Source organism: Yersinia pekkanenii, assembly GCF_001152565.1.
Lineage (GTDB): Bacteria > Pseudomonadota > Gammaproteobacteria > Enterobacterales > Enterobacteriaceae > Yersinia > Yersinia pekkanenii.
The window spans coordinates 1-57671 of sequence record NZ_CQAZ01000030.1; the positions used below are offsets into that span (position 1 = coordinate 1).

Consider the following 57671-nt stretch of genomic DNA (forward strand, 5'->3'; position numbering starts at 1 on the left):
GCTAACACAGCTATAGTGCCAAGAACAAAGGAAAGTCCTCAACGTCATTGGCGCTATAGCAAGGCAGCAAACGAGCAAATCCCGATGAGCTGACTCAAGTCAGTGATTCGGGTGAGTGAGAGCAGCTAACACAGCTATAGTGCCAAGGACGAAGAGGAATTTAGTGGCGTTTGCCGTCGTCATCTTCGTCCACTAACTCTTCTTCGTCGAACTCGCCGTCTTCGTCATCTTCTGCGTTCGGATCTTCGTAGTAAGTGCCCCAACCGTCGTAATTCACGCCACAAGTTTCAGCCAAGGCCATGAGCTGTTCAACCTGCGCATCAATGATTTCAGCATTTAGAGCAACTTCGCTAATCACATCACAGCACATCACCATAGAGCCGTCTTCTATTTCCAGCTCCTCTGCATCTGTCACTTCATAACCCAGCTTAAATGCTTCAACAGCAGCCTTCTCCAGCACGTCGAACTTCTCGGCAGAAAGGTGGTGTTCGATAGTGTACAGCGCATCTGGATCGCTGCCATCGTCCAGCAGTTCTTCGATGATCAACCGGGTCTCGTCACGTTGTTCGTCCAGCTTTTCGCGGTTTGCCATGCCTTTATCCTCAGTCAATGGTCTTCGTATGGCGCTATTTTCCCACACCCACGCTATTGCCTCCACTATAAACGCGAAAGATTTATTGATTAGGGTTGTAATTGAATATTTATACCTATAAATTGAATTTAAATTCATATTGAAATTCAATTAAACCCAAAATAATTGGTGTTGCAACCAGGCAGCAAGCATTACGGGGTACATGGAGATAAGCACTATGAGTCAGTTCTATAAACGTCACTTTCTAAGGTTACTGGATTTTACTCCCACCGAGATTATTGCCCTGTTGGATTTGGCTGCTGAGTTGAAGCATGCCAAGAAATCAGGCAAAGAACAGCAAAAATTGGCAGGTAAGAATATCGCGCTCATCTTCGAAAAAGACTCGACTCGTACCCGATGCTCTTTCGAAGTTGCCGCATATGATCAAGGTGCACGCGTGACTTACCTCGGCCCAGGGGGGAGCCAAATCGGGCATAAAGAATCAATTAAAGATACCGCCCGGGTATTGGGCCGCATGTATGACGGTATTCAATATCGTGGTCACGGCCAAGAAGTGGTTGAAACATTAGCTGAATTTGCCGGTGTGCCGGTGTGGAATGGTCTAACCAATGAATTCCATCCAACCCAACTACTGGCTGATTTACTGACCATGCAGGAACATTTGCCGGGTAAGGCTTTAGCTGAGATGACATTTGCCTATCTTGGCGATGCGCGTAACAACATGGGTAACACTATGCTGGAGGCGGCGACACTGGTCGGGATGGATTTGCGTTTAGTCGCGCCTAAAGCGTGCTGGCCAGAGGCTAAACTGGTTGCTACCTGTCAGGCACTGGCCCAGAAAACCGGGGCGAAAATAACACTAACCGACGATATTGCCGAAGGCGTGAAAGGCGCAGACTTCCTGTATACCGATGTTTGGGTATCGATGGGCGAACCAAAAGAAGTGTGGCAGGAACGTGTGGCATTGCTCAAACCGTATCAGGTCAATATGAATGTGGTAAAACTGACCGGTAACCCACAGGTCAAATTCCTCCACTGCTTGCCCGCATTCCACGATGACCAAACGACCGTAGGTAAGCAAATGGCAGAGCTTTATGACTTACCGGGCGGTATGGAAGTCACCAACGAAGTATTTGAATCTGCGCATAGCATCGTGTTTGATCAGGCCGAAAACCGCCTACACACCATCAAAGCCGTGATGGTCGCGACATTGGGACAGGTATAAAAACACGCAATTTTTTGCTGATGAATCGCCCCATCAATAGGCGTTATTGGCGCAGATAGTTTGGACGCAACCCGCGCGGAAAAAACGGAGCGTACACGTAGTACGTGAGTATTTCGAGCACTGCTTGCGTCCAAAATAGCAAGTAAAATAGCCTATTTTACCGATATCTTCACTACCGCTTTGCGCACATTGGCCGGCTCGCCCACCGCACATAATGGCTTATGTACTTCCCCTGGGTAGAACACTACGAAATCACCGGGTTGCATCACAAATTGCTTCTCATCGATACCTGAAGGCAAAAAGGCAATATCTTTGTCAGCCAGCCAGTCGATATCAGGTTTACCCGCAGGAAAGTGACTGAACGTCATCCCCTCAACACCAGCCAGCACGATCTGGATATCCAGATATTTAGCGTGATATTCCGCCCGGCGATTTTCCAGATGATCCGTGCTGTCATTGGAGATCAATATAAAAAGATCATTGCCATCGATATCATGCTTACCTAGCGGGGTATCTGCGGTGATATGTTTTTTGACATATTCAATCGCATCTTTCAATTGCGCAGGCAGATAAGGTAACAATTCTAAATGATGAATATTTCCGCTGATCATGATTTTCTCTTGTGTATAAATTAAGTGAAATGACGTTTCATTATAACCGGTTCACTCGTCATACAGTGGGAAGTGTTTAACATTTATTAATTTTAATCGGAAGCGTGGTGATTATTATGCGGGTTACTACCGTCGGTTTAAAATCACCGCATAATCATTACTTTTCTGTAATACCTCCTTATCACTAATTGTTATAACAAATAACTGTTGAGACTTTGACCACCGACAATAAAGCTACTATCGTGAGAAACTGTGATGAAATAGTTTAAAAAACAATAATTTCCTAGCAATGTTATCTATCTATACTAAAAACACACGATGGTCGTAATCTATTTCGGGGAGTCTTAATGAAAGCTAAAATTCTGTCATTACTCGTTCTGACAGCACTATCTGGCAGTGTGCTGGCAGCAACACCGCCAGATACTCTGGTCGTAGTACAATCCCTAGATGATATCGTCAGCCTTGATCCGGCTGAAAGTAATGAACTCTCCAGTATTCAAACCGTGCCAAGTCTATATCAGCGCCTGGTACAGGCCGATCGTGATAACCCGGAAAAAGTTGTGCCAATTCTTGCTGAAAGCTGGCAAGGCGACGCCGCCGCCAAAACCCTCACGGTGAAATTGCGCCCAGAAGCCGTATTTTCATCCGGTAATCCGGTAACGGCCGATGACGTGATTTTCTCCTTTACTCGCGCCATCAAAATGAACCGTTCACCGGCCTTTATCCTTAACGTTCTGGGCTGGGATGCGAGTAACATCGATCAACATCTGAAAAAGATTGATAAAAATACCGTGCAGCTAAGCTGGAGCGCAGATGTTAGCCCGGCAGTTGCCCTGAATATCTTATCAACCCCTATCGCCTCGATTGTTGATAAAAAAGCCGTCACCGCCAATGTTAAAAATGACGATTACGGTAATGCCTGGTTAAAAATGCATTCAGCCGGTAGCGGCCCGTTCAAAATGCGTGTTTATCAGCCGCATCAGGCTATCGTGCTGGATGCCAACCCGACATCACCGGGTGATAAACCACTGATTAAAAATATCATTATTAAAAATGTACCCGATCCAAGCGCCCGCCGACTGCTGATTCAGCAAGGTGATGCCGATATCGCCCGTGAATTGGGGCCGGATCAGACTGCCGCGCTGAAAGCTCAGGCTGGCGTCAAAGTGGTTGAGATCCCCTCGGCGGAACAAAACTATTTAGTGTTTAACACCGCCAATCCAGCTAACCCACTGCTGAGCAAACCTGAGTTCTGGCAAGCTGCTCGCTATTTAGTTGATTATAAAGGTATTACCAAAGATCTGCTGAAAGGCCAGTATTTCGTGCATCAAAGCTTCCTGCCGGTCGGTTTACCCGGCGCGCTGGAAAGCAACCCGTTCACCTTTGATCCGGCCAAAGCCAAAGAGATCCTGGCTAAAGCCGGTATTAAGGATGCCACCTTGACGCTGGATGTTGAGAATAAACCTCCGTTTATCACCATCGCTCAATCGTTGCAGGCAAGCTTTGCTCAAGGCGGTGTAAAACTGGTGTTACTGCCAGCGGCAGGTAGCCAGGTGTACGGCCGGGTACGTGCCAAGCAACATCAGTCTGCTATCCGCCTGTGGATCCCGGATTACTTCGATGCGCATTCCAATGCCAGCGCCTTTGCCTATAACGACGGTAAGAGCAGCACGGTTGCCGGTTTAAACGGTTGGGTTATTCCTGAACTGAATAAACAAACACTGGCGGCGGTCGCTGAGGCAGACCCGGCCAAACGCACTGCGCTCTATACTAAGTTGCAGGAAGAGTTGCAACAGAACTCGCCTTATATCTTTATTGATCAAGCCAAAGCACAAGTGGTGTTGCGAGATAATGTAAAAGGCTACCAACAAGGTCTAAATGCAGATATGGTCTATTATGATCGAGTGAGCAAATAGCGCTGACTTATCAATAAAGTCCATTTAACGCGAGCACGTCGATGTCTTTAGCACTAAATAATACGCCGGGAACCCAATCCCGGCGTCGTCTTTGGGGGGGTTTACAGGGTTTATTTACCCTGGCCCTAACCTTATTCGGTCTACTGGTTATCACCTTTTTCCTGTCGGCATTGTCGCCAGTGGATCGGGTGTTACAAATCGTGGGCGACCACGCCAGCGAGGCAACCTATCAACAAGTTCAACACCAACTTGGGCTGGATAGACCATTATGGGTGCAGTTTTGGCATTATTTGCTGCAACTGGCTCATGGAGATCTGGGTACGGCCAGTGCCAGCGGCCAACCTGTACTGCAAGATCTGCTGACGGTTTTCCCTGCAACATTAGAGCTGGCAACGCTGTCGCTGATAATAGGCGCGGCACTCGGGGTTATCCTCGGTTTGTTATGCGCTCGTTGGGCCGGTAGCAAGCTAGATGCCACCATTCGCTTTATCACCCTGCTGGGTAACTCAGTACCGATCTTCTGGCTCGGCTTATTGATGTTGCTGCTGTTTTACACCCGCTTGCAATGGAGCCCCGGCCCCGGTCGTCTCGATGATATTTATCAATATACCGTGGAAGCGAAGACCGGTTTTGCGCTGATCGACACCTGGCGTTCTGGCGATGCCGGTGCTTTTGGCAATGCCATCGCCCATTTGATTTTGCCGGTCGCCCTGCTCTCTTACTATGCACTGGCCAGTATTACCCGCCTAACGCGTTCGGCCTGCCTGAGTGAACTGAATAAAGAGTACATTACGCTGGCGAGAGCTAAAGGCGCAGGTGAGATGCGGATCCTGCTGATGCATGTGTTGCCCAATATTCGAGGCACACTGTTGACGGTGATTGGGCTGGCCTATACCAGTATGCTGGAAGGCGCGGTATTAACCGAAACCGTTTTTGCCTGGCCGGGGATTGGCCGCTACCTCACCAGTGCGCTGTTTGCTGGTGATACCACAGCCATTATGGGCGGAACGCTGTTGCTCGGGATGTGCTTTATTTTGATTAACAATGTGACGGATCTGCTGGTCCGCCTGCTGGATCCGAGAACGCGCTGATATGTCGATACCGATAACAAAAATCTGCCACACGCTGAAGCATTCCCCCGCCACCAGCATTGGGCTATTTATTCTCTCCTTGCTGGTGATAATCGCGATTTTCGCTCCGTGGCTAGCCCCACAAGATCCCAACTGGCAAAATGCGGCCGATCGGTTACTGCCTCCAGGCGCAGCAGGACACTGGCTAGGTACCGATAGCTATGGTCGCGATATGCTGTCGCGCCTGATTTACGGTACTCGCCCAACATTGGGGCTGGTACTGCTGGTCACGGTGATCACGCTACCACTGGGGCTGCTGGTCGGTGTGCTGTCTGGTTATTATGGCGGTTGGCTCGAACGTATTTTGATGCGCGTCACCGATGTGGTGATGTCAATGCCACGGCTGATTCTGGCCTTTGCCTTCGTCGCCATGCTTGGCCCTGGTTTGATTAACGGTGCATTGGCACTGGCGCTGACCACTTGGCCAGCCTATGCCCGTCAGGCCAGAGCCGAGATTCAATTACTGCGTAAAAGCGACTATCTGGCCGCGGCTGAAATGATGGGGATCAAGGGGCTGCGTCTGCTATGGGGCCATATTTTACCCATGTGCCTCCCTTCAGCAGTGGTACGCCTGGCACTGGATCTGGCGGGCATTATTTTGGCCGCAGCCGGCTTAGGCTTCCTGGGCTTGGGTGCGCGCCCACCGATGTCCGAATGGGGATCAATGGTCGCTGACGGTATGCAGGTTATCTTCGATCAATGGTGGATTGCCGCGATCCCAGGCTGCGCTATCTTGCTCAGCAGCATGGCATTTAATCTGTTAGGCGATGGCCTGCGCGATATTTTGGACCCTCACCATGACGGATAAAATTTTTGTCGTCGATAATTTGTGTGTCGATTTCCAGCAACAAAGGGTGGTGGATAACATTTCGTTCCATCTCGGTCACGAGCGCGTCGCGTTAGTGGGTGAATCTGGCTCGGGTAAGTCAATTACCGCCAGAGCGTTGATGGGATTAGTCCGTTCGCCGGGGAAAGTCAGCGCTAAAAAGTTGAGTTATTACTCTGACAATACCGATGAACAAGGTCACCCCGGCCAGGTTATCGAACACCATTTACTTGAGCTGAAATCTAAACAATGGGGCGCATTACGTGGCCGTGAAATTGCCATGGTGCTGCAAGACCCCCGTTATGCACTGAATCCGGTGCGAACCGTGGGTAAGCAAATTGAAGAGTCCTTGCTGCTGCATAATGCACTTTCCGCTGCCGATACTCACGAAAGGGTATTAAATGCGCTGGCCTCAGTCGGATTAAACGAAAGCGCCTACCACCACTACCCCGGCCAACTTTCCGGCGGAATGGGGCAACGGGCGATGTTAGCCATAGCCCTAGTGAATAACCCACGAGTATTAATTGCTGACGAACCGACATCGGCCTTGGATGCCAAATTGCGCAACCAGATCCTTGAGCTGATTGTCGAACAGACCGAACAGCGCAATATGAGTTTGCTGTTGATCAGCCATGATCTGCCGTTGGTAGCAGAGCATTGCCATCGTGTGCTCGTGATGTATCAGGGGAAACTGGTGGATCAAGGCGCAGCGGCAGATTTACCTCACTCGACCCATCCCTATACCCATACGCTATGGGCTTGTCGCCCAAATGCCAGCACCTATGGCACTGAGCTACCGGTATTGGATCGCAGCGCTGATTTCACTGGAGGTTCCCGTGGCACTGATTGAAGTCAATAATCTACAGGTGAGTTTCGCCCAGAAAAATCAGGTGAAAACGGCGGTTGAGTCAGTCAGCTTTAAGGTGGAAGCCGGTGAGACATTCAGCCTGATCGGGGCATCCGGCTGTGGTAAATCGACCGTGTTACGTACACTGGCCGGTTTACAGCGAGCATGGCAAGGCGAGATAACCTTACTGGGCAAACCGTTACAACCGGGACAGCGTTTTACCGGCCAACTGCGTAAAGAAGTGCAGATGGTGTTTCAAGACCCTTATGCCTCGCTACATCCTCAGCATAATATTCAGCGCACACTGGGTGAGCCTTTAAAGATCCACGGCGAGCAGAATATTCAGCAGCGGATCGATGAAGCCTTAGAGCAAGTGGGTCTACCGGCATCTGCGGCACAGCGATTCCCCCATCAATTCTCCGGTGGCCAACGTCAACGTATTGCCATCGCCCGCGCCCTACTACTGCGACCAAAATTATTGCTGCTGGATGAGCCAACCTCAGCGTTGGACATGTCAGTTCAGGCGGAAATTCTCAATCTACTCAATCATTTGAAACGCGAGCACGGAATGACCTATCTGTTGGTCAGCCATGACAGTGATGTGGTGGCGCATATGTCCGAGCGCGCGGCAATGATGGCGAGTGGCAGGATAGTAAGGGAGTTTTCACGCAGCGATTTAGAACTTGCCGAACATTTTATGGGGTAAAAGGTTTGTTTTCTAATCAGACACTGGATAGGCCCAAGTTTCTGATTACTAACGATACATAAGGTATCGGTAAAGAACTCTTTCCAAATCTTGTTTCATACTGACAAAAGCCAGTATTTCCACAGTTTGACCATCATAGTCATATATGACGCGGTACTCACTGTCGGGATCCAGCCGTTCACGGAATTGTACACCGCTATCTGATAACATTGAGTTAAAACGATAGCGGATCGGATCTTCACTGATCGCTGTTATTGATGATATCAATAAATTATCTACGAATTCTCCAGCCTTAACCGGCCCCATAGTGCCGCTTTTAAAGGATTCAATATCCTTAAGAGTCCATTCTGCTGCTGGTGATATAATTATTTGGGGCATTCCTAACCTCAATATTACTTGCGCGCTTCGCGCAGCTTCCTTAGTGTCTCTTCAGGCGACATACCTTGCTGGTTTTTAATATCCTGTTTAGCCAACATAACCAGCTTCAGCAGGGCATTTGATTGGCGCTCAATATGACGCTCTCTAATCTCTGCTTCCCTTTCCGCTGCGGGTTGGACAAACAACTCAGCGACGCCATTTTTTGTGACAAAAACACCGCCGTCAAAAAGCTCAGGCGATCCCAGCCCTTCTCTCGCTGCTTTTTGAGACATTGTCGTGGTCATAGTAATTTCTCCTTCAATCGCCACCTATGCTCCAGCAAGCTAACATCTGTTCAATGAAATATCAAATTTATACTAAATTTGTACACGCCTTGATCCACAGACAATTCCCATCCTGTCCCCTCACTGAACAGGGTGTAACCCTTAACGCCAATTTCCTTGTTCTAGGTCAATTTTGTTTGCCGATACCTATATATAGTGCTTAAAGTAATTCAAGCATCTATATGTAGTAGTTATCCACAAATCCATCCACACCCCCTCGCAGCCCTTATGTACTGCGGTTTGCCTTGTGGATAACCTTAGCTACAAGCGACAGGAGCGATATTTTGAAAACAGTAGTGATTAAACGGGACGGTTGTCAGGTACCTTTTGATGAGGTGCGTATCAAGGAAGCCGTCGAACGTGCAGCCTTGGCTGTTGGCGTTGTAGACGCAGATTATTGTGCAACTGTTGCCCGTGTGGTCGCTCAGACGATGGAAAACCAGCCAAAGGTTGATATCCGCGATATCCAAAATGCGGTAGAAAACCAACTGATGGCCGGTCAGTACAAGCAGCTAGCCCGAGCCTATATCGAGTATCGTCATGACCGGGATATCTCGCGGGAGTTGCGCGGTCGCCTGAATCAGGAAATCCGGGGTTTGGTAGAGCAAAGTAACCAAGCACTACTTAACGAAAATGCCAATAAAGACAGTAAAGTTATCCCTACACAACGCGATCTGCTGGCCGGTATTGTCGCTAAGCATTACGCCAAACAGCATATTTTGCCGCGCGATGTGGTATTAGCCCATGAGCGTGGTGAGATCCACTATCACGATTTGGATTACGCGCCGTTTTTCCCAATGTTCAACTGTATGTTGATTGATCTCGATGGCATGCTGACCAAAGGCTTTAAAATGGGTAACGCGGAAATCGAACCGCCAAAATCCATTTCTACCGCTACCGCAGTGACGGCACAAATTATCGCGCAGGTCGCCAGCCATATCTATGGCGGTACCACCATTAACCGCATCGATGAAGTTCTGGCCCCGTTTGTCACTGAAAGTTTTAACAAACATAAAGCGGTGGCTGAAGAGTGGCAGATCCCTGATGCCGCCGGTTATGCTATGTCGCGCACCGAAAAAGAGTGCTACGACGCGTTCCAATCACTGGAATATGAAGTTAATACCCTGCATACCGCTAATGGCCAAACACCATTTGTCACCTTTGGATTCGGGCTGGGGACTCGTTGGCAGTCACGCATGATACAGCAGGCTATTTTGCGTAACCGTATTGCCGGTTTGGGCAAAAACCGTAAAACCGCGGTATTCCCGAAACTGGTGTTTGCCATCCGCGATGGTCTGAACCACACATTCGGCGATGCCAATTACGATATTAAACAGTTGGCACTGGCGTGCGCGACCAAACGTATGTATCCGGATATTCTTAATTATGATCAAGTGGTTAAAGTGACTGGCTCCTTTAAAACCCCCATGGGCTGCCGCAGCTTCCTGGGGGTGTATGAAGAAGATGGCAAACAGATCCATGATGGTCGTAATAATCTGGGGGTTATCAGTCTTAACCTGCCGCGTATCGCACTGGAAGCACAAGGTGATGAAGAGACATTCTGGCAATTGTTAGATGAGCGCCTGCTGTTAGCCAAGAAAGCGCTGATGACGCGTATTGCTCGTCTGGAAGGGATCAAAGCACGAGTCGCCCCCATTCTGTATATGGAAGGGGCTTGCGGTGTACGTTTGCAGGCAGATGACAATATCTCAGAAATCTTTAAAAATGGCCGTGCGTCAATCTCGCTAGGCTTTATCGGCATTCATGAAACCGTTAATGCACTGTTTGGTCATCAAACCCATGTGTTTGATAACCAGAAGTTACGTGAGAAAGCCGTCGCTATCGTCGAACGTATGAGACAAGCGACGGATAGCTGGAAAGATGAAACCGGCTATGCCTTTAGCTTATACAGCACCCCCAGTGAAAACCTGTGTGACCGTTTCTGTCGCCTTGATACCGCAGAGTTTGGCGTGGTAGAAGGGGTAACGGATAAAGGCTATTACACCAACAGCTTCCATTTGGATGTTGAGAAGAAAGTTAACCCGTACGACAAACTGGACTTCGAGGCACCTTACCCTCCATTGGCTAACGGCGGTTTCATCTGTTATGGCGAGTATCCTAACTTGCAGCATAACCTGCGGGCGCTGGAAGATGTCTGGGATTACAGCTACAGCCGGGTACCCTATTACGGCACCAACACGCCGATCGATGAATGCTATGAATGTGGCTTTACCGGTGAGTTTTCCTGTACTAGCAAAGGTTTTACCTGCCCGAAATGCGGTAATCATGAACCCTCTAAAGTGTCGGTAACCCGTCGGGTATGTGGTTATTTGGGCAGCCCCGACGCACGGCCATTTAACGCCGGCAAACAAGAAGAAGTGAAGCGCCGCGTTAAACATCTGGCGAACGGGCAATTGGGCTGACCACTAAACACCATTACCCAAAGTCATTGGAGTTGCAGGTAGGCGGCAAGCCAACACCCCTGCAGCGCCAAGTACAAAGGGAGGCACCGATGATTAACTACCATCAATACTACCCGGTCGACGTCATCAACGGTCCCGGCACCCGTTGCACGCTGTTTGTCTCTGGCTGCGTGCACCAATGTATGGGTTGTTATAACAAAAGTACCTGGCGACTCAATTCGGGTAAGCCGTTTACCCGTGAAATGGAAGATAGGATAATTGCCGATCTGAATGACTCCCGTATCCGCCGACAAGGGTTATCCCTCTCCGGTGGTGATCCGTTGCATCCTAAAAATCTATCCGCCATCCTGCAACTGGTAAAGCGAGTGCGTCATGAGTGTGACGGCAAAGATATCTGGCTCTGGAGCGGTTATACATTGGCCGAACTGACCGACGAGCAACAGCAAGTGGTGTCATTGATCAATGTGCTGATCGACGGAAAATTCGTGCAAGATCTGAAAGATCCTGCACTTATCTGGCGTGGCAGCGGCAATCAGGTTATTCACTATCTGCGCAAGTAAGATAGCCTTAATCAATTAACGACGTTATCGGTCAACATAGACGTAGCATTTGCTTCCACTACCATCACCGCCAGAACCTGAACCACCGGCTGTTTGATAATACGAAAACTTTTGTGCCCGTGTATCGAGCATGTGATTAGAGCGCCCTCACTGAGTGAGTCGCGACAAACAGTTTACTGCGGGGGAAATTCAGCCTTTTTTGCTTACAGACTACCACATAGCTCATGTTCGGGGGCGATTTCCATCACACCACTGACGTGGCAATCGCCCATGATAATCAGACGATTGCCCTCTTATGATCAACGCTGCTGCATCTGAGCGGAGGTTAAGATGGTCACTCCTTCTTTCGGTGGCGCAAAAGCTTGATCCAGTAGTGCCTGCGCCACATCTTTGCCTTTAATCAAGCGCCATTTATCTGGCAATAAGGCAAACAGTGGGGCGCTGAGGCTTTCCATCAGCCTCGGGGTAGCACGCTGACCGGCTAACATTGAAGGACGGGCAAAAGTGAGTTGTGGCCAGCCCTGAGTTTGTAAATCCCGCTCAGCTTCACCTTTGGTGCGGTTATAAAACAGCCATGATTTCGGATTAGCGCCCATGGCGCTCACCAGCAAAAAATGTCGCGCGCCCAAACGCCGGCCGGTTTCTCCCGCCGCCAGTACCAAGCGATAATCCACCTGCCGAAACGCCGCCTGACTGCCCGCCTGCTTACGCGTGGTGCCTAAACAGCAAAACACCAAATCCACCGGTTCAGTCAGCGTTTTCAGCAATTCAGCCAGATTCTGGCCTTGCGGATTGATCAGTTTATTCATCACTGGCAGTGGGTTACGGGTTGGTGCAATGATAGATGTCACGCGCGCATCCAAACGTAACAAACGCAGTAATTCGCCGCCCACCAGGCCACTTGCGCCCAGTAATAATACCTTCGCCATCTGACCCCCAATAAATACTAACGCCGCCCACAACCAGGGATAGCCTGGAAAAAAGTTGATTAAGAAAGAAAATAAATTATCGTAATCGTTCACTTGCGAGGTTATAAACATCGCGGTGTTCACGTTTACCGACTGCAACCACGGCAATAACTAAACAATCTTCAATGACTTGATAAACTAACCTAAAACCGGATGCCCGTAATTTTATTTTATAGCAGTCCGGTAATCCCCGTAATTTTGCTGACGAAATAGGGGGGTTCTCACAACATTTTTTAAGTTTTTTAGCCAACTGTTGTTGAATGACTTTATCGATATTTCCCCATTCCTTTAGGGCATCACCTCTAAATTCTGATAATTTCTTGATCATCAAGGGCATCTAACATTCTTTCATAGAGTTCTGCGGGAATACAATAGAACGCAGGCTGGTTTCTGTTCAGGATAGCCCGCATCTGCTTTGACAGTTGCCATAGGGTTTTTCTTTAATTCACTTACGCTTGCACTAGTATCACTTAAAATTATATTAGCCATAACATCCTCATTAGGAAACCTATTAACAGGTCTTAATATAGATTTAAAAGACCTATTAACAAGTCTTTTAGTTCGTCAACTCAAGCATAATCCGCATGAGACCAATACAGTTTCTTGCCAAAGCCAAGGGTGTTGTTGGTCATTTTTATTTCCAGCAGCGTTAACTGCCAGAGAGGAGCAGAAGCGACTTTAGCAACCGGGAAGCGGCGGCAATAGCGCTGGCGGGCAATGTGTTCAGCATCACCGCTTAATTCGCTTATTTCAGCACGGTATTGAATGCCTTTGATAAGCGCTATCGTGCGGGGTTGGGTGGCGATAGTGCCGACAACCTGGGGGTTTATCTGCATCAGTTCGCCATGACGGGTGTGTTTTTCTGTCATCAAAAACAGCGCCATCTGGGTTTCATCAAACACATAAAAACAGTTGGCGCACCACATATCCATACCGCTGCCAGCGCACAATGTCAGCACATGTCGCTGGCGCAGGAAGCGGTTAATGATAGACAAGTCATCAGGATTATTCAGGTCACTCATTATTCACCACACCTTCCGGCTTAAAAACAGCCCTGAGTGTACATCAACTTTGACGCTATAAACTTTGACGCTATAAACTTTGCCGCGATTAACGTTGACCCGATTAATTCTGCCACAACAGACGATCACGGGATGTCAGGGTTTCTGCTGGGAAGGTGGCGAGCACCGCATGATAACGTTTGGCGTCCGTCGGGTAACCCCGTGCGGCCTGTAATAACAGCCGCAAGGCACTGTCATAGTCGATACCACGCAAATCGCGGTAGGGCCACAACTCCGGTTCAGCAATAAACGGCAGCAGATAATCAATCCCCTGCTGAACCTTGCGGCCATCTTGTATCCATTCCCAGCGATCAATTTCGACATGTTCACCGTAGCGACATAGCAGCAGATGGGCTTCCAAATTGAACAAGGAGTAATGGAACGGCACGGTGCGTTCCAGTTCCATCCACTGTTTGCCATCTTGAGCAATCTGCGCCGCCAACCGCTGGGTGATGCCTTGCTGGATAATGGTGGTTACCAAACCGCGATCGCCATAAAACATGGCATTGGCCGCGCGCTGTACGTCATACCAGGTCCCGTGGTTGTTGTGCCAGACATACTCGGAATGGCCCACTTCGCTGTGGAACATCCAATGGTTAAAATCACGGAACCATTGCTGTAATACCGCAGTATCTTCGGTATCGAGCAGCTTGGCCGGCGATATTAAACCGAGGGTATCAATCACCATCCACATCAGGCGGGTATCAATCAGGCCGGTACCACGACCAGAAACGATACCAGGAATGGCCTGACCGTAATTAAGATGCGGATTCATGCGCGTTTTGGCATCTAAAAACCAGCAACGTATCTGCTCGGCAGCCACCTGCGCATAACGGCTATTCCCGGTAAAATAGTAGGCCAGTCCCAGCGTCAGGCAGCGATCACACATCCGTTCAATACGCTGAGTATCAGTATCGTCATTTTGGCTCTGCGGGTTGGTATGCCCATCGCGACGCACATAGGGTAAACCATTAGGCTTGCGCGGATTCGGCCACCAATAAGTGCCAAAGCTGTAGTAGTCGTGAATATCACCACTGACCGGTAGTCGCTTTTTATCGGTCACACTTTCCGGCAGCTGATCACGCAATACATCGGCTTCACTTAATAACCGGCGTAACGCCGGTTGCAAAGGTGAAAAAGGCTGCTGCAATACGGCTTTCGCTTTGATCAGGCAATTCAGATCCAGCGTGTACAGTTTTATTGACGTAACCGACGTTTTTATTGGCGTCACCGAGGTGTTCATGGGCGTCTTCCTTATGCAGCCTGACAGGCAACCCGTAAGCCGGTGGCAGCATCAAAAATGTGAATACCGGCAAGTTTAGGTTGCAGATAGACCGTCTCCCCGGCATTCACCGCCAAACGCTGTTTGAAGACCGAGGTAAAGCGGCCACCGCCAGTGCTACAAAATAGCTGCATATCCGAGCCGGTATTCTCAATCGCAGTGATGGTCGCTTTCAGCGCACTGGCACTGTGCGCCGCATCCACCACGTTGACCTGCTCTGGCCGAATGGCGTACACCACGTTTTGCCCATCGCTCAACTGCAAGCCAGCAGGCAGTGTCAGCAATGACCCATCCTCCAGCCGCAGCAGGAATTTATCATCCTGTTGCACTACAGAGCCTTTCAATTGATTGATCTCCGGTGATCCGATAAACCCCGCGACGAACAAGTTAGCCGGACGATCGTACAAGTCCAACGGCGATCCGACCTGCTCAATGCGCCCTTCGCGCAGTACCACGATCATCTGACCCATGGTCATCGCTTCAATCTGATCATGGGTGACATAAACAGAGGTGGTTTTCAGCCGCTGATGCAATTCGCGGATCTCACCACGCACTTGAGTACGCAATTTGGCGTCCAGATTCGATAATGGTTCATCAAACAGGAATACCTGTGGGTTACGCACGATAGCCCGCCCCATAGCAACGCGCTGACGCTGACCACCGGATAAATCTTTCGGCAAACGCTCCAGAAGAGCCTGTAAGCCTAATAACTCTGCCGTGGTTTCGACCTTGTTATTGACCTCTGCTTTGGACATTTTGGCCATTTTCAGCGCAAACCCCATGTTCTCGCGCACCGTCATCTGCGGATACAGGGCATAACTTTGGAACACCATGGCGATATCGCGCATCTTAGGTTCGACGTCGGTGACATCTTTGTCATTGATGTCTACCGTGCCGCCGGAGATCTCCTCCAGCCCGGCGATCATCCGCAGTAAGGTGGATTTTCCGCAGCCACTCGGGCCAACTAACACGCAGAACTCACCGTCAGGGATTTCCAGCGATACATCGCGGATCACATGGGTGTCACCGTAAGATTTACAGACATTTTTAAGTACAACCGATCCCATTTTGTTTCTCCCTAGCCTTTAACCGCGCCAGACATGATCCCGCGATTGAAATGTTTTTGCAGACCCAGATACACGATGATGCTCGGCAGCATCGCCAATAGGGTGATGGCAATAAAGATGTTCGGTGTGATGCTCTCGTCAGTACGTAGCGTGCCGAGGATCACCGGAATGGTATTCAGACTGTCCTGATTAACCACAATCAGTGGTAACAGATATTGATCCCAAATCATGATAAAACCGAAGGTCACCACCGTGCCCAAGGCCGGTTTAACCAATGGCAGGATCACATGGAAGAAAATTTGCCATTCGCTGGCGCCATCAATGCGTGCCGCCTCTTCCAGTTCTTTTGGGATAGCAGCCATAAACTCAGTCAAAACAAAAATTGAGAAGGCCCAACCGACGACCGGCAGGATCATGCCCAAATAGCTGTTGTACAACGAGGAATCGATAATCGGCAGTTGCCAGTTGATGATCATATAGAGCGGAATGGCGATCACTTCTTCCGGCAGCATCATAGTCGACAGAATGACCAAACTTATCAGCGAGACGCCGACAAACTTTTTACGTGCCAGCGCATAAGCTGCCAGTGCACTGACTGACACCTGTAGAACGGTGCCAAAGAACACCACGATGATGGAATTCAGCAGATATTGCCAGACACCGATATCCATCCAGGCAAAGATAAAGTTGTCCCACGAGAACTGGTTTGGCCATGCCAGCAGCTCACCGGGCTTGACGGGTGCCCCGCTGAATGCGGTCGCAATAATGCCCCAATACGGGCCAACAAAGACAATCAGTAACAGACCATAAATTATCCAGCGGCCGATACTGTTCCAACTTTTACTTTTCATTACCAGTCTCCGGCTCGGGTTAGTAACGGGCGATGCGCTTTTTCAAGGTGAGGTGACAAATCGTCAATATCACAGTGAACGCGAATAACAGGAAAGACACCGCAGAGGCATAACCATAATCAAACTGCTCAAAGCCCAGTTTGTAGATATGGGTCATGATCATTTCCGTCGCATTAGACGGGCCGCCGCCGGTGGTGGCATACACTTCAGCAAACACCCGGAAACCACGGATAAACGACAGCATCAGTACCACTGAAAGCGCCGGGATCATGCCCGGTAACGTGACGTAACGCAGGCGATTCCACCAGTTAGCGCCATCCACATTCGAGGCGTCGTACAAATCACGGCTAATGCCTACCAACCCGGCAATAAAGATAACCATGTTATAAGGCACGGCTTTCCAGATATGCAGCATCATGACAGTCCACAGCGCCTGATCGGTATCGGCCAAGAAACCCTGCGCTTCAATACTGAACCATGACAGAACATGGTTCACTACGCCGTTACTGGTCGGGTTAAACAGAATTCGCCACATTTCGGCGACAATAGCCGCACTGGTTACCGCTGGCAGGAAGATAGCGGTGCGGATAAAGCGCAGATGCCGGGCCGGACCTTCCAATAGCATGGCTAAAAAGAAGGCGATAAACGCGGCCACCACCATGGTGACCACCACATATAACAGGGTGTTGAACACTGCAGAGTGCAGTGCTTCATCACCCCAAGCGCGGGAGAAGTTGGCAAACCCGACCCACTCATTTGGCTGGTTAAAGTTAACCTTGTAAAAACTCATCACCAGCCCTTGCAGCATCGGAATGAATTTAAACCAGGTGAAGATGACCAGTGCCGGGGCCAGGAACAACCACGGAACCAGATTACGTTTCAGTCGGGGGGTTAGCGTTATCATGTGTCACTCACTGCCCTAAGACATTCTGTTTAGCCAATTCAGCGTTCACTTTTTGATTCACGGCTTTTAATTCAGCCGGGATATCACTGTCACAATTGGCTAAGATGCGGTTGAAACCTTCAGCAGTGACCTGACGAATTGGCGTCCAGTTAGGCACTTGTGGGATATAGCGGCCATGTTCGGCGTACAAATCAGCAAACATTGCCCAGCGCGGATCGTCATAAACGGCTTTAGTATCAACTTGCTTGTTAATCGACAAACGCACGACCGGCATATTATTGCTGCCCATTCCCATGCCGATCTGTTGTCCTTCCGGTGAGATCATGAACTCAATAAATTTCTGAGCGGCTGCTTTTTTCTGGCTGCTTTTCATCAAAAATACCGTGGTGCCTTCAGCCAGTGTCGCCTGTCCCTTTGGTCCGGTCGGCGGTGGGATCACTTCAAAAGCGTCTTTGCCGGGATCTTTATCAAACAAAGCAATGTGATAAGGGCCGGAGAAGAACATGCCGCTTTGACCGGAGCGGAACGATGGAATGGCATCTGCGGTGGTCGCGTTGATGGCTCCCGGCTGTACCGTTTTGTCACATACCATGCCACGCATGAAACTCAGTGTTTCAGTAGCTGCGGGCTCGTCCAGCGAGGCTTTAAATTTGCCTTCACTGGTTGGGCGAATAAAATCACCGCCTGCCTGCCAGAGATAGGAACTGATAAACCAACTGGCATAACCACGGGTGGTTGAACCTGGCAAAATAAAGCCATAGGTATCGTTCTTACCGTTGCCATCCGGGTCATTAAAAGTAAATGCTTTCGCTAATGCACTGATATCTTGCCAATCTTTAGGCTGTTCTAACCCCAGCTTTTCCCGCCAGTCTTTACGGACAAACAGCGCGAAGGTTTGAGCTGAAGTAGGCACTCCGTAATATTTACCATCAATATATTGGGCACTTTTCCAGGCGGTATCGAAGATGTCTTCTCCGCCAATGATATTTTTCGGTTCAATCGGCTCGACAATACCCAACTGAACAAACTGCCCGATGGCTACTGCATCGTTAAAAATCAGATCCGGCAGCGCATTACCCGCTGCGGCTCGTGCCAGACGCTGTTCAAAATCGGTCGTCGCATTGAAATATTCAATCTTGATGCCGGTTTTCTTTTCAAAAGTGTCGGCTTCTTTTTTATAAATATTCTTAGAATCATTACTGGCGCGGATCCACACCTGCAATGTTTCTGCTGCGTGAAGAGAAGGGATCCCCATGGCTAAATAAGTTAACAACAGCAAAGATTTTATTTTTACTTTTGACATTATCATTTTTGTCTTCATCTCAGCGTCCTCGTTGAAATCTAATTTTTATGAATTTACCCAGAAGTTTAAATAGCAGAATAAAATCACGAAACACTCGATAACATTAGAACCCAGAGGAAAACAAAAAACTACACCATAAAAAACAAAACTTAATTCCATTTTAATATTTATGCTTAAGATCACATTTACAAAATAGCAAAAATAATAACTAAAAACAAAATATTGATATAAAACAATATATTATAATGTTAATTTTAAAAATTAAAAAAACCATACAATTATTTAAATTGGCTAAAAAACGGCTAAAACAAAGATTTAATTTGATTCAGATCACAATTTAAATTATTTATTTACAGATAATTTATAAAATAGACTTGGATCACAAAAGTCCCAAAACTTTACCCTAGAATTCAAATCCATCTGAAATGAAACAGTATTCTTTTTATTGAAAGTGTATTGATACAGTTAATAACCCTATTTTTATTAGGTTAATTTTCTATTTTAAAACCATAAGAACAGAAATTAAATAAACCAAAATACTTTATTTTTAATAATGTAAATCATAAAGAACAAGGAAAGTAATGATGAAAATATCAGGCAAAAAAATGCTATTATTGGCTACTTTTCTGGGGGCTACCCCCTTTATCTATGCGGCGGAAAGCCACCCATTACTGTTAAAAATAGATGATATAAACTATAGCATCGAACAAGTTAAACAAAACAATCCGTTATATGAAAAATCTTATAAAAATCTGATAGATAAGGCCGATGAAGCGCTGAAGAAACCGCGGTATTCAGTCATGGATAAAAGCCTGTTGGCCGCCAGTGGTGATAAACACGACTATTACAGCTTCCCGCCTTATTGGTGGCCAGACCCAAGCAAGAAAGACGGTATGCCTTATTTGCGTAAAGATGGTGAAACCAATCCAGACGCGAATAGCGACGCTACCGATAAAAAACGCATGAATAGCCTCAGTGAAGATGTCTATTATCTGGCATTGGCTTATCGCTTTACCGGTAAGCCCGAATACGCCGAGAAAGCCCGCGACCAATTGGTTAACTGGTTCGTTAATCCGAACACCCGAATGAACCCGAATCTACAATATGCCCAAGCCATTCCGGGCATCAATAAAGGCCGCGGTATTGGTTTGATCGATAGCCGGGCACTGGTCGATGTGATTGATGCTGTCGAATTGATAAGACCGGCCAATGTACTTAATGATACCGACTATCAGGCAATCAAACTTTGGTATAAAGACTTTTATCAATGGATGACAACCAGCCAGAACGGTTTTGAAGAAGATAATTGGCATAATAATCACGGCACCTATTTTGATGTTCAGGCCGCCTCCTTTGCTCTGTTCAGCGGCCAAAAAGCCGCAGCTCAAAAGCGCCTGGAAATAACGCAACTGCGCCGGATCCCCTCACATTTTGATATGCAGGGCCGACAAAATGCCGAGTTAGAACGTACTCGTCCGTGGCATTACAGTAATTTCCACTTGGAAGCCTACAACAAGCTCGGCCGGTTGGGTGAGGTAGCCGACAAAGATATCTGGCACTTCACGCTGGATGAACACAGTCTGAAAAAAGGCTATCAATATGTCGCAGGTTTTATCAATACCAACCAAGCCTGGCCGTATAAAGACTTGGATGGTGTACAGGATAAGAAAGCCTTGATCAATATGATAACTGCCGCACGAGCTTACCCTACTGACGGTGAGTTCCAGCAGAAAGCACAATATCTGATAGCCAAATACCCAGATGCCGTTGAAATCCTGCTCTACCCGATCACACCACCCCTGACCGCGCAACAATAACTCTCGTCGAGGACACACCAGATATGAAGCAGTTTACCGATCAGCAGATGGCTAAAATCCGCCAGCGGGTGGTGCAACAACAAGGAAATATAGCGCAACAACAGGGAAATACAGTAAAGCACCCGGCGATTATTGCCACACTGATTGCGGATAATCAGGTGATTTTGAACTCAGAAACACGGGTTCCTGCCACCGGTATCGCCACCTGGAACCATTACTATTATTGCCCGGATCACGGGGTACGACTGGAATGGGATCTTAACTCACCCACTCAGCACCGTTGCCCGATAGACTCCCAGTTGTTCAGCGGCGAACCCTATGACGGTGCCTGGTGGCGGGCGCTTAATGGACTGAATGCCAAAGCCTGTAATCAGCTAGGGCTGCTGTGGCAGTTAACTGGGGAGGTGTGCTACTTCAATAAAGTGCGGGATATTCTGATCAATTATGCCCGCTACTACCCTGATTACCAAGTTCACGGCGGCATTCCGTACAACGGACCGGGCAAGGCCAATGCACAAACGCTGTGTGAGGCCAATTGTCTGCTCGATTTTGCTTTGGGTTATGATTTTATCGCCGATGCCCTCAGCCAGGAACAGCGCGACTGCATCGCTGGGCGCTTATTGCGCGAAGGCGCAGATTTCCTGATGCAACACCGTACCCGTCAGTTGCATAACCATGAAGTTAAAATCAGCAGTGCGATCGCGGTGATCGGTCTGATCCTGGCTGAAGAGCACTATATTGAGTTTGCCGTCAACGCAGATTATGGCCTGCGCTATCAACTGGAGCATGGGTTGTTCAGTGAAGGGCTGTGGTTCGAAGGCTCGGTGCATTATCACTTTTATGCATTGCAAGGCTTCTGGTCATTTGAAAAGCTGGCCGCAGGCAGCCGCTATAGCCTGCTGGCCCTGCCCTATTACCGCAATATGCTCAGTTTCCCGCTCAAACTGTTAATGCCCGACGGGACATTCCCACGAATCAACGATTGTACTGCCGGGCAAGAGCAGCTCAATCACGCTGATTTATATGAATTCGCGTTTAAAACTTATGGCAATGATGAATATGCCGCTGCCTTACAACATATTTATCGCCAACGACCGCGCTTAAATCTGGATGCCCTGCTGTACGGTGTTGAGGAATTGCCACCACAAAAAATTGATGTCATACCGACAGATACACTGCATGCACCGGATTGCGGGCTGACCATTTTACGCCAGCCACAAGCAGGCCGTGCTTTGCTGGTAAAACACAGCCCGTATGGTGGTGAACATGATCATTATGATCGGCTGAATTTAATTCTATTTGAGCAAGGGCACGAGATCCTGCCAGATTTGGGCACCACCGGTTACGGTGCACAACTGCATTATGGCTACTACAAAAATAGTGCAACTCACAATACGCTCAGTATTAACCAGGCCAATCAGCCACCAGCAGTACCGGTTATCCATAACTGGCATCAATCGGCAAACTTCAGTTGGCTGGATACAGAGGTTGATTGGGGAGAAACTGCGCCAGAATTGGACAGCCATACCCGGATTCAGTGGGACAGCCTCTCCTATCGAGACGTAAAATTCCGTCGCCGTATTTTGTGGCTGGAAGATGCCATCATTGATATCAGCAATATCGCCAATCCACATCAACAGCAGTGGGATTGGACACTGCATATCGATGGAGTAGTAACAGAATCGAGGGGGAAAAGCGCAGCCTTCAGTGACAGTGGCCCCCTGCAATATTTGCATCAGGTTAGCGCCCAACCACTTAATGGTGTGACCCAGTGTTGCTATCAGACAGCAGCACACCCGCTATCACTTTGGCTGGCGGCCGATGCTACGCTATTCCAAGGGCTAGCACCGGCCAATCCTTCAGTACGTGATATCAGCTATCTGATTTTGCGTAACCATCAACCGGAGGCACAAGTTACGTGCGTGTTTGATATGAACATCCACGACCCGTTATTGCACGTCGAGGTAGAGAATAATGGCCAGATATTGTCTATCGAATTGACCCGTCAACAGCAGGTCATGCGGATAGACATTCCCTTAGTCAACAATGGGCTACCGCAATTTGGTTAAACCTCTTTATAAGAGGGGGGCAACTTCTCCCCCTCCCTCTTTTCTGGTACTGACCACTGGGCAGATAAAAAAATCAAACTGTTATACGCAATTCCGGTAATAATATTCCGCACCGCTACCCCAGGACTGGAATAAAATTATGTCGGACAGCCTTTGGCATCTCTATCTGCTGCGCACTGCCACTGGCATGCTGTATACCGGTATTACCACCGATGTGACACGCCGATTGGCGCAACATCAGGCAGGGAAAGGTGCAAAAGCGCTGCGGGGTAAAGGGGAGTTAATGCTGGTATTTCATTGTGAAGCAGGGGATCGTTCGACTGCATTGAAAATGGAATATCGGGTGAAGCAGCTCAGTAAGCCGCAAAAAGAAAAGCTGGTGATTAACCAGCCCCCTTCGTTGATATCGTTGCTAGAGGTTAAAACCGATTAAACGGGGCAGAAAATACCACTTCACCATCAGCGTCAATCAGTGCATCTTCTGCCAACGCATAAACCTGAAAGGCCTCTTCAGTACCAGGCCAACGGCAGGTCAATTGATGACGAGCGGCGGGAACAAAGCCAACGCGCTGATAATAGGCGGGTTCGCCTAACACCACTACCGCGGCATAACCGAACTCATTCAGAGAATCAAGGCCTTCATAGACCAGTTTTTCACCCAGACCTTGTCGACGCAAGCTCTCATCCACTGCCAGTGGTGCCAGAGCAACCCATTGACGGTCTTCGCCGCCGACATCAACCGGGCTAAATGCGACATAACCGACAACACCACCTTCATCATCAGTCGCCACAATACCCAATGTCAGTAAGCCGTCCTCGCGTAGTTGCTGCACCAGTTCTGCTTCATCATCTCGCTTGAAAGCCTGGCGCAAGAGAGCGTCGATCCCCGGTGCATCCACCGGAATTTCAACCCTGATAAGCACGATGCCAATGTACGGGAAGCATTCGCCGCACCCTCTTGCTGACCGGCTTCAATAAACTCAGCCAATTGTTGCAGACCCACTCGCAGTAGTGTCGGCATAGAGTCCAATTCAATGGCATCCATCAGGTTTTTTACATACAGGCCCAATTCGGTATCCCCTTCAATTCGTAGCCGGCGCTGGAAAAATAGCGTATCCGGATCTTCTTTACGGGCAGCGATCAAAATCAGATCATTGGCATCACCACTAAAGCTGACATCCGCCTCAGCCTGCTGGCTTACCACCAGCCTACCGTTTTCTACCGTCATAAACCATTGCAATGCGAGGTCGCGTACTTCAATTTTTAACCAACGAGATTGCAGAAACGCCAGTTCTCCGTCCAGCAGCGCCTGACGAAGTTGCCACCCCAGAACTTGCTCTATTACCTGACGCTTTAGAGCGAATGGTGTCAATTTTAACGGACCCCGCAGCAGCGCTGGCCCTTGACGCACTAGACATGCTCGTAGTTCTCCCAACACAGGCTGACTCCTCTTAATCCAGATAAAAAAGTAAGTGTGTATATCAATAAATTTTGCACCAAGTTGTCTCTGAAAGTCTTGCTAAATATCAGGAGAATGGCACCAATGCCAAAGAAACTGCCTTAAATCAAGGTCCGGATGGAGCAGGTTAACTAGAATCGCCACTCGATAAGATTTTCATCACCACGAATATCATCTTCGGATGAGGAACAATAATTGCCAGCGGTAACCTCAGCAAGGTGAACCGTTGACTCATTCAGGAAAATTCTATGGAGCTGCTTTGTCCCGCCGGCAACTTACCCGCATTAAAGGCTGCCATCGATAATGGTGCCGATGCGGTTTATATCGGTTTGAAGGACGATACCAACGCCCGCCATTTTGCCGGCCTTAATTTCACCGATAAAAAATTGCAGGAAGCGGTCAATTACGTTCACAGCCGTAAGCGTAAATTACATATCGCCATCAACACCTTCGCCCACCCCAATGGTTATTCCCGTTGGCAGCGGGCAGTAGATATGGCGGCGCAACTTGGCGCTGATGCCCTGATCCTGGCGGATCTGGCGATGCTGGAGTATGCCGCCGAACGCTATCCCGAAGTTGAGCGCCATGTATCGGTACAGGCTTCGGCCACCAACGATGAGGCTATCCGCTTTTATCAACGCCATTTCGATGTGGCGCGAGTGGTATTGCCACGCGTGCTATCAATGCATCAGGTGAAACAGCTGTCACGCACCAGCCCGGTGCCGTTGGAAGTCTTTGCTTTTGGCAGCTTATGCATTATGGCTGAAGGCCGTTGCTATCTTTCATCCTATTTAACCGGTGAATCACCGAATACCGTCGGGGCCTGTTCACCGGCGCGCTTTGTCCGCTGGCAGCAAACCTCGCAAGGGATGGAATCCCGTCTCAATGAAGTGCTGATTGACCGTTATAAAGATAACGAAAATGCCGGTTATCCCACCCTATGCAAAGGGCGCTATCTGGTGGATGGCCAGCGTTACCATGCCCTGGAGGAACCCACCAGCCTGAATACCCTTGAGCTGCTGCCAGAATTGTTTGCCGCTAATATCGCCTCGGTGAAAATTGAAGGCCGCCAACGCAGCCCGGCCTATGTCAGCCAGGTTGCCAAAGTCTGGCGACAAGCAATTGACCACTATCAGGCTAATCCAGCGCAATTTACCGCCAAAGCCGAATGGATGGAACAACTGGGTGCAATGTCCGAAGGTACCCAAACCACGCTGGGCGCTTATCATCGTAAATGGCAGTAGCCGGAGGAAATATGAAATATGCCTTAGGCGCAGTGCTCTATTACTGGCCAAAAACTGATATTGAAGCCTTTTATCAGGCAGCCGTTAGCAGCAGCGCCGATATTATTTATCTCGGTGAGAATGTCTGTACCAAGCGCCGTGAAATGAAGGTGGGTGACTGGTTGACTCTCGCCAAAGAAGTCGCGGCCAGTGGTAAGCAGGTGGTGATTTCTACGTTGGCGCTACTGCAAGCACCGTCAGAATTGAACGAGTTAAAGCGCTATGTGGAGAACGGCGCGTTCTTGCTGGAAGCCAATGATCTGGGCGCAGTGAATATGGTGGCCGAGCGTGGCCTGCCGTTTGTTGCCGGCCATGCACTGAATTGCTACAACGCCTATACCCTGCGGATTTTACACCGTCAGGGCATGATGCGGTGGTGTATGCCGGTTGAGTTATCACGTGACTGGCTTATAAATGTGCTGCAACAGTGCGAAGAGCTGGGGTTTCGCCATCAGTTTGAGGTAGAAGTATTGAGCTACGGCCACCTGCCGCTGGCTTATTCTGCTCGCTGCTTCACTGCGCGCTCTGAAGACCGGGCTAAAGATGACTGCGAAACCTGCTGCATTAAGTACCCGCAAGGGCGACCGGTGTTATCGCAGGAAGAGCAACAGGTATTCGTCCTCAACGGCATTCAGACCCAAAGTGGCTATTGCTATAACCTGGGTAATGACCTGATTTCCATGCAAGGATTAGTGGATATCGTCCGTCTCTCACCGCAAGGTATTGAGACGCTGAATGTTATCGACCAGTTCCGAGCCAACCAGCAAGGTTTGGTGCCACTGACCTTAACCGATAAAGCGGATTGTAACGGCTACTGGCGGCGTCTTGCCGGGCTGGAGTTAGCGTCATAACCGGTTTTATAAGTGCATAGCAGCATCGGGCGTAGCACTATATCGGGCTAATACATCGGGCGTAACAACTGCTGCGCCCGATATTCCCATGGCGGTTAACTGACGTTATGCTTACGGCGGAACAGCGCCCGTAACCCGACCCGGTTACGTAATGCGCCAACACCAATGCCTATCAGGGTATAAATCGCCCCTAGCAGTAATAGCATCAGCAGATCTCCCAGCACATCGCGTAGGGATAACCCCATCTGATTGACCCCAGCAATGGCTTTAGTCGCCCAGGTTGAAGGCAGCATAGAAGAGATAGCCCGCACCCATCCCGGCATGGCTTGTAGCGGCCAAATAGTGCCGGAAATATAAAATACCGGCATGGTGACAAAGGAGAGTGTCAGATAAATCATTTCCACACTGCGCAAGCATTCCGTCACCAACTTACCCAATCCCAACACCGCTAGCAAGAACGGGAAGGTCAACAGCAGTATTTCCGGAATGGATGCCGTTTGGCGGTAACCCAGCACCCACGGCCACAGCACAAACAGCACAATCGACAAAAACAGCCAGATAGGGAGTAACGCAGACAGCCCACCCAGATAAGCCGGAATAGAGGGCTTCCCCGAGGGGGCACTCTTCATGGCAATACTCACCCGAACACAGGCAATCAATAATGAGTGCTGTAATAACATCACTAATAGACCGGGGAAGATAATCGCAGCAAAGCTGATACCGGGGTTAAACACATCCAGCGTCTGTCCAAGAATCGGAGTCAGCAAAACGTCGGCCTGCCGGGGAGTAAAACCACTGCGCAATAACAAGCCACCGTTATACTCCATCAACAATTGCTGATAGACAGCCACCACATCTTGCTGGATCTGGCCATTGGCCAGCCGGTTAGTGGCATCGCCATAAACCGGGATCACAATGCTTTCACCATTGAGGATTTTTTTCTCCAGATTCGTCGGCATAATGATCACGGCGAAGAGTTTACGCCACGCCAGGTCGCGCTGAGCTTCCGGCAAGCTATCATAGGTTTTGATCGCAATTTTTGAGGTTGCATCCAGTTGGCGAATCAATTGCCGACTGACAGTGCTGTGGTCTTGATCAACGACTGCGACCGGCAGATCCCATACCGTGTGGTTGGCATACACCATGCTCATTACGCACAGCGATACCAGCAGCATTAACCACATTGGTTTTTCCAGCATCCCCATGAGCACTCGGCTGAATGTCTGCCAATAGCTTTTTAATCCACTACTCATCAAATAGTCTCCTGCTTTTGCAGCCGAATCAGCAGGCGGTTACGCACCAGCAAAGACGTTACCAGTGGGTAGACCAGTAAAATGGCACAAACACTGAAAATCGCACTGGCCGGAACCTGACGTAGGAATACATCAAACATGGCATAAAGCGCATGAGTCAGTGGTTCGAGATTGGAAATAATGCGTGCCGGTAGCGGCATCGACAACTCAGGCACAGCCATACCGGAAAAGGTTAATGCAATACTGACGATAATCCCGATCAGGCTGTAAGCGGTGATTGCACTACTGGTAAAGGTAAAGAGCAACACCCCGATACTCTGCGCTGCCATCACATAAAAGAAACCAATCAACAGCATAAACAACGGGTTGCCACTGACCCGAGCGCCAAAGAACCCCACCAGCATCGCAATTTCCACCATTAGCAACGTGGTGAAAAACAGAGTGTAAGGTGCCAGCTTGCCCAACAGAGCCAAACTGAACGGCCTGGCCGTCAATAACGCTTTGCTGCGTGCCAAAACATAAATCATCCAGGTGATAACAAATAGCTGCAATAAATGGATGGTCGCGGCAAATTGCTGATAATAGATATAACTGCCGCTCGCATTGAACAGGCTGCCATAGGAGAGTGTCACATTTGCCAACAGTGGTAGGGTTTTACCCATTTCACTGGCAATAATAGTACGGTAAGTGGTATTGGCTTCCGCTATCAGTCCACTGAAGTCTTGCGTGGCATATAAACCAGCACCATAAAATAATGCGTTGTAATACAATACGATGCTAGGCTGGCGACCCGCTAAGGCATCGGCTTCAAAGTTAATCGGAATGTAGAGTAAGGCGTAATCCTGTGCACTGCGCAGACGACGCAATGCTTCATCTAATCCGCCCTCATAAGCCACCACCTGCGCATGAGAACCGGCATCCAGTTTACGGATTAGTGATTTGGATAACGGCGAATGGTCGTTATCAACCACTGAGACCGGTAAATCCAGCAAGGTACCTTCAGAAAAATTGCTGCTGATTAAGATAAACAGCAACAATGGGAAGCACCAACTGAGCCAGTGAAACACCGGGCTGCGAAATGCCGCGCGTGTTTCTTGGCCAAAATAACCGCTAAAACAGCGCCAGCCTGCCCGTATTTTGTTGATAGCCTTGCCTCTGACCTTTTCCACTTACTCTTTCCACTGCCAGAGAGCACTCATCCCCGGCCGTAAGCCGTCGACAGCTTGTGCCGGATAGAGGCGAACCTCGAAGGTTTTCAGGTCAAAATCACCGGTGGCACGGGTCGCGCGCTTAGTGGCATAGTCACCCAGCGGGGCGATATAGCGTACTTCGGCACTCATTTCTTTATCTTTCAATGCCGGTACCCGCAACGTAATTTTGTCCCCTTTGCGCACACTGGCCAGAATATCTTCGCGCAGGTTAAACACGAAGTAAGCCTGCGGCAGGCGAATTAATGTCAGTAATGGGCTGGAGGCATTGAGCAACTCCCCCACTTCTGCTGGGATCGGACCAACTTCACCCGCAACCGGTGCTCGTACCTGCAAATCATCAGTCTGTACTTTCAATTGTGCCAAATCTTGTTCAGCCTGACGGAGCGCGGCGGCATATTTATCACGCAGTTCGGCGCGATCACCGTGTAAACCTTGATCTAAATTAGCCTGAGCGGCCTGAACCTGCTGATATGCCGTATCTTTGGCACGGCGTGAGCTTTCCAGCTCGGACGCAGATACGTAACCTTTAGCGGCTATGCTGGTATTGCGGTTATAGGTGTGGAGCGCATTGTCATATTCCGCCTGGGCCTGGGCCAGATTAGCTCTCAAGTTACGGATACTCTCTTCCCGCGTACCGTGCAGTGATTCATCCAACTGCGCCTGCGCTTGATCGCGGGCGGCTTCCAGCCCACTTAATTGGGCCATCAGTTCCGGGCTTTCCAGTGTTATCAACAATTGCCCGACGTTGACATCATCGCCGCGTTCTACATGGCGCTCAATCACCCGGCCTTTCGCTTTAGACGACACAATAACTTCCGGTGCATCCACTTCCCCCTGCAACAGCAGGTCTTGATTATGGGCGCGGAACAATACGGCCATGGCAATCACCACCACGACCAATAACAGGGTAAATAATGTTTTCTTTTTCATAAATTCAATAGTCCTTTATTGTCCGCATTTATTACCCCTTCGGCTGTAGCGATTTAGATTATGCTGCTAAGTGTAATAGCCTCGCATTTTATGTCATTTTTTGTGAGTAGATTAATGCGGTTATAACTCAATATAGCGCCAAAGTACTTGTCGTTACAGGTAGGCTGCGACTTCAAGTACCTAGGGGATAATGCGTTCGCCCTTCAAGCGACTCGACATAAGGTTAAGATGGACGATTCTATGACTGATAACAATATCTCTATCACTGACAAAAAGACCGTACCGCTCTCGGTGCTCGACTTATCACCGATAGCTGAGGGAAAAACCCCACGGGATGCTTTTCATGCCTCGCTGAACCTGGCCCAACATGCTGAAAAGTGGGGATATCAGCGCTATTGGCTCGCTGAGCATCATAATATGACCGGTATTGCCAGCGCGGCAACCTCGGTGTTAATTGGCTATATTGCCGGGGGTACCAGCACTATCCGTGTGGGATCCGGTGGTGTCATGCTGCCTAACCATTCGCCGTTGGTGATTGCCGAGCAGTTTGGTACCCTCGCGTCTCTCTATCCAGACCGTATCGATCTCGGTCTGGGTCGTGCGCCCGGCAGTGATCAGCGCACCATGATGGCGCTACGCCGTCACCTGTCCGGTGAGGTAGATAACTTCCCGGCCGATGTGCGCGAACTGCAAAACTACTTTGCTGAAGTGCAGCCGGGCCAAGCGGTACAGGCGGTACCGGGCCAAGGATTGCATGTTCCACTGTGGTTACTGGGTTCCAGCCTGTATAGCGCGCAACTGGCTGCAGCCATGGGCCTGCCGTTCGCCTTCGCCTCACATTTCGCACCAGATATGTTATTCCAGGCGCTCAAGCTCTATCGGGAAAACTTCAAGCCGTCCATTCAATGGCCAAAACCCTATGCTATCGTTTGTGTGAACGTGGTTGCCGCAGATAGCGAACGCGATGCCCGTTTCCTGTTTACCTCCATGCAGCAGCAATTTGTCAATTTGCGCCGAGGCACGCCGGGTCAACTACCGCCACCAGTAGAGAATATGGATAAGATCTGCTCACCCGCCGAACAATTTGGTGTGGATCAGGCGCTACGCTTATCTATTATTGGGGATAAAAGTAAAGTGCGTCATGGGCTTCAGTCATTGCTGCGTGAAACTCAGGCCGACGAATTGATGGTTAATGGCCAGATTTTTGATCAGCAAGCTCGGTTGTATTCATTTGAAATAGTTGCCAGTTTGCAGCAAGACTTGCCGCTTGTTGCGCCACTATAACCAGCCTACTGGCGAGAAATTATAAGCATAAAAAAACCAGCCCGAAGGCTGGTTTTTTATTTAATCATCAGAGATGACTAAGACTTATGCGTCACCGAAACGACGACGAGTCGGTGCGGCTGCGGCTGGCGCTGCTGCATCATCACGGCGTGGTGCCGCTGAACGCTGACCATCACGGCTACCACGGCGTTCGCCACCGCCATTAGCAGCGGCTGGAGCACGGTCGCTACCGAATGAACGACGAGGAGGAGCACCTGCGCCTTCACGACGCTCGCCACCGGCTGGACGGCCACCACGACGTTCACCACCGGTACCGCCAGCAGGACGCTCACGGCGTTCATGTGGCTGCGCATCACCCAACAACTGCATGTTCAGCGGCTTGTTCAGGATACGGGTACGGGTGAAGTGAGATAACATTTCGCCCGGCATGCCTTTTGGCAATTCGATAGTTGAATGCGAAGCAAACAGCTTGATGTTACCGATGTAACGGCTGCTAATGTCACCTTCGTTAGCGATAGCGCCAACGATATGACGAACTTCAACACCATCATCACGGCCAACTTCAATGCGGTACAGTTCCATCTCACCGACATCACGACGTTCGCGACGTGCTGGACGTTCGCTACCATCACGGCTGTCAGCGCGGCTATCAGGACGAGGCTCACGACGGCTATCACCACGATCACGACCACGGTCATTACCACGATCGCTACCACGGTCATCACGGGAATTAAATTCACGTTGTGGGCGACGCGGTGCTTCTGGTGGCAGGATCAGAGGACGTTCGCCTTGTGCCATTTTCAGCAGTGCAGCAGCCAGAGTTTCGATATCAAACTCTTCTTCTGGTTGCAGCTTAGCCAGTAATGCGCGGTACAGCTCTAAATCACTGCTTTCCAGTTGTTGGCCAACTTTAGCGGCAAACTGAGCTAAACGACGTTCGCCCAGCAACTCAGCGTTTGGCAACTGAACTTCTGGAATAGTCAGCTTCATCGTACGTTCAATGTTTTGCAACAGACGACGTTCACGGTTCTCAACGAACAGCAACGCACGACCCGCACGGCCGGCACGACCAGTACGGCCGATACGGTGAACGTAAGACTCTGAATCCATAGGGATATCATAGTTTACTACCAAGCTGATACGGTCAACGTCCAAGCCACGTGCAGCAACGTCAGTTGCAATCAGAATATCCAAACGGCCATCTTTCAGGCGGTTCAGTGTCTGTTCACGTAAAGACTGATTCATATCACCGTTCAACGCAGCACAGTTATAACCGCTACTTTCCAAGGCTTCTGCAACTTCCAGAGTACCATTTTTGGTTCGTACGAAGATGATAGCCGCGTCGAAATCTTCAGATTCCAGGAAGCGTACCAGTGCTTCGTTTTTGCGATAACCGCCACCCACTCTCCAGAAGCTCTGGCTAATGTCAGGACGGGTCGTGACGCTAGACTGAATACGGACTTCTTGTGGATCTTTCATGAAGCGACGAGTAATACGACGGATAGCATCTGGCATGGTAGCAGAGAACAGCGCGGTCTGATGTTCAGCCGGGATCTGCGCCATGATAGTTTCGACGTCTTCGATAAAGCCCATACGCAGCATTTCATCTGCTTCATCCAACACTAAACCGCTCAAGTTGGACAGGTTAAGAGTACCGCGTTTCAGGTGGTCTAACAGACGACCTGGGGTACCAACAACAATTTGTGGCCCCTGGCGCAAAGCGCGTAATTGAACGTCATAACGCTGGCCGCCGTACAGGGCCACCACGTTGACGCCATTAATGTGTTTAGAGAAATCAGACAATGCCTGTGCGACCTGAATAGCCAACTCACGGGTCGGTGCCAGCACCAGAACCTGTGGAGCTTTCAGCTCAGCTTTAATATTGTGTAACAGCGGCAAACCAAACGCGGCTGTTTTACCACTGCCTGTTTGCGCCATGCCGAGAACATCACGGCCGTTCAACAGGTGTGGGATACATTCCAACTGGATAGGAGATGGTTTTTCATAACCAAGATCAGTCAGAGCGGAAAGAATAGGAGCGGATAGCCCCAGATCAGCAAAAGAGGTTTCAAGCTCAGTAGTCATGTACACGTGCCTCATTAATAATGGCAGCCAGTCTACATAACTCGTCGAGAAAATTTTCAGTCATTTTCATTGAAAAGTGTGAACCGGCTCAAATTAGATTATAAAACGAACAAAAATGCCATCACCTGTCAGGGTGATTAACATTGGTAAAAACCAAGGCATATCAGGCTAATAGTTGTTCGTCAGCTATTGTTGGTCCGATTCCGATAGGTCGTCTTGTTCTTGGCCCAAAAGCGCCAATTCCAACAATGCATAGCGGTGCTCAACAAAGTTATGAACGTTGTTAGCTACCGTCAGTTTGAACAGCGCCGAAGCGGTGTTCTTGTCCCCCAGACTTAGGTAATGTTTACCTAAATAGAAGTCAGTTTCACTGAGATGCTCAGCGAGCGAAGTGTTATCCGTTGCATCTGCCTTGAGCCTTTCCATCAGCGTTTTTTCGCTGATCGTGCCCAGGTAGAATTCGACAATATTCCATCCCCATTGCCCTCTGTCCGATTTTTCATAGCGCTGTTGTAACGCTACTGCAGCTGTCTTAGGATCGATTTCTCTTTCCACCAAATACAGCCATAACGAACGGAAGGGATCATTTGGGTCGTCTTGATAAAACGCCTGCAGATCATCCTGCGCCAACGGGAGTCGACCGCCATAATAGAGAGCGATACCCCGGTTTAAACGCGCGTAATTGTAAGTTGGATCAAGCTCTAGTACAGAATCAAACGCTTCATAGGCAGCATCAAAATTGCCTGCCTGCGTTAAATAAATGCCCAGATAGTTAAAAACTTCTGGCATATCAGGACGAATAGCTAACGCTTGCGAAAAATCATTTCGCGCTAGTGCCCGTAGCCCGAGGCTATCATACAGCACTCCGCGCTCATATAAAAGCTGCGCGCGCTCATCATCCGTAAGTGCCCGACTTGCAAGGATTTGTTCCATGCGAGCCAGAATCACTTCCTGCTGCAACGTAGGTTGCAACGGGATAGCCAACACCTCGTCTTTACGCCAATCATGGTTGCTGCATCCTGCCAGCATGAGTGCTGTCGCAACGTAACACCAGCGCAAGAAAGGCTTCATTTCCTACTCCCAAAGACAAACATTGGACAAAAACCTTTTCATCCATTTGTTTAACACAAGAGCCTCCTGCCCTCGAGATAACACCGCTCCTCACTCATCAGTAAGGGGCGGTGGAATACGTTATTACTCTGCTGCTTCTGGTGCCGGAGCTTCTGCGTCAGGAGTAGTGGCTTCTTTGATGCTCAGGCGGATACGGCCCTGGCGATCAACTTCCATTACTTTAACTGGCACTTCCTGGCCCATTTGCAGGTAGTCGGTCACTTTCTCTACCCGCTTATCAGCGATTTGAGAAATATGAACCAGACCTTCTTTACCGCCACCGATTGCCACAAATGCACCGAAATCAACGATCCGAGTCACTTTACCCGCATAGATACGGTTCACTTCGATTTCAGCAGTAATCTCTTCGATACGACGAATAGCATGTTTCGCTTTGTCGCCGTCAGTTGCTGCAATCTTAATGGTGCCATCATCTTCGATTTCAATGGTGGTGCCAGTTTCATCAGTCAGCGCACGGATCACAGAACCACCTTTACCGATCACATCCTTGATTTTCTCAGGGTTGATTTTCATGGTGTAGATACGTGGAGCAAATTCAGAGATATCGCCACGAGGCGTGCTGATAGCCTGTTCCATAACACCCAGAATGTGCAGACGCGCACCCTTGGCTTGGTTCAGAGCCACCTGCATGATTTCGCGGGTGATACCTTCAATTTTAATGTCCATTTGCAGTGCGGTGATACCGTCACGGCTACCGGCCACTTTAAAGTCCATGTCGCCCAAGTGATCTTCGTCACCCAGAATGTCAGACAGAACGACAAAGTTTTCGTTTTCTTTAACCAGACCCATTGCGATACCGGCAACAGCGGCTTTAATTGGCACACCTGCATCCATCAGGGCCAGAGAAGCGCCACAAACAGAAGCCATTGAGGAAGAACCGTTAGACTCGGTGATTTCAGAAACCACACGGATCGTGTAAGGGAATTCACTCGGGCTTGGCATTACTGCCAACACACCACGTTTCGCCAGACGGCCATGGCCAATCTCACGACGCTTAGGCGAACCCACCATACCGGTTTCACCAACACAATATGGAGGGAAATTATAGTGTAGCAGGAATGAGTCAGTACGCTCACCCATCAGCTCATCAATATTTTGTGCATCACGTGCAGTACCCAGTGTTGCCGTAACCAGCGCCTGGGTTTCACCACGGGTGAACAACGCAGAACCATGGGTACGTGGCAATACGCCGGTACGCACATCCAGACCACGGATCATGTCTTTTTCACGGCCATCGATACGTGGCTCGCCACGCAATACACGGCTACGCACCACGTTTTTCTCAACGCTGCCCAAGATGTCCTGAATTTCAGAAGCATCTAAAGTGTCGTCTTGCGCTAACAGCGCCTGAGTCACGTCTGCTTTGATAGCATCAATCTGAGTATAACGCTGTTGTTTCTCAGTGATACGATACGCATCACCCAGACGAGCTTCAGCCAGCTCAGCAACGCGCGCGTGCAGCGCTTCGTTAACCGGCTCTGCATGCCAATCCCACTTCGGTTTGCCTGCTTCTGCAACCAGTGCGTTAATATTTTCAATCACAACTTGTTGTTGTTCGTGGCCGAAGACAACCGCGCCCAACATTTGATCTTCAGACAGAATCTGTGCTTCTGATTCAACCATCAATACTGCGGCAGCAGTACCGGCAACAACCAGATCCAGACGGCTCTCTTTCAGCTCGTCAGTGGTTGGGTTCAGCACATACTGGTCGTTGATAAAGCCAACGCGCGCAGCACCGATTGGGCCGTTGAATGGAATGCCTGACAGGCTCAGCGCAGCGGATGCACCAATCAGCGCCACGATATCTGGGTTAATTTGTGGGTTAACAGAAACGACTGTGGCAATAACCTGAACTTCGTTCAGGAAGCTGTCTGGGAACAGTGGGCGGATCGGGCGGTCAATCAGACGCGAAGTCAGTGTTTCGCCTTCACTTGGGCGGCCTTCACGACGGAAGAAGCTGCCTGGGATACGGCCAGCAGCGTAGGTACGCTCCTGATAGTTAACCGTCAGAGGGAAAAAGCTCTGACCTGGTTTGGCTTTCTTTTGGCCAACAACAGTAACGAATACTGCGGTGTCGTCCATGCTTACCATAACAGCAGCAGTCGCCTGGCGAGCCATCATGCCAGTTTCAATAGTCACGGTATGTTGGCCGTACTGGAATTTACGAATAATCGGAGTCAGCAAAATAGTATCCTTATACTATGCGGTGCCGGATCGTATTGACGACCTCATCCACCTATTACTATTACCTTCACACTGCATCCTCGCGACTAATGACAATCCTTAACTCTCATTGAGTTAAAGTCTCTCATTAGCCGCGCGAACCTCTGCACCGGAAGATCCTATTTATACCCGTCATCTTTCGAGATGTAGGTGTGTTGGCTGCGTTCAATCACCCGAATCACTTACTTATGTAAGCTCATCGGGACTCTTTCGCTTGCCGCCTTCCTACATCTCGGAATCAATTGGGTAGACAAATCCTATAGAACAACAACAATATACTAACGTATTCTATCATTGCTTCTTAGTAAAAAGGGGCCAATTTGGCCCCTTTTTACTGAAACTCGCAGACTTAGCGACGCAGGCCCAGACGTTCGATCAGAGAAGCGTAACGCGATACATCTTCACGCTTCAGGTAGTCCAGCAGCTTACGACGCGTGGATACCATACGCAGCAGACCACGACGACTGTGGTGATCTTTCTTATGCTCTGAGAAGTGACCTTGCAGATGGTTAATTTGAGCAGTCAACAGAGCAACCTGAACTTCGCTTGAACCGGTGTCATTGGTACCGCGACCGAAATCAGCAACAATTTTAGCTTTCGCTTCAGCACTTAGAGACATGATACAACTCCAAAAATATATAGATAAATTAAAACAGGCGCCGATCTCTAATTCAGCAACCCAATATGTAAGCCGCACTATTCTACTCTTTGGGCTGTAGGAGCGCAAGGTAGGCCGTGCGGCCTATGTTATATTTCATACGACGCTATTTCATACAACCAAGGTTGCTACATCCACACTTTCAACCACCAAGCGTTTAGGTGCAACGCGACCATCCTCGGCAATCGTGCCAATACCAATGAAATTACGCTCTTCGCCTTCAGTGATACGGACCATACCTTCACTAGGCGCGCCGGATACCTGCACTGGCTGCCCTTGTTTTACATACGCCGCAACAACAGGTAACAGATTGACTTCAGGGAAGTTCAATACCGCACTGTCCATTGGCAACAACAGTAAATCCAATTCCAGGTTAGGTGAACGCTCTTCTGCCTGTGCGGCTTCAACCATGGCAGTTAACTGCTCTAAAGTCACCATGCGATCACTTGGGTATGTGGCCACCTGCAAACGACGCAGATAACTAACATGCGCGCCGCACCCCAATAATTCACCCAAATCATCAATAATGGTGCGAATGTAGGTGCCTTTGGAGCAATGGATTTCCAGCTCAAGGAAGTGACCTTCCCAGCGGATAAACAGCAGTTCGTAAACCGTAATGCTACGGGCCTCACGTTCTACTTCAATCCCCTGACGCGCATATTCATACAACGGCTTACCCTGATGCTTCAACGCAGAATACATCGACGGTATCTGCTGACTTTCACCACGGAAACTGTCCAGCGCGGCATCCATCTGAGCCTGAGTGATGTTGACTTCCCGCTCACTGATTAACGCACCTTCGGCATCCGAAGTATCAGTCCGCTGCCCCAAATGGGCAACCACACGATAGCGTTTATCTGAATCCAGCAAGAATTGGGAGAATTTAGTCGCTTCACCCAAGCAGATAGGCAGCATACCGGTCGCCAGTGGATCCAGTGCACCAGTGTGGCCTGCGCGGTTAGCGCTAAAGAGGCGTTTTACTTTCTGTAAAACGTCATTAGAGGAGAGGCCCAGCGGCTTATCCAATAACAGAACGCCGTTAATGTCACGGCCGCGACGACGTGGACGACCCATTACTTCTCCTCGTCGTTACCTGGATTAACCTGACGCTCTACATCATTTTTGATGACATTGGTCACCAGGTTAGACATCCGCATCCCTTCAATCAGTGAATTATCATAAGCGAAGGTCAGTTCTGGCACGATACGCAAACGCATCGCTTTACCCAGCAAAGTACGGATATAACCGGAGGCATCTTGCAGTGCTTTAATACCATTTTTGACCGTATCCGGATCAGCGTTATCGGTTAACACGTTCAGGAAGGTCACAAAGACTTTAGCGTAAGCCAAATCACGGGATAGCTCGATACCTGATACGGTAGCCATGCCAACACGCGGGTCTTTAATTTCACGCTGTAAGATGAGTGCGATCTCTTTTTGCATTTCCTGCGAAACACGCTGAGAACGGCTGAATTCTTTTGCCATTTGGATTCTCCAGACAAATTGGGGGGCCAAGGCCCCCCAAATGGATATAAGCAGATCTGAGGCGATTAATCGATAGTACGTTTGATTTCGATAATTTCGAAGACTTCGATCACATCACCAGTACGGACGTCATTGTAGTTCTTAACGCCGATACCACATTCCATACCATTACGAACTTCGTTAACGTCATCTTTGAAGCGGCGCAGAGATTCCAGCTCGCCTTCATAGATAACCACGTTGTCACGCAGAACACGGATTGGATTGTTACGCTTAATCACACCTTCAGTAACCATACAACCCGCAATGGCGCCAAATTTCGGTGATTTAAATACATCACGAACTTCAGCCAAACCAATGATTTGTTGTTTGTACTCCGGTGCCAGCATACCACTCATTGCCTGTTTGACTTCGTCAATTAGGTTATAAATCACTGAGTAGTAACGCAGATCCAGACCTTCGGTTTCGACTACACGACGTGCTGATGCATCGGCACGAACATTGAAGCCAAGGATGATTGCGCCAGACGCTGCGGCCAGTGTTGCATCAGTTTCGGTGATACCACCAACGCCTGAGCCAACAATGCGCACTTTCACTTCATCGGTAGACAGACTTTCCAGTGAATCACAGATAGCTTCACAAGAACCCTGTACGTCAGACTTGATTACGATGTTCAGTTCAGAAACTTCGCCTTCGGTCATGTTAGCAAACATGTTTTCCAGTTTAGATTTCTGCTGACGAGCCAGCTTAACTTCACGGAATTTGCCCTGACGATACAGTGCAACTTCACGGGCTTTTTTCTCGTCACGAACAACCGTAACTTCATCACCGGCAGCAGGAACACTGGACAGACCCAGGATCTCAACCGGAATTGACGGGCCCGCAGACGTGATATCACGGCCCAATTCGTCACGCATCGCACGTACACGGCCATACTCAAAGCCACACAGTACGATATCACCTTTATTCAAGGTACCTTTCTGAACCAGTACAGTAGCAACAGGGCCACGGCCTTTATCCAAGAAGGATTCGATAACAACACCGTTTGCCATGCCAGTACGAACCGCTTTCAGTTCCAGAACTTCAGCTTGCAGCAGGATTGCGTTCAGTAACTCATCAATACCGGTACCGGCTTTCGCAGATACGCCGATGAACTGAGACTCACCGCCCCACTCTTCTGGCTGAACACCGTACTGAGACAGTTCGGTTTTAACACGGTCTAGATCAGCTTCTGGCTTATCGATTTTGTTCACTGCAACCACAACCGGCACGTTCGCCGCTTTGGCATGCTGAATAGCTTCGATAGTCTGTGGCATCACGCCATCGTCGGCTGCAACAACCAGCACCACGATATCAGTCGCCTGGGCACCACGGGCACGCATTGAGGTAAACGCGGCGTGTCCTGGGGTATCCAGGAAGGTGATCATCCCGTTTTCAGTTTCAACGTGATAAGCACCGATGTGCTGTGTAATGCCACCGGCTTCACCTGACGCCACTTTCGTGGAGCGGATGTAATCCAGCAGAGAGGTTTTACCGTGGTCAACGTGGCCCATGATAGTCACTACCGGAGCGCGGTGCTCAGCAGCAGCTTCAGCACCAGTATCACGGTCGCTCATCAGTGCTTCTTCCAGTTCGTTTTCACGACGCAGGATGACTTTGTGACCCATCTCTTCAGCAACCATCTGGGCTGTTTCTTGGTCGATAACCTGGTTAATGGTTGCCATTGCGCCCAGTTTCATCATTGCTTTGATGACCTGAGAGCCTTTAACTGCCATTTTGTTTGCCAGTTCAGCAACAGTTACCGTCTCGCCAATCACTACATCGCGGTTAACCGCAACAACAGGCTTGTTGAAGCTCTGTTGCAATGTGCTTGGTTTACGTTTGCCTTTACGGCCAACAGCACGTGCTTCTTCGCGATCAGCTTTAGACTCAGAGAGTTTATTGCCTTTCTTCTGTTTAGTTGCTTTACCACCACGAGTGCGGCTGCGGCGATCACCTTCAACTTTAGCGTCGTTTTCATCTTCTGCGGCGCGTGCATGCTGTGAGGTGGTTACGTGGTAATCAGCAGATTCAGTCTGCTCAGCCACAGGTGCTGGCCATTTACCTTCATTGTCGGCTGCCATTTTACGGGCTTCCTCAGCAACGCGTTTAGCGTCTTCCTCGACCTTACGGCGTGTTTCTTCTTCTACTGAGCGTTTCAGTTCGGCAGCTTCAGCTTCACGGCGTGCTTTATCGGTCTGGGCTGGTTTGTTTTTTTCGTCGGTTTGTTGATTCGTCACTTTTTCTTTTTCCGCTGCTTGGCGTTTAGCTTTTTCAGCGGCCTCACGTTTGGCTTGTTCTTCGGCCGCACGTTTAGCTTTTTCTTCAGCGATTTTCTGCGCTGCGGCTTCCGCTTCACGTTGTGCCTGCTCTTCCGCTTCACGCTGTGCCTGCTCTTCCGCTTTTGCTTGTTCAGCTTCCGGCGTATTTACATAAGTGCGTTTCTTGCGGACCTCGATTTGCACCGATTTACTTTTTCCGCCGGTGCTCGGAATATTCAAGGTGCTACGCGTTTTGCGTTGCAACGTGAGTTTATTCGGCACACTACCGTGTTCACGGTTTAAGTGCGCCAACAATGTTTCTTTTTCTTGCTGGGTAACTGAGTCTACTTCAGACTTCTTGATCCCTGCATCAGCAAATTGCTGTACCAGGCGATCAACCGGGGTCTGAATCTCATCTGCCAGCGATTTTACGGTTACATCTGTCATGCTGTTCCTTCCTGCTACAGTTTATTACGCATTATCGCTAAACCAACAGATATTACGTGCGGCCATAATCAGCTCACCGGCTTGTTCATCACTAAGCCCTTCAATATCTGCCAGATCGTCGATACCCTGCTCGGCAAGATCTTCCAGCGTACACACACCGCGCGCAGCCAATTTGAATGCCATGCTACGCTCCAGACCCGCCAGACTCAGCAGATCATCAGCGGGTTTTTGGTCGCCAAGACTTTCTTCTTGTGCCAGGGCCAGCGTGGTCAATGCAGCTTTGGCGCGATCACGCAGCGCTTCAACCGTATCTTCGTCAAGACCATCGATTTCCAGAAGTTCTTTCATTGGCACGTAAGCCAATTCTTCCAGAGAAGAGAAACCTTCCTCTACCAGAATGGTGGCAAAGTCCTCATCGATATCAAGATATTTGGTGAAGGTATCAATAGCGGCATGAGCCTCGGCCTGATGCTTAGCCTGAAGATCGTCCGCCGTCATTACGTTCAGTTCCCAGCCACTCAGTTGTGCTGCTAAACGAACGTTCTGGCCGTTACGGCCAATCGCCTGAGCCAGGTTACTGGCTTCAACGGCGACATCCATCGTGTGTTTGTCTTCATCAACCACAATAGACGCAACATCAGCCGGCGCCATCGCGTTAATAACAAACTGGGCCGGATTATCATCCCACAATACAATATCAATACGCTCGCCGCCAAGCTCGCTGGAAACAGCCTGAACACGGGCACCGCGCATACCGACACAAGCACCAATTGGATCGATACGTTTGTCGTTGGTTTTAACCGCAATTTTAGCACGCGAGCCAGGATCACGGGCAGCGGCTTTAATTTCGATCAATTCTTCGCCAATTTCTGGCACTTCAATGCGGAACAGTTCTTCCAACATTTTAGGACTTGAGCGACTAACAAACAGTTGCGCACCGCGCGCTTCTGGACGCACGTCATACAGAACACCACGGATGCGGTCACCTGGACGGAAGTTTTCACGCGGTAGCATGTCTTCACGACCAATAACGGCTTCAGCATTGTTGCCCAGATCCAGTGCGATACTGTCACGGTTAACTTTTTTCACTATACCGGTGACTATTTCGCCCAGATACTGGCGGAACTGTTCAACCACCATGGCGCGTTCAGCTTCACGTACTTTCTGTACGATAACCTGTTTTGCCGTTTGGGTGGTGATTCGGTCAAAAGTGACAGATTCAATCTGGTCTTCGACATAATCGCCCAACTGGAGGGTTGGATCTTCATATTGAGCTGCGTCCAACGTGATTTCACGGGTTGGCATCGTAACTTCGTTAACGGCGACCCAACGACGGAAAGTGTCGAAATCACCGGTTTTACGATCGATGCTGACGCGAACTTCAATTTCTTGTTCGTATTTTTTCTTGGTCGCTGTCGCTAGAGCGGTTTCCAACGCCTCAAAAATCTTCTCGCGCGGAAGGGATTTCTCATTGGAAACTGCTTCTACAACAGCCAGAATCTCTTTGTTCATCCTAGTTGCCTCATCCAAACTTTAAAAGTGGGGTACCAGATTCGCTTTCTGGATGTTGCTCAGCGCGAACACTTCATCTTTTCCATCCACAGTAACCGTGATCATTTCACCATCAACAGCTTTAATAATGCCCTGCCATTTACGGCGGTTCTGCATTGCCATACGCAAAACCAAGATGACTTCTTCACCGAGGTAACGAGTATAGTGTTCAGCAGTGAACATAGGACGATCAAGGCCCGGAGAGGAAACTTCTAAGTTGTAAGCGACCGTAATGGGATCTTCTACGTCCAATACAGCGCTGACCTGGTGGCTGACATCAGCACAAGCATCAACAGTGATCCCGTCGTCACTATCAATATAAATTCGTAGCGTCGATTGGCGCCCCCGGATGAACTCGATGCCGACTAATTCGTAGCCTAAGGCCTCAACCGGTGCTGAAATTATCTCTGTTAACTTTTGTTCTAATGTGGACAAGCCCACCCCCAAGACATAAAAAAAGGGCCTAATAGCCCAGTGATTCTGCTGTCAAATAACAAAAAACCCCGAAATTCGGGGCTTTATGCAACTGGACCCTGTTTGCCGCAAAGCGGCTTCGGTACAACTTTCTGACAAGTATTTTTTTCAAATTGAAATCGAAAGTATCTGAGGTCTACCGAATACAACATTTGAAAAAAAACACTTTAGGAAAGTGGTTGCGGGGGCCGGATTTGAACCGACGACCTTCGGGTTATGAGCCCGACGAGCTACCAGGCTGCTCCACCCCGCGTCCGAAAACGTGGCAAATATTACGTCGATAACGATAAAAAAGCAAGTTATCTGTCTGATTTGGTACCGAGGACGGGACTTGAACCCGTAAGCCCAATCGGGCACTACCACCTCAAGGTAGCGTGTCTACCAATTCCACCACCCCGGCACTGATTCAACTGGTTGTTTTTACTATTTAAGTCGTCACAACCATTTTAAAACTATCTTACTATTTGCTAATACTCACTGCTTTTGCTGCTGTCAAAACATTACTGAGGGATATCGCTACTCGGCTTAGCTGGAGCTACCGGAGCTGTAGTCTGCTCAGTTTGGGTCGGCGTACCCAGGTTTTCCCACTCGCTGCCTTTATGGCCCTGGTTGGTGCTCATATTACCCAGAATCAGACTAATGACGAAAAACAGCGTCGCCAATACAGCCGTCATGCGAGTCATAAAGTTACCGGAACCATTCGAACCGAACAGAGTTGCAGATGCACCCGCTCCGAATGAGGCTCCCATATCCGCGCCTTTACCTTGCTGCAACATGATCAGAGCGACTAGCCCAATCGAAATCAGCAAGAAAAATACCAGAAGAGCTTCGTACATAGTTGTACCTGTATCCTTGCGGCTTGACCGCATGCCAAATGCTTTTCACCCATCAGCGGGGGACTTATTCACCCACTTAAGCGGGTGTGAATACTAACCAAAGCGCATAGTACACGCAAGGGCAATTTCATTACACCGGTTTATTTGCAGAAAAAAGCGTCAAGTTATTCAACTTCAGCATAATTTGGGAGGAAGAGCCGCCTCTTCCTCCGTCAAAAAATGATTAACCTGCCGCTTTTACCGCATCAGCAATCCGGTTAGCCATTTCAGAAATTAGTGCTTCTTCAGCATCACCTTCAACCATCACTCGGATTAATGGCTCAGTGCCTGATTTACGCAGCAGAACGCGGCCACGCTCGCCCAGTTCTTTTTCAACCTGGCGGGTAACTTCTCCAACTTTTTCAGATTCCAGTGGGTTATGATCACCGGAGAAACGCACATTGACCAGAATTTGTGGCATCAATTTCATGCCACTGCACAGGTCATGTAGGCTCATATGGTTACGCACCATCGCCGTCAGCACTTGCAGACCAGCAACAATGCCGTCACCGGTGGTAGTTTTATCCAACAAAATCACGTGGCCTGAGTTTTCAGCCCCAATACGCCAGCCTTTCTCTTGCATGGCTTCCAGCACGTAGCGGTCGCCCACTTTGGCACGAACAAAAGGAATGCCGAGCTGTTTCAGTGCAAGCTCTAGGCCCATGTTACTCATCAGGGTGCCAACAGCACCACCTTTAAGCTGCCCTTGGCGTAAGCCTTCACGGGCAATAATATACAGGATCTGGTCGCCATCAACCTTGTTGCCCAGGTGATCGACCATCATCAAGCGATCGCCGTCGCCGTCAAATGCCAGACCAACATGCGCCCCTTCAGCAAGCACACGCGCTTGCAGCAAGCGGACATCCGTAGCACCACATTCTTCATTGATATTCATACCATCTGGCTCACAGCCTATGGTGATAACATTGGCTCCGAGTTCACGCAGTACACTCGGTGCGATGTGATAAGTCGCCCCATTGGCGCAATCGACCACAATTTTCAGCTCATTCAAACTGAGTTCGCTCGGGAAGGTCCCCTTACAGAACTCAATGTAGCGGCCAGCAGCATCAACAATACGGTTAGCTTTACCCAGTTCGGCAGATTCTACGCAGGTTAATGGTTTTTCCATTTCAGCTTCAATAGCTTCTTCCACATCATCAGGCAGCTTGGTGCCATCAATTGAGAAGAATTTAATGCCATTATCATAGAAGGGATTATGGGAGGCTGAAATAACGATACCCGCCTCAGCACGGAAGGTTCGGGTTAGATAAGCCACTGCAGGTGTCGGCATTGGGCCGGTAAATAATGCAGATAACCCCGCTGCCGCAAGGCCAGCTTCAAGTGCTGATTCCAGCATATAACCAGAAATACGCGTATCTTTACCGATAATAATTTTACGAGAACCATGTCGAGCCAGTACCTTACCGGCGGCCCAGCCGAGCTTTAATACAAAATCAGGCGTAATCGGACTCTCACCCACTTTGCCGCGAATGCCATCTGTACCAAAGTATTTACGGTTACTCATAATTTTTGTTTATCCCTTCGCTGAAAGTGTTGCCTCGACGATACGCATCGCCTCGACAGTTTCTTGGACATCATGCACTCTGACAATCTTCGCACCTTGCATTGCGGCAATCACAGCGCAAGCGACACTCCCGATGACCCGTTGTGGTGGCGGAACATGTAATAGCTGGCCAACCATCGATTTTCGCGACATCCCGACCAACAGTGGCAACTCAAAATGATGGAGTTCGGCCAGACGTGCCAATAACTGGTAATTATGCGCCAGATTTTTACCGAAACCGAAGCCTGGGTCGAGTAACAATTTACTTTTTGCGATACCGGCCGCAACACAACGTTCGATATGGTACTCAAAGAACTGATTTATATCGGCCAGTAAGTCATCATAATGGGGAGACTGCTGCATACTTTGTGGCTGCCCCTGCATATGCATCAAGCACACTGGCAAGCCGGTTTGTGCCGCAGCCTCAAGCGCACCAGGCTCTTGTAATGAACGAATATCATTGATTAAGTGCGCACCGACACCTGCAGATGCCGTAATCACTGCCGCTTTAGAGGTGTCTACCGATAACCAGACATCAAAGCGTTTTGCCAGCGCTTCAACCACAGGTACCACCCGATCAAGCTCTTCTTGCTCACTGACTTGTGCGGCCCCTGGGCGGGTGGACTCACCACCGATATCAATCAGCGTAGCGCCTGCTGATATCATCAGTTCGGCATGTTGCAGAGCTTTATCCAGGTTGTTGTGACGCCCGCCATCCGAAAATGAATCAGGCGTGACATTCAGGATACCCATGACTTGCGGATGAGACAGATCCAGAACCCGATCTCTGGCCGTTAAATGCATGCGTTCACACCTTAAAAGTGGTAATTCACTTTGATTCTATATGACAGAAAAAGAAAAACCCCGGGCAAGCCCGAGGTTTATATTAATCACAACGCTTTTAGATGCCAACAGTTGACTTACTTATCGCTCAACTGCTCTGACATCGTATTGCCTGGCGTTGGGGTACTTGGTTCATCAATCGGTGTAGGAGCCTTTGGCGTAGTATCATTATCAGATGATTTATTTTTGATCGCATCATCCCAACCCGCTGGCGGGCGAACTTCTTTGCGATTCATCAAGTCATCAATCTGTGGTGCATCAATCGTTTCATACTTCATCAAAGCATCTTTCATGGTATGCAGAACATCCATGTTTTCCATCAGCAAAGTACGCGCACGCTGATAGTTACGCTCGACAAGTAACTTAACTTCCTGATCGATAATACGTGCGGTTTCATCAGACATATGCTTAGCTTTAGCAACAGAACGACCCAGGAAAACCTCGCCTTCTTCTTCTGCATACAGCAATGGCCCCAGTTTCTCGGAGAAACCCCACTGTGTCACCATGTTACGTGCGATAGACGTAGCAACTTTGATATCATTTGATGCACCGGTAGACACTTTTTCCGGGCCATAAATGATTTCTTCAGCAAGACGGCCACCATATAAGGTAGAGATCTGGCTTTCCAGTTTCTGACGACTGGCACTGATAGCATCGCCTTCTGGCAAGAAGAACGTCACACCCAACGCACGACCACGCGGAATAATGGTCACTTTATGTACTGGGTCATGTTCAGGCACCAGACGACCAATGATCGCATGGCCTGCTTCATGGTATGCCGTAGATTCTTTCTGCGCTTCTGTCATTACCATGGAGCGACGTTCCGCACCCATCATAATTTTGTCTTTTGCTTTCTCGAATTCAGCCATTGAAACGACACGTTTGTTACCGCGAGCGGCAAACAACGCAGCTTCGTTTACCAGGTTCGCCAAGTCAGCACCAGAGAAGCCAGGTGTACCACGGGCGATAACTGAAGCATCAATATCGGTATCTAATGGTACGCGGCGCATGTGAACTTTCAGAATCTGTTCACGACCACGGACATCAGGTAAACCCACCACAACCTGACGGTCAAAACGGCCTGGACGCAACAATGCAGGGTCAAGAACGTCTGGACGGTTAGTTGCCGCGATGACGATGATGCCTTCATTACCTTCAAAGCCATCCATCTCAACCAGCATTTGGTTCAGTGTTTGTTCACGTTCGTCATGACCCCCGCCCAAACCAGCACCACGTTGACGGCCTACCGCATCGATTTCATCGATAAAGATGATACAAGGCGCGGCTTTCTTAGCCTGCTCAAACATGTCACGGACACGGGATGCCCCCACACCAACGAACATTTCTACGAAGTCAGAACCAGAAATAGTGAAGAATGGCACTTTAGCTTCACCTGCAATGGCTTTCGCCAGCAAGGTTTTACCCGTTCCCGGAGGACCTACCATCAACACGCCTTTCGGGATCTTACCGCCCAGTTTCTGGAAGCGGCTTGGCTCACGCAGGTAGTCAACCAATTCACTGACTTCTTCTTTTGCTTCGTCGCAACCTGCCACATCAGCAAAAGAGGTTTTTATTTGATCTTCTGTCAGCATTCGGGCTTTGCTCTTGCCAAAGGACATTGCCCCTTTGCCGCCGCCGCCTTGCATTTGACGCATAAAGAAGATCCAGACCCCAATCAGCAATAGCATTGGGAACCAGGAAATAAAGATAGAGGCCAGCAAGCTCGGCTCTTCTGGTGGCTCACCAACAACTTTCACATTTTTAGTCAATAAGACATCTAACAGCTTTGGATCGTTGACCGGAATAAAAGTCGTATATTTGCTGTTATCTTTCTTACTGACGTTAATTTCACGTCCATTGATACGTGCTTCACGAACCTGATCTTGGGTTACATCGGACATGAAAGTAGAGTAATCCACTCTACGGCCATTCGATTCGCTGGGTCCAAAGCTCTGGAATACAGACATCAATACGACTGCAATAACTAACCAGAGAATTAGGTTTTTCGCCATGTCACTCAAGGGATTAACCTCATATTACAACTGTGTTAACAAACAGCGTTAGGGAACTACAGTTTCCGCCCTGTCGCTACAATGTACACTTCACGCGATCGCGCACGAGAAGCGTCTGGCTTACGAATCTTAACTTTCGTAAACAGGGAGCGAATTTCCCGTAGGTATTCATCAAAGCCATCTCCCTGGAACACTTTCACCAAGAAACTACCGCCTGGTGCAAGTACATCACGACACATTTCCAAAGCTAATTCAACCAGATACATTGATTTAGGTATATCGACTGCCGGAGTACCACTCATATTCGGGGCCATATCACACATGACCACCTGAACTTTTTTATCCCCAACACGCTCAAGTAAAGCTTTCAGGACCAGTTCATCACGAAAGTCGCCCTGAAGGAAATCGACACCAACGATAGGATCCATTGGTAGAAGATCACATGCGATGACCCGCCCTTTACCCCCGATCTGGGTTACAACATATTGGGACCAACCTCCGGGTGCAGCGCCTAAATCGACTACTGTCATACCGGGCTTAAAAAGTTTATCGTTCTGTTGTATTTCATCAAGTTTAAACCAGGCGCGGGAGCGAAGCCCCTTTTTCTGTGCCTGAATGACATATTTATCGCTAAAGTGTTCTTGTAACCAGCGACTAGAGCTACCTGAACGCTTTTTATTAGCCATCTCTTTTTCCAACTATCTTAATTAAGAGCCCGCGCATCTGTTGCTTAGCTTGCGTAAACTCCTTATCGGTGTAGACCGATTTGGTGATACACATGAGATGGCGGTAGAATGAACCGTTTTCAATCCCAACTTAAGCAAAAAAGACGATGAATCTGAATAACAAACAAAAACAACACCTCAAAAGCTTGGCCCATCCGTTAAAACCAGTAGTGATGCTGGGCAATAACGGGTTAACCGAAGGGGTGCTGGCTGAAATCGAACAAACGCTTGGACATCATGAACTTATTAAGGTGAAGATCACTGCTGAAGAGCGTGAAACCAAAGCCCTAATTGCTGATGCCATTGTGCGTGAGACCGGTGCCGTTAACGTCCAAATGATCGGTAACATATTAGTGCTCTATCGTCCGGCAAAAGAGCGCAAAATTATTTTACCGCGTTAATGACGCATGTTTTAGAGAAAAGGTGCCATGCACTTTGTTCTGATAAAAGGCCGCATGCGGCCTTTTACTTTTCTTTACAACTTCATTTTTAAAAAAAAACTGTATTTACTGCTTAGTCGGACCAGTATTACACATAATCTACGTTAAGAATTTCATATTCCACTTCGCCGCCTGGAGTACGGATGACAACCACGTCATCGACTTCCTTACCGATCAGGCCACGAGCGATAGGTGAGTTAACTGAAATAAGATTTTGTTTAAAATCAGCTTCGTCATCACCCACAATTCGGTATTGCTGCTCTTCTTCTGAATCCACATTTAATACACGTACAGTGCAACCAAAAATAACACGACCGTTATTTGGCATTCTGGTGATATCAATCACCTGCGCATTAGAAAGCTTGGCTTCGATTTCTTGAATCCGGCCTTCACAGAACCCCTGTTGCTCACGGGCTGCGTGATATTCCGCATTTTCTTTCAAATCGCCATGTTCGCGGGCAGTGGCGATATCAGCAATAATTTTAGGGCGACGAACGCCTTTTAAAAAATCCAGCTCTTCACGCAGTTTCTCTGCGCCATTTACCGTCATCGGAATCTGTTTCATCTTTTAAATACCTCTAAATCTATCCTGTTCAAAAAACCGTCATCCTAACGTTGTCGAATAAAAATGCGGTTAGCTTGATACCCTACCCGCCTCCAGGCGATAAACAAAAAAAAATCACCTCGGAGCCAAAACCCCAAGTCAGGTTCAATTCTGCATTTTGATATGCATTTTAACGTAGAGTTCCTTTAGGGTCATCGTTTACTTTCGCCCTCATTGCACCGTAGTATGGCAACACGTTACTCAGCAGTTATATCGAAATTATGCATTTTTCACGAATTGTCAGTGGATTGGCCTGTGCTATTGCGATCAATATCAGCATATCTGGTGCCAATGCGGCTCAGGTCGAGAATTACACACAGTATCTGCCTGATGGGGCAAATCTTGCGTTAGTGGTACAAAAAATCGGGGCCACGACCCCGGCGATAGACTATCACGCCCAGCAGATGGCATTACCTGCCAGTACGCAAAAAGTCCTGACCGCACTGGCCGCGTTATTGCAATTGGGTCCAGATTTTCGCTTCAATACCACGCTGGAAAGCCACGCTCCGATCACTGACGGTGTGTTGCGTGGCAATCTAATTGCCCGTTTTGATGGTGACCCTACCTTAACACGCCAACAGTTGCGTAATATGGTGGCTACGTTAAGAAAAGCAGGCGTCAAGCAAGTTGCGGGGGATTTGATCATTGATACTTCAGTTTTCGCCAGCCACGACAAAGCCCCAGGTTGGCCGTGGAACGACATGACGCAATGCTTTAGTGCCCCACCAGCAGCAGCTATTGTCGATCGTAACTGTTTTTCAGTCTCCCTTTACAGTGCGCCGAATCCAGGCGACATGGCATTTATCCGCGTCGCATCCTATTATCCGGTACAGATGTTCAGTGAAGTCCGCACATTAGCCAAAGGCTCCCCTGACGCACAATATTGTGAATTAGACGTCGTGCCAGGCGAATTAAATCGCTTCACCCTTACCGGTTGCCTAACACAGCGCAGCGAACCTTTGCCGCTGGCCTTTGCAGTACAAAATGGGGCCAGCTATGCCGGTGCTATTTTGAAAGATGAGCTGAAAAAAGCAGATATTCAAATTGATGGCAGCCTACGTCGCCAAACGACACCAGGCCCAGCGGGGAGCGTGTTGGCGCAAGCGCAGTCAGCACCGTTACATGACTTACTGAAAATTATGTTGAAAAAATCTGACAACATGATTGCCGATACCGTATTCAGAACCATTGGTCATCAGCGCTTTGGTGTACCTGGCACCTGGCGTGCGGGTGCCGATGCGGTGCGTCAGGTTTTGCGCCAGAAAGCTGGCGTAGATCTGGGCAACAGTATTGTCGTGGATGGCTCCGGCTTATCACGCCATAATCTCATTTCACCCGCAACCATGATGCAAGCTTTGCAATATATAGCTCAGCATGATCAAGAACTTAATTTTATCTCAATGCTACCCTTATCAGGCTATGACGGCACCTTACGTTATCGTGGTGGGCTGCACGAAGCAGGGGTCGACGGCAAAGTTTCGGCTAAAACCGGAGCCTTGCAAGGTGTGTACAATCTGGCTGGTTTTATTACCACAGCCAGTGGGCAACGTATGGCATTTGTACAATTCTTGTCAGGGTATGCGGTGCCACCTGAAGATCAAAAAAATCGTCGGGCACCATTGGTCCGTTTCGAAAGCCGGCTATATAAAGATATTTATCAAAATAACTGAGACTTTTATTAGCACAATTAAAAACTATGAAACTACTCATTGTTGAAGACGATGAACTGCTGCAAAAAGGGATAGCGATGGCTCTGACCAGTGAGGGCTATGCCTGCGACTGTGCCGGTACCGCAACGGAAGCGCACAGTTTGTTACAGACCAGTCAGTACAGCATGATAATCCTCGACCTTGGCTTGCCGGATCAAGATGGGGCCGTGTTATTACGTCAATGGCGACGCCAACATGTCACCCTACCCGTACTGATTCTCACTGCCCGCGACTCACTTGAAGACAGGGTTGACGGGCTGGATGCCGGGGCTGATGATTATCTCATCAAACCTTTCGCGCTCGCTGAGTTGCTGGCGCGTACCCGCGCGTTGATCCGGCGCTATCAGGGGCAGAGTGACAATTTGGTGCAGCAAGATGACCTGAGCCTTAACTTGTCAACACAGCAAGTGTATTTACAAGATCAGCCACTGGAAATCACCCCTAAAGAGTTTGCTATCCTCTCTCGCTTAATCATGCGAGCCGGTCAAACAGTCAACCGTGAGTTGTTGCAGCAGGATCTGTATACCTGGAATGATGATCTCGGTTCCAACACACTGGAAGTGCATATTCATAATCTACGCCGTAAGTTGGGCAAAGATCGTATCCGAACAGTACGTGGTATTGGTTATCGCCTGGAAATAGCATCATGATCAGTATGAGACGCCGTCTGATGTTATTGCTGGCGTTAATTTTATTGGTTACCCAGTTAATTAGCGCATTTTGGTTATGGCATGAAAGTCAGGAGCAAATAAGCTTTCTAGTTGATGAAACCCTTAGTGCAAAAGTTCGTAATGAACATGTTGATACAGAGATAGCCGAAGCCATTGCCTCACTACTTGCACCGTCGCTCATCATGATGAGCATCACCTTGTTGCTCTCTTTCTGGGCGATTAGTTGGATTATCCGCCCACTCGATCAATTGCAGCAAAAACTAGCTGAACGCTCGGCTGATAATCTGACTCCGGTGATTGTTAACAGCGATATGCAAGAAATCGTCTCTGTAACCTCAACATTTAATCAGCTGTTATCCCGGCTTTCCAATACGATTCAACAAGAACGTCTGTTCACCGCCGATGCCGCACATGAACTACGCACTCCCCTTGCCGGGATCCGCCTACACCTTGAGTTGATGGAACAACAAGGAATCACTGAGAGTAAATTATTGATTAACCGCATCGACTTATTAATGCATACCATTGAACAATTACTGATGTTATCCAGAGCAGGGCAAAATTTTGCCAGCGGCCTCTATCAGACTCTGGATTGGATAGAAAATGTGGTGCAACCACTGCAAGAAGAATTAAGGGAGATGTGCGACCTTCGGCAACAGGCCCTACAGTGGGAGTTCCCCGCTCACGCCCAGACTGAAGGCGATGCCACATTGCTGCGTTTGATGTTACGTAACTTGGTTGAAAATGCCCATCGCTACAGCCCGGTTGGTAGCCAGATCTCGGTCAAACTCACCACTGAAGATCAGGGCATCATGTTACGAGTCATCGATGAAGGACCAGGAATAAAGCAAGAACAAGCAGGCGAACTGACTCAAGCTTTCCGCCGTATGGATCAGCGCTATGGTGGGAGTGGCTTAGGGCTGAATATTGTGATCCGGATCGTTCAGTTGCATCAGGGGAGGTTAACCCTGGAGAACCGCCCTGACCGCCCTGGGCTACAAGCACAATGCTGGATACCGGCAACTACCCATAGCACGGCGTTACCTCAACTCAGTTAGTGTGCAATGCAAACCAAAGGGCCACCATCAATGAATGGCAGCCCTTGTTTGAATCATACTTTTTCAACAATAACGGGGGACATTAACGCTCGTAGATAAACTCTACACCGTCATCATCTTCTTCATCCCAATCGTCGTCATCTTCTTCTGTTTCCGCTTCTGCTTCCACTTCAGCCAGTTGTTCACGGTGATAGTCATCCCACATGAATTCAACTTTTTCTGGCGCGCTTTCAGCAATAGCCATCGCTTTTGGTTGCGAGTTAATAAAGCTCATTACATCCCAGCACAGCGCATTCACGTTTTCGCGATTCGCAGCAGAGATCATATAATACTTACCTTCCCATCCCAGAGCTTCTACAATGGCTTTAGCGCGGGTTTCAGCTTCTTCAGGGTCTACCAGGTCAATCTTATTGAAAACGAGCCAGCGTGGCTTCTCAGCGAGGTTTTCACTGTATTGCTGCAACTCATTAATAATGATTTTGGCATTTTGAACCGGATCAGATTCATCAATCGGTGCCAAATCGACTAAATGCAACAGCACGCGGCAACGTTCCAAATGCTTCAGGAAGCGAATACCCAGACCAGCACCTTCTGACGCGCCTTCAATCAAACCAGGAATATCGGCAACTACAAAGCTCTGCTCGTAATCCATACGCACTACACCCAAGCTTGGGATCAGGGTAGTAAATGGATAATCAGCAACTTTGGGTTTAGCCGCAGAAACCGCACGGATAAAGGTTGATTTACCGGCATTAGGTAGACCCAGCATCCCGACATCAGCCAGCAGCAACAGCTCTAACGTCAGATCGCGGGTTTCGCCTTCAGTACCCATGGTTTTCTGGCGCGGAGCGCGGTTAACCGAGGATTTGAAACGGGCATTACCTAATCCGTGGAACCCCCCTTTTGCTACCATCAGGCGCTGGCCATGGCGAGTCATATCACCCACAATCTCACCGGTTCCCTGATCCAGTATGCGTGTACCTACCGGGACTTTAATGGTGATATCTTTACCACGTTTGCCGGTACAGTCACGGCTCTGGCCATTCTGCCCACGTTCAGCACGGAAAGATTTCACAAAGTGGTAATCAATCAGTGTGTTGAGGTTTTCATCGGCCAGCAGATAAATATCGCCACCGTCGCCACCGTCGCCACCGTCAGGGCCACCATTAGGGATATATTTTTCACGACGGAAACTGACACAACCGTTACCACCGTCACCGGCTACAACCAAAATCGTAGCTTCATCAACAAACTTCATTTACTTTCTCCGTAAAAAACCAATAGATTGTATCTACTTGTTTTATATTAATTTTATCGGTTCTTTTCGGCGTATTTTCTAGCTCTCGTGATACACCTAGTGATACACGGTATATCGTAAAAACACGAACGCACCAGAACCAGCACGAACAAGGGGGCGCATTGTACTCGCTTCTATAGGAAATTTCATCTGTATTAAAAGTAGACAGCTAGCCAGAAAAGGCCACCTCTTGGCTGGCTGAACCTTAAACCAGTTGATTATATTGAATATGACTAGCGGTAATCTGATACCCACTCCAGTATGCAGACCTGCCATTAACGGTAATCGTCTGCCTCAACGGGCAAAGCATCAACTCAAGTGCCAACAGGTCAAACCCGACCACACACAATGGGTAAGGTGTCCGCTTGTCTGTCTCTACCTGAATAGTGACCATCGCCATCACTTTGCCTGCTTGGGTCTTGATGCGCTTGGGGTTTTTGGTGATCCTGCCAGTAATCGTTTTCAGCGAATAACCTGATATGCCAGAAAAATGAAGCAAGAAAAAGAGAGTTACCTGCAAATGGATGCCATTGTTAACGGTGCGTCCAGAGTAGCCAATCAAAGCACGGTGTAGACCCATTACCCTACGAGTTTCCACTACGTTTGACGAGCTGAGTGCATAAATGATGCATAAAGCTTCGGTGTAGGTCATGATGGCCTCCTCGTTAACGGTTTCGTGCTGTACGGACTGGAGGAAGGCTTGAACGTTACTATTTGTTACTAACTGGCTGGCTTTGGAACGCACACCATCGCCTTTAGCTTTACCGCCAGCTCTTCGGTATGTCTCGGTCTGATTGGCTCCCTCTAGCAGCGCGGTAACGAATCTGCGCTGTAATTGCGTCAGGGCATCGAAAAACGCCTTCTGTTCTTCTGTAAGCGTCATTTCGACGCCTCATCGTTTAACCGGTATAACATTTTCTCATTAACACGATAGCGCGTAAACTTTACCATTTCTTACCATCGGTTAACGTGTGACCGCCAGCCAATGAAAGGGCTTGAACCTTATGGCGTGGGCCTTTCTGAGCAAAATAGTCAATATGCTATTTATTTAGAGCGTCCTGATTTAGTTTATTTATGAGCTGTAGAACTTGTTCATATAGTTGCTTATTGTCAAGTTCATATTCCTCTCTGTCTGAGTCGGGATTATAGAGATCGGCCAAACAAAATATGCTTGATAAACATTCGCTCAATTTTTCATCGTCTTTAAGAGAGATATGCTGGTCACGCTCTATCCTCCAAAGCTCAATATAAGCATTCGCAAAAACCTGCGCTGACACTCTTTCATTAATAAATGATTTAGCGAATTCTAAAATAACTATGCTCATCGTAGAACTCCTGTCTAATAAGCTGGCTGCTCTACCAAGCCTCAATTACTCATGTGAGTCAATTTCGTTTAGCCAGCAATTAAAGTCTTCTTTTTCATATAAATACTCCCTGTCAGTTGTAGGTAAATCTGCTCCCCCCAAGCATTGAAGTATCTTCCAAACAACCTGATCGCTTACTCGAATGTGATCATCATCAATTATTTCAAACGCCCATTCAGAGGCGCTTGCCCGGTCAAGTTCCCCTGATATTAACTGAACGATTTTTTCTCTAATATTTGCTCTTGATGGCTGGTCTACTGACATTTTATCTTCTCCCTTGATAATTACCGTTTGTATCAAAAATACGGTGATTCTTGTCATTGACTACTGGTTTAGGGGCAACGCTCCTTATATTTCCAGAATGATCTACCGTCTCATACCATGTTCTTGTCTGACCTGACTTAGGGTCCCATTCTCTAACAAGTCTAGCACCTGCCATTTCCCCACTAGTTCTTGCTGGTGTCATTGTGCCATAAAACCTAAAACGTCCATTTTCTAATTCTTTGATACCACCTTGCCCATACTTTTCAGCCTGTCGGTAATAATCGTTTAGCTTTGAACTTTGCAAAGAACTAGTAGCACTATGCCTACCGATACTTTCCCTTTTTTTCGCAGAAATACTCTTTAGTTTTTCCAGTTTAGATACTGGATTACCTCTCTTGGCACCAAGTAAAATACCCGCAACGAGCATAGCGCCAGCAGTGTTTTCATTCAGCACCTGATCAAACCCTTCTGCCGCATCGCCACCCAGTTTTTTAGCGGTATCAGCAAACATTTCCGGGTTCTGGTTATACACACCACCCGCAGCAAGCAGACGACCTGCCGCCTTATTGTTGATGGTACTGAATGCTTTGGATATTGGCAGCTCCACAGCGGTAGCCCGCACCTGACGCTGAACCTGTGTTGGCCGTGGTTTCCCTCCTGACCGCTGGTAATCCCTTCGACTCACCGACTTACTGTATTCAGCAATAATCTTTTTCGTGCCACCAACGCGGAAAGCAAGCGGGTCGGTACAAATCAGTTTACCGT

Annotated in this window: 54 protein-coding genes, 2 tRNA genes and 3 pseudogenes (1 of these 59 running past the window's edge); 18 read left to right on the forward strand and 41 right to left on the reverse strand. The window is 48.7% G+C overall.

Features of this window, described 5'->3' with window-relative positions; translation table 11 throughout:
- Positions 1-160: 160 nt before the first annotated feature.
- Positions 161-592: a ribonuclease E inhibitor RraB gene (gene rraB, locus AEP37_RS15115; RefSeq protein ID WP_049614115.1), complete on the reverse strand. Its 432-nt coding sequence runs from the start codon at positions 590-592 to the stop codon at positions 161-163.
- 217 nt (positions 593-809) lie between these two features.
- On the opposite strand from rraB, the gene argF reads away from it, so the two are divergent.
- Complete coding sequence (gene argF / locus AEP37_RS15120; RefSeq protein WP_049614116.1) at positions 810-1817, forward strand: ornithine carbamoyltransferase; 1008 nt, start codon at positions 810-812, stop codon at positions 1815-1817.
- 152 nt (positions 1818-1969) lie between these two features.
- Here the strand turns inward: argF and AEP37_RS15125 are convergent, their stop codons facing one another.
- Positions 1970-2428: a YhcH/YjgK/YiaL family protein gene (locus tag AEP37_RS15125; RefSeq protein ID WP_049614117.1), complete on the reverse strand. Its 459-nt coding sequence runs from the start codon at positions 2426-2428 to the stop codon at positions 1970-1972.
- Positions 2429-2775: 347 nt separating this feature from the next.
- Here AEP37_RS15125 and AEP37_RS15130 point away from each other — a divergent pair, with 347 nt between their 5' ends.
- The 5 genes from AEP37_RS15130 to AEP37_RS15150 are packed head-to-tail and all read left to right on the forward strand — an operon-like array spanning position 2776 to position 7853.
- Entirely contained in the window at positions 2776-4344 is a 1569-nt protein-coding gene (locus tag AEP37_RS15130; RefSeq protein WP_049614118.1) for an ABC transporter substrate-binding protein, read from the forward strand.
- Positions 4345-4385: 41 nt separating this feature from the next.
- Entirely contained in the window at positions 4386-5435 is a 1050-nt protein-coding gene (locus AEP37_RS15135) for an ABC transporter permease (RefSeq protein ID WP_049614119.1), read from the forward strand.
- Between the two features lie 7 nt (positions 5436-5442).
- Entirely contained in the window at positions 5443-6282 is an 840-nt protein-coding gene (locus tag AEP37_RS15140) for an ABC transporter permease (RefSeq protein ID WP_082170822.1), read from the forward strand.
- On the forward strand, positions 6272-7150 hold the full coding sequence (locus AEP37_RS15145) for an ABC transporter ATP-binding protein (protein WP_049614121.1): 879 nt from the start codon (positions 6272-6274) through the stop codon (positions 7148-7150). Before AEP37_RS15140 ends, AEP37_RS15145 begins: the two co-directional genes overlap by 11 nt.
- Positions 7137-7853, forward strand: coding sequence for an ABC transporter ATP-binding protein (locus AEP37_RS15150; RefSeq protein ID WP_049614122.1), 717 nt, complete (start codon positions 7137-7139; stop codon positions 7851-7853). The genes AEP37_RS15145 and AEP37_RS15150 overlap by 14 nt, the downstream gene beginning before the upstream one ends.
- Before the next feature lie 48 nt (positions 7854-7901).
- On the opposite strand, the gene AEP37_RS15155 is transcribed toward AEP37_RS15150, so the two are convergent.
- Positions 7902-8231: a type II toxin-antitoxin system RelE/ParE family toxin gene (locus AEP37_RS15155; protein WP_049614123.1), complete on the reverse strand. Its 330-nt coding sequence runs from the start codon at positions 8229-8231 to the stop codon at positions 7902-7904.
- A gap of 14 nt (positions 8232-8245) precedes the next feature.
- The gene (locus AEP37_RS15160; protein ID WP_049614124.1) at positions 8246-8515 is read right to left on the reverse strand and encodes a hypothetical protein; all 270 of its coding nucleotides are present in this window, start codon (positions 8513-8515) and stop codon (positions 8246-8248) included.
- A gap of 323 nt (positions 8516-8838) precedes the next feature.
- On the opposite strand from AEP37_RS15160, the gene nrdD reads away from it, so the two are divergent.
- Positions 8839-10977, forward strand: coding sequence for an anaerobic ribonucleoside-triphosphate reductase (gene nrdD, locus AEP37_RS15165; RefSeq protein ID WP_049614125.1), 2139 nt, complete (start codon positions 8839-8841; stop codon positions 10975-10977).
- A 92-nt stretch (positions 10978-11069) separates the two neighbouring features.
- Complete coding sequence (gene nrdG / locus AEP37_RS15170) at positions 11070-11537, forward strand: anaerobic ribonucleoside-triphosphate reductase-activating protein (RefSeq protein ID WP_049614159.1); 468 nt, start codon at positions 11070-11072, stop codon at positions 11535-11537.
- A gap of 299 nt (positions 11538-11836) precedes the next feature.
- On the opposite strand, the gene AEP37_RS15175 is transcribed toward nrdG, so the two are convergent.
- The 9 genes and pseudogenes from AEP37_RS15175 to AEP37_RS15210 all read right to left on the reverse strand — a co-directional run bounded on the left by AEP37_RS15175 (position 11837) and on the right by AEP37_RS15210 (position 18991).
- Positions 11837-12466, reverse strand: coding sequence for a Rossmann-fold NAD(P)-binding domain-containing protein (locus AEP37_RS15175; protein WP_049614160.1), 630 nt, complete (start codon positions 12464-12466; stop codon positions 11837-11839).
- Between the two features lie 76 nt (positions 12467-12542).
- Positions 12543-12833, reverse strand: coding sequence for a type II toxin-antitoxin system RelE family toxin (locus tag AEP37_RS15180; protein ID WP_049614161.1), 291 nt, complete (start codon positions 12831-12833; stop codon positions 12543-12545).
- Positions 12808-12994, reverse strand: a pseudogene (locus tag AEP37_RS24305) (type II toxin-antitoxin system Phd/YefM family antitoxin). The gene AEP37_RS15180 and the pseudogene AEP37_RS24305 overlap by 26 nt, the downstream one beginning before the upstream one ends.
- 80 nt (positions 12995-13074) lie before the next feature.
- The gene (locus tag AEP37_RS15185) at positions 13075-13527 is read right to left on the reverse strand and encodes a YhbP family protein (protein ID WP_049614126.1); all 453 of its coding nucleotides are present in this window, start codon (positions 13525-13527) and stop codon (positions 13075-13077) included.
- 103 nt (positions 13528-13630) lie between these two features.
- Positions 13631-14797, reverse strand: a complete 1167-nt coding sequence (locus AEP37_RS15190) for an alginate lyase family protein (RefSeq protein ID WP_049614162.1) — start codon at positions 14795-14797, stop codon at positions 13631-13633.
- 23 nt (positions 14798-14820) lie between these two features.
- Positions 14821-15915 (reverse strand): ABC transporter ATP-binding protein, encoded by a 1095-nt coding sequence (locus AEP37_RS15195; protein WP_049614127.1) that lies wholly within the window; start codon positions 15913-15915, stop codon positions 14821-14823.
- Between the two features lie 11 nt (positions 15916-15926).
- Positions 15927-16766, reverse strand: a complete 840-nt coding sequence (locus AEP37_RS15200) for a carbohydrate ABC transporter permease (protein WP_049614128.1) — start codon at positions 16764-16766, stop codon at positions 15927-15929.
- A gap of 19 nt (positions 16767-16785) precedes the next feature.
- Positions 16786-17670, reverse strand: coding sequence for a carbohydrate ABC transporter permease (locus tag AEP37_RS15205; protein ID WP_049614129.1), 885 nt, complete (start codon positions 17668-17670; stop codon positions 16786-16788).
- Positions 17671-17677: 7 nt separating this feature from the next.
- Positions 17678-18991 carry an ABC transporter substrate-binding protein gene (locus AEP37_RS15210; protein WP_049614130.1) on the reverse strand — a complete coding sequence of 438 codons (1314 nt, stop codon included), beginning with the start codon at positions 18989-18991 and terminating at the stop codon, positions 17678-17680.
- A 563-nt stretch (positions 18992-19554) separates the two neighbouring features.
- On the opposite strand from AEP37_RS15210, the gene AEP37_RS15215 reads away from it, so the two are divergent.
- The 3 genes from AEP37_RS15215 to AEP37_RS15225 all read left to right on the forward strand — a co-directional run bounded on the left by AEP37_RS15215 (position 19555) and on the right by AEP37_RS15225 (position 23292).
- Positions 19555-20790 carry an alginate lyase family protein gene (locus AEP37_RS15215; RefSeq protein WP_049614131.1) on the forward strand — a complete coding sequence of 412 codons (1236 nt, stop codon included), beginning with the start codon at positions 19555-19557 and terminating at the stop codon, positions 20788-20790.
- Positions 20791-20813: 23 nt separating this feature from the next.
- The gene (locus AEP37_RS15220) at positions 20814-22859 is read left to right on the forward strand and encodes a heparinase II/III domain-containing protein (protein WP_049614132.1); all 2046 of its coding nucleotides are present in this window, start codon (positions 20814-20816) and stop codon (positions 22857-22859) included.
- A 139-nt stretch (positions 22860-22998) separates the two neighbouring features.
- Complete coding sequence (locus tag AEP37_RS15225; protein WP_049614133.1) at positions 22999-23292, forward strand: GIY-YIG nuclease family protein; 294 nt, start codon at positions 22999-23001, stop codon at positions 23290-23292.
- On the opposite strand, the gene AEP37_RS15230 is transcribed toward AEP37_RS15225, so the two are convergent.
- The gene (locus AEP37_RS15230; RefSeq protein WP_049614134.1) at positions 23279-23782 is read right to left on the reverse strand and encodes a GNAT family N-acetyltransferase; all 504 of its coding nucleotides are present in this window, start codon (positions 23780-23782) and stop codon (positions 23279-23281) included. The genes AEP37_RS15225 and AEP37_RS15230 overlap by 14 nt on opposite strands.
- A pseudogene (ubiT, locus tag AEP37_RS15235) lies at positions 23779-24297 on the reverse strand (ubiquinone anaerobic biosynthesis accessory factor UbiT); the annotation flags it as partial. The pseudogene ubiT and the gene AEP37_RS15230, both read right to left, overlap by 4 nt.
- Before the next feature lie 269 nt (positions 24298-24566).
- On the opposite strand from ubiT, the gene ubiU reads away from it, so the two are divergent.
- Both ubiU and AEP37_RS15245 read left to right on the forward strand, forming a co-directional pair.
- On the forward strand, positions 24567-25562 hold the full coding sequence (gene ubiU / locus AEP37_RS15240) for a ubiquinone anaerobic biosynthesis protein UbiU (RefSeq protein WP_049614135.1): 996 nt from the start codon (positions 24567-24569) through the stop codon (positions 25560-25562).
- Between the two features lie 11 nt (positions 25563-25573).
- On the forward strand, positions 25574-26452 hold the full coding sequence (locus AEP37_RS15245) for a U32 family peptidase (protein WP_049614136.1): 879 nt from the start codon (positions 25574-25576) through the stop codon (positions 26450-26452).
- Between the two features lie 95 nt (positions 26453-26547).
- Here the strand turns inward: AEP37_RS15245 and AEP37_RS15250 are convergent, their stop codons facing one another.
- Genes AEP37_RS15250 through AEP37_RS15260 form a run of 3 tightly spaced genes read right to left on the reverse strand, consistent with a single transcriptional unit; the run spans position 26548 to position 29846 of the window.
- On the reverse strand, positions 26548-27705 hold the full coding sequence (locus AEP37_RS15250; RefSeq protein ID WP_049614137.1) for an ABC transporter permease: 1158 nt from the start codon (positions 27703-27705) through the stop codon (positions 26548-26550).
- Positions 27705-28850 (reverse strand): ABC transporter permease, encoded by a 1146-nt coding sequence (locus AEP37_RS15255; RefSeq protein WP_049614164.1) that lies wholly within the window; start codon positions 28848-28850, stop codon positions 27705-27707. Before AEP37_RS15255 ends, AEP37_RS15250 begins: the two co-directional genes overlap by 1 nt.
- A 24-nt stretch (positions 28851-28874) precedes the next feature.
- Positions 28875-29846 (reverse strand): HlyD family secretion protein, encoded by a 972-nt coding sequence (locus tag AEP37_RS15260; RefSeq protein ID WP_049614138.1) that lies wholly within the window; start codon positions 29844-29846, stop codon positions 28875-28877.
- Between the two features lie 228 nt (positions 29847-30074).
- Here AEP37_RS15260 and AEP37_RS15265 point away from each other — a divergent pair, with 228 nt between their 5' ends.
- A complete protein-coding gene (locus tag AEP37_RS15265; RefSeq protein WP_049614139.1) occupies positions 30075-31130 on the forward strand; it encodes a luciferase-like monooxygenase in 1056 nt (351 codons plus the stop codon).
- An 84-nt stretch (positions 31131-31214) separates the two neighbouring features.
- On the opposite strand, the gene AEP37_RS15270 is transcribed toward AEP37_RS15265, so the two are convergent.
- The 17 genes from AEP37_RS15270 to rlmE all read right to left on the reverse strand — a co-directional run bounded on the left by AEP37_RS15270 (position 31215) and on the right by rlmE (position 49460).
- On the reverse strand, positions 31215-33215 hold the full coding sequence (locus AEP37_RS15270; RefSeq protein WP_049614140.1) for a DEAD/DEAH family ATP-dependent RNA helicase: 2001 nt from the start codon (positions 33213-33215) through the stop codon (positions 31215-31217).
- The gene (gene yrbN, locus AEP37_RS27920) at positions 33205-33285 is read right to left on the reverse strand and encodes a protein YrbN (protein ID WP_096335046.1); all 81 of its coding nucleotides are present in this window, start codon (positions 33283-33285) and stop codon (positions 33205-33207) included. Before yrbN ends, AEP37_RS15270 begins: the two co-directional genes overlap by 11 nt.
- Positions 33286-33401: 116 nt before the next feature.
- Positions 33402-34286, reverse strand: a complete 885-nt coding sequence (gene nlpI, locus AEP37_RS15275; protein WP_048619046.1) for a lipoprotein NlpI — start codon at positions 34284-34286, stop codon at positions 33402-33404.
- 123 nt (positions 34287-34409) lie between these two features.
- Positions 34410-36530: a polyribonucleotide nucleotidyltransferase gene (gene pnp, locus AEP37_RS15280; RefSeq protein ID WP_049614141.1), complete on the reverse strand. Its 2121-nt coding sequence runs from the start codon at positions 36528-36530 to the stop codon at positions 34410-34412.
- A 388-nt stretch (positions 36531-36918) separates the two neighbouring features.
- The gene (gene rpsO / locus AEP37_RS15285) at positions 36919-37188 is read right to left on the reverse strand and encodes a 30S ribosomal protein S15 (RefSeq protein WP_049614142.1); all 270 of its coding nucleotides are present in this window, start codon (positions 37186-37188) and stop codon (positions 36919-36921) included.
- A 150-nt stretch (positions 37189-37338) separates the two neighbouring features.
- The gene (gene truB / locus AEP37_RS15290; protein WP_049614143.1) at positions 37339-38301 is read right to left on the reverse strand and encodes a tRNA pseudouridine(55) synthase TruB; all 963 of its coding nucleotides are present in this window, start codon (positions 38299-38301) and stop codon (positions 37339-37341) included.
- Positions 38301-38711 carry a 30S ribosome-binding factor RbfA gene (rbfA, locus tag AEP37_RS15295; RefSeq protein ID WP_032816249.1) on the reverse strand — a complete coding sequence of 137 codons (411 nt, stop codon included), beginning with the start codon at positions 38709-38711 and terminating at the stop codon, positions 38301-38303. Before rbfA ends, truB begins: the two co-directional genes overlap by 1 nt.
- A gap of 65 nt (positions 38712-38776) precedes the next feature.
- Complete coding sequence (gene infB, locus AEP37_RS15300) at positions 38777-41455, reverse strand: translation initiation factor IF-2 (protein WP_049614144.1); 2679 nt, start codon at positions 41453-41455, stop codon at positions 38777-38779.
- 24 nt (positions 41456-41479) lie between these two features.
- Positions 41480-42967, reverse strand: a complete 1488-nt coding sequence (gene nusA / locus AEP37_RS15305) for a transcription termination factor NusA (RefSeq protein WP_049614145.1) — start codon at positions 42965-42967, stop codon at positions 41480-41482.
- Between the two features lie 21 nt (positions 42968-42988).
- Entirely contained in the window at positions 42989-43441 is a 453-nt protein-coding gene (gene rimP / locus AEP37_RS15310; RefSeq protein WP_049614146.1) for a ribosome maturation factor RimP, read from the reverse strand.
- A 215-nt stretch (positions 43442-43656) separates the two neighbouring features.
- Positions 43657-43733, reverse strand: a tRNA-Met gene (locus AEP37_RS15315).
- Positions 43734-43793: 60 nt separating this feature from the next.
- Positions 43794-43880, reverse strand: a tRNA-Leu gene (locus AEP37_RS15320).
- 100 nt (positions 43881-43980) lie between these two features.
- Positions 43981-44316 carry a preprotein translocase subunit SecG gene (gene secG, locus AEP37_RS15325; RefSeq protein WP_049614147.1) on the reverse strand — a complete coding sequence of 112 codons (336 nt, stop codon included), beginning with the start codon at positions 44314-44316 and terminating at the stop codon, positions 43981-43983.
- A gap of 223 nt (positions 44317-44539) precedes the next feature.
- Positions 44540-45880 (reverse strand): phosphoglucosamine mutase, encoded by a 1341-nt coding sequence (gene glmM, locus AEP37_RS15330; RefSeq protein ID WP_049614148.1) that lies wholly within the window; start codon positions 45878-45880, stop codon positions 44540-44542.
- A gap of 9 nt (positions 45881-45889) precedes the next feature.
- The gene (gene folP, locus AEP37_RS15335; RefSeq protein ID WP_049614149.1) at positions 45890-46723 is read right to left on the reverse strand and encodes a dihydropteroate synthase; all 834 of its coding nucleotides are present in this window, start codon (positions 46721-46723) and stop codon (positions 45890-45892) included.
- 116 nt (positions 46724-46839) lie between these two features.
- Positions 46840-48774, reverse strand: coding sequence for an ATP-dependent zinc metalloprotease FtsH (ftsH, locus tag AEP37_RS15340; RefSeq protein ID WP_049614150.1), 1935 nt, complete (start codon positions 48772-48774; stop codon positions 46840-46842).
- Positions 48775-48830: 56 nt separating this feature from the next.
- The gene (gene rlmE / locus AEP37_RS15345) at positions 48831-49460 is read right to left on the reverse strand and encodes a 23S rRNA (uridine(2552)-2'-O)-methyltransferase RlmE (protein WP_049614151.1); all 630 of its coding nucleotides are present in this window, start codon (positions 49458-49460) and stop codon (positions 48831-48833) included.
- 146 nt (positions 49461-49606) lie between these two features.
- On the opposite strand from rlmE, the gene yhbY reads away from it, so the two are divergent.
- Positions 49607-49900 carry a ribosome assembly RNA-binding protein YhbY gene (gene yhbY, locus AEP37_RS15350; protein WP_049614152.1) on the forward strand — a complete coding sequence of 98 codons (294 nt, stop codon included), beginning with the start codon at positions 49607-49609 and terminating at the stop codon, positions 49898-49900.
- A gap of 127 nt (positions 49901-50027) precedes the next feature.
- On the opposite strand, the gene greA is transcribed toward yhbY, so the two are convergent.
- The gene (gene greA / locus AEP37_RS15355) at positions 50028-50504 is read right to left on the reverse strand and encodes a transcription elongation factor GreA (protein ID WP_049614153.1); all 477 of its coding nucleotides are present in this window, start codon (positions 50502-50504) and stop codon (positions 50028-50030) included.
- A 260-nt stretch (positions 50505-50764) separates the two neighbouring features.
- Here greA and dacB point away from each other — a divergent pair, with 260 nt between their 5' ends.
- Genes dacB through pmrB form a run of 3 tightly spaced genes read left to right on the forward strand, consistent with a single transcriptional unit; the run spans position 50765 to position 53981 of the window.
- Positions 50765-52213: a serine-type D-Ala-D-Ala carboxypeptidase gene (dacB, locus tag AEP37_RS15360; RefSeq protein WP_049614154.1), complete on the forward strand. Its 1449-nt coding sequence runs from the start codon at positions 50765-50767 to the stop codon at positions 52211-52213.
- 26 nt (positions 52214-52239) lie between these two features.
- On the forward strand, positions 52240-52902 hold the full coding sequence (gene pmrA, locus AEP37_RS15365) for a two-component system response regulator PmrA (RefSeq protein ID WP_049614155.1): 663 nt from the start codon (positions 52240-52242) through the stop codon (positions 52900-52902).
- Positions 52899-53981 carry a two-component system sensor histidine kinase PmrB gene (pmrB, locus tag AEP37_RS15370; RefSeq protein ID WP_049614156.1) on the forward strand — a complete coding sequence of 361 codons (1083 nt, stop codon included), beginning with the start codon at positions 52899-52901 and terminating at the stop codon, positions 53979-53981. Before pmrA ends, pmrB begins: the two co-directional genes overlap by 4 nt.
- A gap of 82 nt (positions 53982-54063) precedes the next feature.
- Here the strand turns inward: pmrB and cgtA are convergent, their stop codons facing one another.
- The 5 genes and pseudogenes from cgtA to AEP37_RS26960 form a co-directional block, all read right to left on the reverse strand.
- Positions 54064-55239, reverse strand: coding sequence for an Obg family GTPase CgtA (cgtA, locus tag AEP37_RS15375; protein ID WP_049614157.1), 1176 nt, complete (start codon positions 55237-55239; stop codon positions 54064-54066).
- Between the two features lie 670 nt (positions 55240-55909).
- Positions 55910-56161: pseudogene (locus AEP37_RS27740) on the reverse strand (terminase small subunit); the annotation flags it as partial.
- Between the two features lie 157 nt (positions 56162-56318).
- Positions 56319-56603, reverse strand: a complete 285-nt coding sequence (locus AEP37_RS15390) for a colicin immunity domain-containing protein (protein WP_049614158.1) — start codon at positions 56601-56603, stop codon at positions 56319-56321.
- A gap of 45 nt (positions 56604-56648) precedes the next feature.
- Positions 56649-56852 (reverse strand): hypothetical protein, encoded by a 204-nt coding sequence (locus tag AEP37_RS15395; protein ID WP_025382022.1) that lies wholly within the window; start codon positions 56850-56852, stop codon positions 56649-56651.
- Between the two features lie 55 nt (positions 56853-56907).
- Positions 56908-57671, reverse strand: part of the annotated coding region (locus AEP37_RS26960; RefSeq protein ID WP_072086320.1) for a hypothetical protein (this coding region is incomplete at its 5' end). Its footprint extends 38 nt past the window's final position; 764 of its 802 annotated nt are in view.

Excerpts from the sequence above, each read along its gene's own strand:
- yrbN (WP_096335046.1), bottom strand. The coding sequence starts at position 33,285 with ATGAAAATGACTGAAAATTTTCTCGACGAGTTATGTAGACTGGCTGCC.
- AEP37_RS15155 (WP_049614123.1), bottom strand. The coding sequence starts at position 8,231 with ATGCCCCAAATAATTATATCACCAGCAGCAGAATGGACTCTTAAGGAT.
- AEP37_RS15215 (WP_049614131.1), top strand. The coding sequence starts at position 19,555 with ATGATGAAAATATCAGGCAAAAAAATGCTATTATTGGCTACTTTTCTG.
- AEP37_RS15220 (WP_049614132.1), top strand. The coding sequence starts at position 20,814 with ATGAAGCAGTTTACCGATCAGCAGATGGCTAAAATCCGCCAGCGGGTG.
- AEP37_RS15245 (WP_049614136.1), top strand. The coding sequence starts at position 25,574 with ATGAAATATGCCTTAGGCGCAGTGCTCTATTACTGGCCAAAAACTGAT.
- AEP37_RS15195 (WP_049614127.1), bottom strand. The coding sequence starts at position 15,915 with ATGGGATCGGTTGTACTTAAAAATGTCTGTAAATCTTACGGTGACACC.
- AEP37_RS15205 (WP_049614129.1), bottom strand. The coding sequence starts at position 17,670 with ATGATAACGCTAACCCCCCGACTGAAACGTAATCTGGTTCCGTGGTTG.
- glmM (WP_049614148.1), bottom strand. The coding sequence starts at position 45,880 with ATGAGTAACCGTAAATACTTTGGTACAGATGGCATTCGCGGCAAAGTG.
- AEP37_RS15200 (WP_049614128.1), bottom strand. The coding sequence starts at position 16,766 with ATGAAAAGTAAAAGTTGGAACAGTATCGGCCGCTGGATAATTTATGGT.
- rraB (WP_049614115.1), bottom strand. The coding sequence starts at position 592 with ATGGCAAACCGCGAAAAGCTGGACGAACAACGTGACGAGACCCGGTTG.
- rbfA (WP_032816249.1), bottom strand. The coding sequence starts at position 38,711 with ATGGCAAAAGAATTCAGCCGTTCTCAGCGTGTTTCGCAGGAAATGCAA.
- argF (WP_049614116.1), top strand. The coding sequence starts at position 810 with ATGAGTCAGTTCTATAAACGTCACTTTCTAAGGTTACTGGATTTTACT.
- AEP37_RS15180 (WP_049614161.1), bottom strand. The coding sequence starts at position 12,833 with ATGATCAAGAAATTATCAGAATTTAGAGGTGATGCCCTAAAGGAATGG.
- pmrB (WP_049614156.1), top strand. The coding sequence starts at position 52,899 with ATGATCAGTATGAGACGCCGTCTGATGTTATTGCTGGCGTTAATTTTA.
- AEP37_RS15270 (WP_049614140.1), bottom strand. The coding sequence starts at position 33,215 with ATGACTACTGAGCTTGAAACCTCTTTTGCTGATCTGGGGCTATCCGCT.
- nusA (WP_049614145.1), bottom strand. The coding sequence starts at position 42,967 with ATGAACAAAGAGATTCTGGCTGTTGTAGAAGCAGTTTCCAATGAGAAA.
- AEP37_RS15185 (WP_049614126.1), bottom strand. The coding sequence starts at position 13,527 with ATGAGTGACCTGAATAATCCTGATGACTTGTCTATCATTAACCGCTTC.
- infB (WP_049614144.1), bottom strand. The coding sequence starts at position 41,455 with ATGACAGATGTAACCGTAAAATCGCTGGCAGATGAGATTCAGACCCCG.
- folP (WP_049614149.1), bottom strand. The coding sequence starts at position 46,723 with ATGCATTTAACGGCCAGAGATCGGGTTCTGGATCTGTCTCATCCGCAA.
- dacB (WP_049614154.1), top strand. The coding sequence starts at position 50,765 with ATGCATTTTTCACGAATTGTCAGTGGATTGGCCTGTGCTATTGCGATC.
- pmrA (WP_049614155.1), top strand. The coding sequence starts at position 52,240 with ATGAAACTACTCATTGTTGAAGACGATGAACTGCTGCAAAAAGGGATA.
- secG (WP_049614147.1), bottom strand. The coding sequence starts at position 44,316 with ATGTACGAAGCTCTTCTGGTATTTTTCTTGCTGATTTCGATTGGGCTA.
- cgtA (WP_049614157.1), bottom strand. The coding sequence starts at position 55,239 with ATGAAGTTTGTTGATGAAGCTACGATTTTGGTTGTAGCCGGTGACGGT.
- AEP37_RS15225 (WP_049614133.1), top strand. The coding sequence starts at position 22,999 with ATGTCGGACAGCCTTTGGCATCTCTATCTGCTGCGCACTGCCACTGGC.
- AEP37_RS15130 (WP_049614118.1), top strand. The coding sequence starts at position 2,776 with ATGAAAGCTAAAATTCTGTCATTACTCGTTCTGACAGCACTATCTGGC.
- AEP37_RS15135 (WP_049614119.1), top strand. The coding sequence starts at position 4,386 with ATGTCTTTAGCACTAAATAATACGCCGGGAACCCAATCCCGGCGTCGT.
- yhbY (WP_049614152.1), top strand. The coding sequence starts at position 49,607 with ATGAATCTGAATAACAAACAAAAACAACACCTCAAAAGCTTGGCCCAT.
- ftsH (WP_049614150.1), bottom strand. The coding sequence starts at position 48,774 with ATGGCGAAAAACCTAATTCTCTGGTTAGTTATTGCAGTCGTATTGATG.
- AEP37_RS15260 (WP_049614138.1), bottom strand. The coding sequence starts at position 29,846 with ATGAAAAAGAAAACATTATTTACCCTGTTATTGGTCGTGGTGGTGATT.
- AEP37_RS15175 (WP_049614160.1), bottom strand. The coding sequence starts at position 12,466 with ATGGCGAAGGTATTATTACTGGGCGCAAGTGGCCTGGTGGGCGGCGAA.
- AEP37_RS15210 (WP_049614130.1), bottom strand. The coding sequence starts at position 18,991 with ATGAAGACAAAAATGATAATGTCAAAAGTAAAAATAAAATCTTTGCTG.
- rpsO (WP_049614142.1), bottom strand. The coding sequence starts at position 37,188 with ATGTCTCTAAGTGCTGAAGCGAAAGCTAAAATTGTTGCTGATTTCGGT.
- AEP37_RS15265 (WP_049614139.1), top strand. The coding sequence starts at position 30,075 with ATGGACGATTCTATGACTGATAACAATATCTCTATCACTGACAAAAAG.
- AEP37_RS15145 (WP_049614121.1), top strand. The coding sequence starts at position 6,272 with ATGACGGATAAAATTTTTGTCGTCGATAATTTGTGTGTCGATTTCCAG.
- AEP37_RS15390 (WP_049614158.1), bottom strand. The coding sequence starts at position 56,603 with ATGAGCATAGTTATTTTAGAATTCGCTAAATCATTTATTAATGAAAGA.
- AEP37_RS15250 (WP_049614137.1), bottom strand. The coding sequence starts at position 27,705 with ATGAGTAGTGGATTAAAAAGCTATTGGCAGACATTCAGCCGAGTGCTC.
- nlpI (WP_048619046.1), bottom strand. The coding sequence starts at position 34,286 with ATGAAGCCTTTCTTGCGCTGGTGTTACGTTGCGACAGCACTCATGCTG.
- AEP37_RS15160 (WP_049614124.1), bottom strand. The coding sequence starts at position 8,515 with ATGACCACGACAATGTCTCAAAAAGCAGCGAGAGAAGGGCTGGGATCG.
- AEP37_RS15125 (WP_049614117.1), bottom strand. The coding sequence starts at position 2,428 with ATGATCAGCGGAAATATTCATCATTTAGAATTGTTACCTTATCTGCCT.
- greA (WP_049614153.1), bottom strand. The coding sequence starts at position 50,504 with ATGAAACAGATTCCGATGACGGTAAATGGCGCAGAGAAACTGCGTGAA.
- rlmE (WP_049614151.1), bottom strand. The coding sequence starts at position 49,460 with ATGGCTAATAAAAAGCGTTCAGGTAGCTCTAGTCGCTGGTTACAAGAA.
- ubiU (WP_049614135.1), top strand. The coding sequence starts at position 24,567 with ATGGAGCTGCTTTGTCCCGCCGGCAACTTACCCGCATTAAAGGCTGCC.
- truB (WP_049614143.1), bottom strand. The coding sequence starts at position 38,301 with ATGGGTCGTCCACGTCGTCGCGGCCGTGACATTAACGGCGTTCTGTTA.